The sequence below is a fragment of the Cyanobium sp. NIVA-CYA 375 genome (assembly GCF_056108345.1).
In genome coordinates this window covers 1-43492 of record NZ_JBSYHW010000017.1, presented here as the reverse complement: position 1 = coordinate 43492, position 43492 = coordinate 1, and the positions used below count along the sequence as shown (strand labels likewise).

Annotated in this window: 56 protein-coding genes, 2 tRNA genes and 1 pseudogene; 37 read left to right on the top strand and 22 right to left on the bottom strand. The window is 58.2% G+C overall.

Annotation, left to right across the window (positions count from 1 at the left end; translation table 11 throughout):
* Nucleotides 1–377: 377 nt before the first annotated feature.
* Together petD and petB are read right to left on the bottom strand one after the other, a co-directional pair.
* On the bottom strand, nucleotides 378–860 hold the full coding sequence (gene petD, locus AC01FP_RS06615; protein ID WP_474479041.1) for a cytochrome b6-f complex subunit IV: 483 nt from the start codon (nucleotides 858–860) through the stop codon (nucleotides 378–380).
* A 90-nt stretch (nucleotides 861–950) separates the two neighbouring features.
* The gene (gene petB / locus AC01FP_RS06610; RefSeq protein ID WP_474479040.1) at nucleotides 951–1634 is read right to left on the bottom strand and encodes a cytochrome b6; all 684 of its coding nucleotides are present in this window, start codon (nucleotides 1632–1634) and stop codon (nucleotides 951–953) included.
* A gap of 122 nt (nucleotides 1635–1756) precedes the next feature.
* Here petB and ctpZ point away from each other — a divergent pair, with 122 nt between their 5' ends.
* From ctpZ to AC01FP_RS06595, 3 genes are read left to right on the top strand one after another with little or no spacing between them, the layout of a single operon-like run.
* Nucleotides 1757–2962, top strand: coding sequence for a carboxyl-terminal processing protease CtpZ (gene ctpZ / locus AC01FP_RS06605; protein WP_474479039.1), 1206 nt, complete (start codon nucleotides 1757–1759; stop codon nucleotides 2960–2962).
* A gap of 2 nt (nucleotides 2963–2964) precedes the next feature.
* Nucleotides 2965–4206 (top strand): HD domain-containing protein, encoded by a 1242-nt coding sequence (locus AC01FP_RS06600; RefSeq protein WP_474479038.1) that lies wholly within the window; start codon nucleotides 2965–2967, stop codon nucleotides 4204–4206.
* 6 nt (nucleotides 4207–4212) lie between these two features.
* The gene (locus tag AC01FP_RS06595) at nucleotides 4213–4935 is read left to right on the top strand and encodes a septum site-determining protein MinC (protein WP_474479037.1); all 723 of its coding nucleotides are present in this window, start codon (nucleotides 4213–4215) and stop codon (nucleotides 4933–4935) included.
* Here the strand turns inward: AC01FP_RS06595 and AC01FP_RS06590 are convergent.
* From AC01FP_RS06590 to AC01FP_RS06580, 3 genes are read right to left on the bottom strand one after another with little or no spacing between them, the layout of a single operon-like run.
* Complete coding sequence (locus AC01FP_RS06590; RefSeq protein WP_474479036.1) at nucleotides 4925–5527, bottom strand: chromate transporter; 603 nt, start codon at nucleotides 5525–5527, stop codon at nucleotides 4925–4927. The two genes, AC01FP_RS06595 and AC01FP_RS06590, sit on opposite strands and share 11 nt — an antisense overlap.
* Nucleotides 5524–6075 (bottom strand): chromate transporter, encoded by a 552-nt coding sequence (locus AC01FP_RS06585; protein WP_474479034.1) that lies wholly within the window; start codon nucleotides 6073–6075, stop codon nucleotides 5524–5526. Before AC01FP_RS06585 ends, AC01FP_RS06590 begins: the two co-directional genes overlap by 4 nt.
* On the bottom strand, nucleotides 6068–7084 hold the full coding sequence (locus AC01FP_RS06580) for a phospholipase D-like domain-containing protein (protein WP_474479033.1): 1017 nt from the start codon (nucleotides 7082–7084) through the stop codon (nucleotides 6068–6070). Before AC01FP_RS06580 ends, AC01FP_RS06585 begins: the two co-directional genes overlap by 8 nt.
* Before the next feature lie 115 nt (nucleotides 7085–7199).
* On the opposite strand from AC01FP_RS06580, the gene minD reads away from it, so the two are divergent.
* The 4 genes from minD to AC01FP_RS06560 all read left to right on the top strand — a co-directional run bounded on the left by minD (nucleotide 7200) and on the right by AC01FP_RS06560 (nucleotide 8699).
* On the top strand, nucleotides 7200–8018 hold the full coding sequence (minD, locus tag AC01FP_RS06575) for a septum site-determining protein MinD (protein ID WP_474479031.1): 819 nt from the start codon (nucleotides 7200–7202) through the stop codon (nucleotides 8016–8018).
* A gap of 5 nt (nucleotides 8019–8023) precedes the next feature.
* The gene (minE, locus tag AC01FP_RS06570; protein WP_474479030.1) at nucleotides 8024–8338 is read left to right on the top strand and encodes a cell division topological specificity factor MinE; all 315 of its coding nucleotides are present in this window, start codon (nucleotides 8024–8026) and stop codon (nucleotides 8336–8338) included.
* Nucleotides 8339–8379: 41 nt separating this feature from the next.
* Nucleotides 8380–8592 carry a response regulator transcription factor gene (locus tag AC01FP_RS06565; RefSeq protein WP_474479028.1) on the top strand — a complete coding sequence of 71 codons (213 nt, stop codon included), beginning with the start codon at nucleotides 8380–8382 and terminating at the stop codon, nucleotides 8590–8592.
* Between the two features lie 35 nt (nucleotides 8593–8627).
* Nucleotides 8628–8699: transfer RNA gene (locus tag AC01FP_RS06560), tRNA-Thr, on the top strand.
* Nucleotides 8700–8709: 10 nt separating this feature from the next.
* On the opposite strand, the gene AC01FP_RS06555 is transcribed toward AC01FP_RS06560, so the two are convergent.
* From AC01FP_RS06555 to AC01FP_RS06535, 5 genes are read right to left on the bottom strand one after another with little or no spacing between them, the layout of a single operon-like run.
* A complete protein-coding gene (locus AC01FP_RS06555) occupies nucleotides 8710–8874 on the bottom strand; it encodes a hypothetical protein (RefSeq protein WP_474479027.1) in 165 nt (54 codons plus the stop codon).
* 12 nt (nucleotides 8875–8886) lie between these two features.
* Nucleotides 8887–9498, bottom strand: a complete 612-nt coding sequence (locus AC01FP_RS06550) for an L-threonylcarbamoyladenylate synthase (RefSeq protein ID WP_474479026.1) — start codon at nucleotides 9496–9498, stop codon at nucleotides 8887–8889.
* Nucleotides 9488–10384, bottom strand: a complete 897-nt coding sequence (gene prmC / locus AC01FP_RS06545) for a peptide chain release factor N(5)-glutamine methyltransferase (RefSeq protein ID WP_474479024.1) — start codon at nucleotides 10382–10384, stop codon at nucleotides 9488–9490. The genes AC01FP_RS06550 and prmC overlap by 11 nt, the downstream gene beginning before the upstream one ends.
* A gap of 9 nt (nucleotides 10385–10393) precedes the next feature.
* Nucleotides 10394–11548 (bottom strand): DNA-processing protein DprA, encoded by a 1155-nt coding sequence (locus tag AC01FP_RS06540; protein WP_474479023.1) that lies wholly within the window; start codon nucleotides 11546–11548, stop codon nucleotides 10394–10396.
* A 27-nt stretch (nucleotides 11549–11575) separates the two neighbouring features.
* Nucleotides 11576–12019: an acyl-CoA thioesterase gene (locus AC01FP_RS06535; protein ID WP_474479022.1), complete on the bottom strand. Its 444-nt coding sequence runs from the start codon at nucleotides 12017–12019 to the stop codon at nucleotides 11576–11578.
* A 113-nt stretch (nucleotides 12020–12132) separates the two neighbouring features.
* Here AC01FP_RS06535 and AC01FP_RS06530 point away from each other — a divergent pair, with 113 nt between their 5' ends.
* Nucleotides 12133–12981, top strand: a complete 849-nt coding sequence (locus AC01FP_RS06530; protein ID WP_322766108.1) for a universal stress protein — start codon at nucleotides 12133–12135, stop codon at nucleotides 12979–12981.
* On the opposite strand, the gene psbM is transcribed toward AC01FP_RS06530, so the two are convergent.
* Both psbM and AC01FP_RS06520 read right to left on the bottom strand, forming a co-directional pair.
* Complete coding sequence (psbM, locus tag AC01FP_RS06525; protein WP_015109223.1) at nucleotides 12978–13085, bottom strand: photosystem II reaction center protein PsbM; 108 nt, start codon at nucleotides 13083–13085, stop codon at nucleotides 12978–12980. The two genes, AC01FP_RS06530 and psbM, sit on opposite strands and share 4 nt — an antisense overlap.
* A 48-nt stretch (nucleotides 13086–13133) precedes the next feature.
* Nucleotides 13134–13619: a 2Fe-2S iron-sulfur cluster-binding protein gene (locus AC01FP_RS06520; RefSeq protein ID WP_474479021.1), complete on the bottom strand. Its 486-nt coding sequence runs from the start codon at nucleotides 13617–13619 to the stop codon at nucleotides 13134–13136.
* 114 nt (nucleotides 13620–13733) lie between these two features.
* On the opposite strand from AC01FP_RS06520, the gene psbB reads away from it, so the two are divergent.
* The 12 genes from psbB to AC01FP_RS06460 all read left to right on the top strand — a co-directional run bounded on the left by psbB (nucleotide 13734) and on the right by AC01FP_RS06460 (nucleotide 22862).
* Nucleotides 13734–15293 carry a photosystem II chlorophyll-binding protein CP47 gene (gene psbB, locus AC01FP_RS06515; protein WP_474479020.1) on the top strand — a complete coding sequence of 520 codons (1560 nt, stop codon included), beginning with the start codon at nucleotides 13734–13736 and terminating at the stop codon, nucleotides 15291–15293.
* A gap of 24 nt (nucleotides 15294–15317) precedes the next feature.
* Entirely contained in the window at nucleotides 15318–15413 is a 96-nt protein-coding gene (locus AC01FP_RS06510; protein ID WP_010314684.1) for a photosystem II reaction center protein T, read from the top strand.
* 124 nt (nucleotides 15414–15537) lie between these two features.
* Nucleotides 15538–16032: a transcriptional regulator NrdR gene (gene nrdR, locus AC01FP_RS06505; RefSeq protein ID WP_474479018.1), complete on the top strand. Its 495-nt coding sequence runs from the start codon at nucleotides 15538–15540 to the stop codon at nucleotides 16030–16032.
* A 137-nt stretch (nucleotides 16033–16169) separates the two neighbouring features.
* Nucleotides 16170–17255: a 30S ribosomal protein S1 gene (locus tag AC01FP_RS06500; RefSeq protein WP_474479016.1), complete on the top strand. Its 1086-nt coding sequence runs from the start codon at nucleotides 16170–16172 to the stop codon at nucleotides 17253–17255.
* Nucleotides 17256–17279: 24 nt separating this feature from the next.
* On the top strand, nucleotides 17280–18095 hold the full coding sequence (locus AC01FP_RS06495) for an HAD family hydrolase (RefSeq protein WP_474479014.1): 816 nt from the start codon (nucleotides 17280–17282) through the stop codon (nucleotides 18093–18095).
* 21 nt (nucleotides 18096–18116) lie between these two features.
* Nucleotides 18117–19379 carry a methionine adenosyltransferase gene (gene metK / locus AC01FP_RS06490; RefSeq protein ID WP_474479013.1) on the top strand — a complete coding sequence of 421 codons (1263 nt, stop codon included), beginning with the start codon at nucleotides 18117–18119 and terminating at the stop codon, nucleotides 19377–19379.
* A gap of 16 nt (nucleotides 19380–19395) precedes the next feature.
* Entirely contained in the window at nucleotides 19396–20661 is a 1266-nt protein-coding gene (locus tag AC01FP_RS06485; RefSeq protein ID WP_474479011.1) for an FGGY-family carbohydrate kinase, read from the top strand.
* A gap of 174 nt (nucleotides 20662–20835) precedes the next feature.
* Nucleotides 20836–21102, top strand: a complete 267-nt coding sequence (locus AC01FP_RS06480; RefSeq protein ID WP_474479010.1) for a DUF2470 domain-containing protein — start codon at nucleotides 20836–20838, stop codon at nucleotides 21100–21102.
* 44 nt (nucleotides 21103–21146) lie between these two features.
* Nucleotides 21147–21815 carry a ComF family protein gene (locus AC01FP_RS06475; protein WP_474479008.1) on the top strand — a complete coding sequence of 223 codons (669 nt, stop codon included), beginning with the start codon at nucleotides 21147–21149 and terminating at the stop codon, nucleotides 21813–21815.
* Nucleotides 21816–21823: 8 nt separating this feature from the next.
* Nucleotides 21824–21896: transfer RNA gene (locus tag AC01FP_RS06470), tRNA-Phe, on the top strand.
* Nucleotides 21897–21945: 49 nt separating this feature from the next.
* Nucleotides 21946–22230: a hypothetical protein gene (locus tag AC01FP_RS06465; RefSeq protein WP_474479007.1), complete on the top strand. Its 285-nt coding sequence runs from the start codon at nucleotides 21946–21948 to the stop codon at nucleotides 22228–22230.
* Nucleotides 22231–22259: 29 nt separating this feature from the next.
* Nucleotides 22260–22862, top strand: coding sequence for a chromophore lyase CpcT/CpeT (locus AC01FP_RS06460; RefSeq protein WP_474479004.1), 603 nt, complete (start codon nucleotides 22260–22262; stop codon nucleotides 22860–22862).
* 16 nt (nucleotides 22863–22878) lie between these two features.
* Here AC01FP_RS06460 and AC01FP_RS06455 read toward each other — a convergent pair whose 3' ends face one another.
* Together AC01FP_RS06455 and AC01FP_RS06450 are read right to left on the bottom strand one after the other, a co-directional pair.
* On the bottom strand, nucleotides 22879–23292 hold the full coding sequence (locus tag AC01FP_RS06455; RefSeq protein WP_474479002.1) for a hypothetical protein: 414 nt from the start codon (nucleotides 23290–23292) through the stop codon (nucleotides 22879–22881).
* The gene (locus AC01FP_RS06450; RefSeq protein ID WP_474479001.1) at nucleotides 23277–23525 is read right to left on the bottom strand and encodes a hypothetical protein; all 249 of its coding nucleotides are present in this window, start codon (nucleotides 23523–23525) and stop codon (nucleotides 23277–23279) included. The genes AC01FP_RS06455 and AC01FP_RS06450 overlap by 16 nt, the downstream gene beginning before the upstream one ends.
* Before the next feature lie 195 nt (nucleotides 23526–23720).
* Between AC01FP_RS06450 and AC01FP_RS06445 the strand changes: the two genes are divergently transcribed.
* From AC01FP_RS06445 to AC01FP_RS06400, 10 genes are all read left to right on the top strand, one after another.
* Nucleotides 23721–24239 (top strand): phycocyanin subunit beta, encoded by a 519-nt coding sequence (locus AC01FP_RS06445; protein WP_094559988.1) that lies wholly within the window; start codon nucleotides 23721–23723, stop codon nucleotides 24237–24239.
* A 42-nt stretch (nucleotides 24240–24281) separates the two neighbouring features.
* Nucleotides 24282–24770, top strand: a complete 489-nt coding sequence (gene cpcA / locus AC01FP_RS06440; RefSeq protein WP_254937566.1) for a phycocyanin subunit alpha — start codon at nucleotides 24282–24284, stop codon at nucleotides 24768–24770.
* Nucleotides 24771–24847: 77 nt separating this feature from the next.
* Nucleotides 24848–25375 (top strand): hypothetical protein, encoded by a 528-nt coding sequence (locus AC01FP_RS06435; protein WP_474478999.1) that lies wholly within the window; start codon nucleotides 24848–24850, stop codon nucleotides 25373–25375.
* 26 nt (nucleotides 25376–25401) lie between these two features.
* Complete coding sequence (locus AC01FP_RS06430) at nucleotides 25402–25983, top strand: globin family protein (RefSeq protein ID WP_474478998.1); 582 nt, start codon at nucleotides 25402–25404, stop codon at nucleotides 25981–25983.
* An 82-nt stretch (nucleotides 25984–26065) separates the two neighbouring features.
* Nucleotides 26066–26797 (top strand): pentapeptide repeat-containing protein, encoded by a 732-nt coding sequence (locus tag AC01FP_RS06425; protein ID WP_474478997.1) that lies wholly within the window; start codon nucleotides 26066–26068, stop codon nucleotides 26795–26797.
* Between the two features lie 116 nt (nucleotides 26798–26913).
* Entirely contained in the window at nucleotides 26914–27798 is an 885-nt protein-coding gene (locus tag AC01FP_RS06420; RefSeq protein WP_254937669.1) for a phycobilisome linker polypeptide, read from the top strand.
* Nucleotides 27799–27931: 133 nt separating this feature from the next.
* Nucleotides 27932–29548 carry a phycobilisome rod-core linker polypeptide gene (locus AC01FP_RS06415; protein ID WP_474478996.1) on the top strand — a complete coding sequence of 539 codons (1617 nt, stop codon included), beginning with the start codon at nucleotides 27932–27934 and terminating at the stop codon, nucleotides 29546–29548.
* Nucleotides 29549–29619: 71 nt separating this feature from the next.
* On the top strand, nucleotides 29620–30360 hold the full coding sequence (locus AC01FP_RS06410) for a phycobilisome rod-core linker polypeptide (protein WP_474478995.1): 741 nt from the start codon (nucleotides 29620–29622) through the stop codon (nucleotides 30358–30360).
* A 275-nt stretch (nucleotides 30361–30635) separates the two neighbouring features.
* Nucleotides 30636–31178 (top strand): phycobiliprotein lyase, encoded by a 543-nt coding sequence (locus AC01FP_RS06405; protein ID WP_255019477.1) that lies wholly within the window; start codon nucleotides 30636–30638, stop codon nucleotides 31176–31178.
* A gap of 8 nt (nucleotides 31179–31186) precedes the next feature.
* Entirely contained in the window at nucleotides 31187–31825 is a 639-nt protein-coding gene (locus AC01FP_RS06400) for a CpcT/CpeT family chromophore lyase (RefSeq protein ID WP_474478994.1), read from the top strand.
* Between the two features lie 294 nt (nucleotides 31826–32119).
* Here the strand turns inward: AC01FP_RS06400 and AC01FP_RS06395 are convergent, their stop codons facing one another.
* On the bottom strand, nucleotides 32120–33505 hold the full coding sequence (locus AC01FP_RS06395; protein ID WP_474478993.1) for a HEAT repeat domain-containing protein: 1386 nt from the start codon (nucleotides 33503–33505) through the stop codon (nucleotides 32120–32122).
* Between the two features lie 392 nt (nucleotides 33506–33897).
* A complete protein-coding gene (locus AC01FP_RS06390) occupies nucleotides 33898–34326 on the bottom strand; it encodes a DUF2656 family protein (protein ID WP_474478992.1) in 429 nt (142 codons plus the stop codon).
* Nucleotides 34327–34398: 72 nt separating this feature from the next.
* Between AC01FP_RS06390 and AC01FP_RS06385 the strand changes: the two genes are divergently transcribed.
* Entirely contained in the window at nucleotides 34399–35289 is an 891-nt protein-coding gene (locus AC01FP_RS06385; protein WP_474478990.1) for a HEAT repeat domain-containing protein, read from the top strand.
* A gap of 19 nt (nucleotides 35290–35308) precedes the next feature.
* Here the strand turns inward: AC01FP_RS06385 and AC01FP_RS06380 are convergent, their stop codons facing one another.
* The 3 genes from AC01FP_RS06380 to cpeB all read right to left on the bottom strand — a co-directional run bounded on the left by AC01FP_RS06380 (nucleotide 35309) and on the right by cpeB (nucleotide 37139).
* On the bottom strand, nucleotides 35309–35929 hold the full coding sequence (locus AC01FP_RS06380; protein ID WP_474478988.1) for a HEAT repeat domain-containing protein: 621 nt from the start codon (nucleotides 35927–35929) through the stop codon (nucleotides 35309–35311).
* A 93-nt stretch (nucleotides 35930–36022) separates the two neighbouring features.
* Nucleotides 36023–36517 (bottom strand): class 1 C-phycoerythrin subunit alpha, encoded by a 495-nt coding sequence (cpeA, locus tag AC01FP_RS06375; protein WP_106632843.1) that lies wholly within the window; start codon nucleotides 36515–36517, stop codon nucleotides 36023–36025.
* Nucleotides 36518–36578: 61 nt separating this feature from the next.
* Nucleotides 36579–37139, bottom strand: coding sequence for a globin family protein (gene cpeB, locus AC01FP_RS06370; protein ID WP_197148055.1), 561 nt, complete (start codon nucleotides 37137–37139; stop codon nucleotides 36579–36581).
* Between the two features lie 370 nt (nucleotides 37140–37509).
* Here cpeB and AC01FP_RS06365 point away from each other — a divergent pair, with 370 nt between their 5' ends.
* The 4 genes from AC01FP_RS06365 to AC01FP_RS06350 are packed head-to-tail and all read left to right on the top strand — an operon-like array spanning nucleotide 37510 to nucleotide 39905.
* Nucleotides 37510–37764, top strand: a complete 255-nt coding sequence (locus AC01FP_RS06365; protein ID WP_254937579.1) for a hypothetical protein — start codon at nucleotides 37510–37512, stop codon at nucleotides 37762–37764.
* A gap of 49 nt (nucleotides 37765–37813) precedes the next feature.
* Nucleotides 37814–38383, top strand: a complete 570-nt coding sequence (locus tag AC01FP_RS06360) for a phycobiliprotein lyase (protein WP_255024194.1) — start codon at nucleotides 37814–37816, stop codon at nucleotides 38381–38383.
* Between the two features lie 26 nt (nucleotides 38384–38409).
* Nucleotides 38410–39117: a 15,16-dihydrobiliverdin:ferredoxin oxidoreductase gene (locus AC01FP_RS06355; protein WP_254937581.1), complete on the top strand. Its 708-nt coding sequence runs from the start codon at nucleotides 38410–38412 to the stop codon at nucleotides 39115–39117.
* Nucleotides 39114–39905, top strand: coding sequence for a phycoerythrobilin:ferredoxin oxidoreductase (locus AC01FP_RS06350; RefSeq protein ID WP_474478986.1), 792 nt, complete (start codon nucleotides 39114–39116; stop codon nucleotides 39903–39905). The genes AC01FP_RS06355 and AC01FP_RS06350 overlap by 4 nt, the downstream gene beginning before the upstream one ends.
* Before the next feature lie 7 nt (nucleotides 39906–39912).
* Here the strand turns inward: AC01FP_RS06350 and hemH are convergent, their stop codons facing one another.
* Entirely contained in the window at nucleotides 39913–41088 is a 1176-nt protein-coding gene (gene hemH / locus AC01FP_RS06345; protein ID WP_474478985.1) for a ferrochelatase, read from the bottom strand.
* Between the two features lie 167 nt (nucleotides 41089–41255).
* Between hemH and AC01FP_RS06340 the strand changes: the two genes are divergently transcribed.
* Nucleotides 41256–42086 carry a hypothetical protein gene (locus AC01FP_RS06340; RefSeq protein WP_474478984.1) on the top strand — a complete coding sequence of 277 codons (831 nt, stop codon included), beginning with the start codon at nucleotides 41256–41258 and terminating at the stop codon, nucleotides 42084–42086.
* On the opposite strand, the gene AC01FP_RS06335 is transcribed toward AC01FP_RS06340, so the two are convergent.
* Nucleotides 42065–42982, bottom strand: a complete 918-nt coding sequence (locus tag AC01FP_RS06335) for an NAD-dependent epimerase/dehydratase family protein (protein WP_474478983.1) — start codon at nucleotides 42980–42982, stop codon at nucleotides 42065–42067. The genes AC01FP_RS06340 and AC01FP_RS06335 overlap by 22 nt on opposite strands.
* Nucleotides 42983–43114: 132 nt before the next feature.
* On the opposite strand from AC01FP_RS06335, the gene AC01FP_RS06330 reads away from it, so the two are divergent.
* The gene (locus AC01FP_RS06330; protein WP_474478982.1) at nucleotides 43115–43357 is read left to right on the top strand and encodes a hypothetical protein; all 243 of its coding nucleotides are present in this window, start codon (nucleotides 43115–43117) and stop codon (nucleotides 43355–43357) included.
* A 27-nt stretch (nucleotides 43358–43384) separates the two neighbouring features.
* Here the strand turns inward: AC01FP_RS06330 and AC01FP_RS06325 are convergent.
* A pseudogene (locus AC01FP_RS06325) lies at nucleotides 43385–43492 on the bottom strand (biliverdin-producing heme oxygenase); the annotation flags it as partial.

Below are 43492 nucleotides of genomic sequence, written 5' to 3'. Positions count from 1 at the left end.
CCGTCGTAAGCCTGCTCGCTTTCGGGGCTTCCCCCTTGCGCGCAGTCCAAAAACATATCACCCCAGTTGCCCTTATGTCAAGGACCCGTATCGAGCGCGACAGCGCACCAGGCCAAAACCATTGCGGCCAGGCGTTTAGGTGCATTCCATTTGCCACCTTCCCCCTAGGGGCGCTGCAGGCCCTTCAGCGCCATATGGGCCACAAGCGTGGCTAACCGGGAGCGCTACTGGGGCAGGGAAGCTCACAGAGCTCAGCAGGGGACGGGCCAAAGCAGCTGAAAGAGCCTCTCTTTCATGCCATAAAAAAAGCCGCGACAGAAGTCTCGGCTTAATGAGGGGGGCCAAGAATGGTGCCCAGGATGATTTGCTCCTAAATCTCAGAACAGACCAAGAGTGAGTGACTTATCGATCGGCATGGCGGCTCCAATACCAAGATAAATCGCAAACACGGTGCCGAACAAGAAGGCGGCCATAGCCACTGGACGACGGAAAGGATTCTGAAACTTATTGAAACTTTCGATGAAGGGGACCAACATCAGGCCGAGTGGGATCATGGTCTGCAAGGCAATCCCCAACAGTTTATTGGGGACGACCCTGAGGATCTGAAACACGGGATAGAGATACCATTCAGGCAAAATCTCTAAAGGTGTAGCAAAAGGATCAGCCTTATCTCCCAGCATGGCCGGATCCATGACGGCTAGACCAACCATGCAGCCAATGGTCCCGAGGATTACCACCGGAAACATGTAGAGCAAGTCGTTTGGCCAGGCGGGTTCACCGTAGTAGTTGTGGCCCATACCCTTCGCCAATTTGGCGCGGAGCTTTGGGTCTGTAAGATCAGGCTTCTTAAGGATGTGCATGGCGTTTGCCGGGAGCAGGGATCTTTGAGATCAGTTAAAGGATTTTAAGGGAGAAGATCCGAGTAGCGAGAGCCACTGAATCAATTGAGGTCACAAGGGGCCTGAAATGCCTTGCTTGCGGATCATCAGAAAGTGGATGAGCATAAATACTGCCAATAGCCAAGGCATCACGAAAGTATGCAGGCTGTAGAAGCGGGTGAGAGTCGACTGACCAACACTCTCACCACCCCGCAGCAGTTCCACCATGAAGTCGCCAATAACTGGAACTGCTGCAGGGACGCCAGAAACGATCTTGACGGCCCAATAACCCAGCTGATCCCAGGGAAGGGAGTAGCCAGTAACTCCGAAGGAAACGGTGATCACCGCCATGGTGACGCCAGTAACCCAGGTGAGCTCCCTTGGGCGCTTGAAACCACCAGTCAGATAGACGCGGAAGACGTGCAGGATCAGCATGAGCACCATCATCGATGCGCTCCAGCGGTGCACCGACCTGATCAACCAGCCAAAGCTGACGTCGGTCATCAGGTACTGGACAGAGGCATAGGCCTCAGCCACCGTTGGCTTGTAATAGAAGGTCATCGCAAACCCAGTGGCGAACTGGATCAGGAAGCAAACCAGGGTGATGCCGCCCAAGCAATAAAAAATGTTGACGTGGGGTGGCACGTATTTGGACGAGATGTCGTCGGCAATCGACTGAATCTCCAGGCGTTCGTCGAACCAGTTGTAAACCGGGTTCGTAGCCTGACCGGAGTTTCCAGCAGGAGTGTTTGCCATGCAGCTGGGTGGTTTGGTTGCGAGAGTCTACCGATGACACCGAGCTGCTCGTGAGTGCCCCGCCCCCTAGGACCGCGCCTTCTCAACCGTTTGCAACAGCCGTAAAAAACCTGTCGGCTACTTTGTCGCAGCACTTGCTGGGTGCGGTTTTGGCCCTGGCCCTGCTAACAGCCCCAGGCGCCCCGGCCTTAGGCCTGAGCGACACCCAGCAGCTGGTGGTGGAGGCATGGCGCTTAGTGAATCAGAGCTACGTGGATCCGCAGCGCTTTGAAGCAGTGCATTGGAAACGACTGCGCCAGAAAGCCCTGGAGCAACCCATCAATAGCTCTGGCGACGCCTACGACGCCATCGAGGCAATGCTCACCCCCTTGGGAGATCCGTACACCCGCCTACTACGCCCCGCCGACTACGCCACCCTGCGCTCCAATACTCAGGGCACCGTGACCGGCGTGGGCCTGCAGCTGGGCCTGCGCAGCAACGATCAAATAATTGTGGTGATCGCTCCGTTGGACGGATCCCCCGCCGCCGAGGCCCTAATCCCAAGTGGCGCCGAGGTGCTGCAGGTGAATGGCCAGCCAACAGAAGCTCTGGGGCTGGAACGCACCGCAGCCGCCCTACGCGGTCCAGCCGGGAGCCGGGTGCTCGTGGAACTAAACGTGCAAGGTCACCCTCGCGAAGTGGAGCTCGAACGGCGAGAGGTGGAGTTGCGCCCGGTGCGTAGCAAGCGGCTGCGGGTGGGAGAGCACACCCTCGGCTACCTGCGTATCACCCAATTTTCTGAACCGGTGCCCCAGGACGTGCAGGAAGCCCTCGCCGATCTCAACAGCAAGGCGATCGAGGGGCTGATTCTTGATCTGCGCAACAACTCCGGCGGGCTGGTGAGCGCCGGCTTAGCCGTGGCCAACGACCTACTCAATGGCGAGCCCATCGTGGAAACCCAGGACCGTGATGGACTGAGTTCGCCCCAACAGGCCAACCCCGGCATGCTCTTCGACGGGCCAATGCTCACCCTGGTGAACGGCGGCACAGCTAGTGCCAGCGAAATCCTTGCGGGGGCCCTTCAAGACACTGGCCGCAGCGAGCTGGTGGGGGCCAGGACCTTCGGCAAAGGGCTGATTCAAACCCTGATTCCCCTAGGCGACACCAGCGGCCTGGCCGTAACCGTGGCCCGCTACCTCACCCCCAGCGGCCGCGACATTCAGAACCAGGGAATCGCCCCTGATCTGGTGCTGCCCGAACCCGAACCCCTCGATCCCGGCGGTGAGGGCGACAGCTGGCTCGATGCCGCGAGCCGCTTGCTGGCCAGCCGGCTTGAAGCGAGCCTCTAAATATGGGAGAGCGCACTTATCACGATCCACTGCACGGGGCGATTCGCCTCGATCGAAGCGATCCAGCCGAAGCCCTGGCCATCGAGCTGATCGATTCCGCCCCCTTCCAGCGCTTGCGTCGAGTGCGTCAATTGGGGCCAGCCTTTCTGACCTTCCATGGGGCCGAGTCCAGCCGCTTCACCCATTCCCTCGGGGTGCTGCACCTAGCCCGCCTGGCTCTGCAACAGCTGGAGCGCCACCACCTTGAACTGGCGGAGCATCGGGCCGTGCTTTACGCCGCGGCCCTGCTACACGACGTGGGCCATGCCCCCCTGAGTCACTCCGGCGAGGAGATGTATGGGCTGCACCACGAAGCCTGGTCGGGGCGTCTAATCCGGGAGCATCCGGCCCTGCGCGACCGCCTCGAAGCCCACGCCCCCGGCACGGCCAACGCCGTGGCCGACCTGCTGGAGCACGGCCGCCACCCCTGCCCAGCGATCAAGGCCCTGGTGAGCAGCCAACTGGACTGCGACCGGCTGGATTATCTGGTCCGCGATAGCTACAGCACGGGCACCACCTACGGCCGGCTGGATCTCGAGCGCATCCTGGCTGCATTCACCCTGGCCCCCGATGGCCAGCTGGCCATCACCCCAAAGGGGCTGATGGCAGTTGAGCACTACCTGGTGGTACGCAACCTGATGTATCGCAGCGTCTATAACCACCGGCTAAACGTGGTGTGTAACTGGCTGCTTAACCAAGCAATCGCCACCGCCCGGCGACTGGGACCAAAACGAATCTGGGCCGACCAAGTAATGAGCCGCTGGCTATGGCACTGCGACGCTCTCGATCTGGAGACATTTCTTGCCAACGACGACATCCGCACTGGTTACCACCTAACGCGCTGGATGGAAGAGGGCCCGGCCGAACTGCAGGATCCCTGTCGAAGGCTGCTGGAGCGGCGCCTGCTCAAGGCCACCGATGTGAGTCACTGCAGCCCCGCCCAGCGACTGGAGCTCCTGGCTGCAGCGCGGCAGCTGAGCGAAGCCGAGGGCCTGGGCGCAGAAATCAGCTGCGGCCTGCACCAGCGTCAGAGCCGCGGTTATCACCCTTATAAGGGTGGTCTGCGCCTCTGGGACGGCGAGCACCTGCAGGCCCTGGAGCAGCGCTCAACCCTGGTGCAAAGCCTCACGGTTCCAGTGGAGCTGGCCTGGCTGATCCATCCCGGTGAAGTGGCACCTAAGTTGCGCCAACTGCTGGGTCGCTGAGCGGAAATGGAGATGGGATTGGGGTTGGAGCTGGAGCCTGCTTGCGGAGCCAGGTTGATTCCGGATGAATCGGGGCGAGGAAGCCACCGGCTGGTCCTGCCAGCTTCTTCCCAAGCCCCTGACCCAACCCTGCTGAAACAGGCAATTGACAGTGGGGCTCTGCTGGGGGATGGGCCGATCGAGGGGCCGGTGCTACTTGAAGCAGGGGCCTGTCGCCTAGGCCTCAGCCAACTCGCTGAGCTGCAACGCACCCTTCACAGCCAGAAGCTGGAGCTGGTGGCGATCTGCAGCAGCCATCCCCACACCCACGTAGCGGCAGCGGGGCTGGGAATAGCTAGCGAGTGGCCCCATTTTTTCGGCCCAGCTAGCCCTGCTCAGAAAGAGCCTGGCCTGCAAGTGCATCAGGGCACCCTGCGCTCCGGAGACCATCTGGTAACAGCGGGCAGCGTGCTGCTGCTTGGGGACGTAAACCCAGGCGCGCGGATTTCAGCCGCAGGCCATGTGCTGGTGTGGGGGCGATTGAGGGGTATGGCCCACGCCGGCTGCCAGGGCGACAACACCGCCCGCATCGTGGCCCTGCAGCTAAGACCGCTGCAGCTGCGGATTGCCGGGGCGGTGGCCCGGGGGCCCGAGGGCGCCCCCCCAGCCGGGTTTGCTGAAGAAGCTCGGATAGTGGCAGGCGCCATCCAAATAGACCCGGCCCAACCGGTTTGGCCCCTTAGCGGTTAATTACACCCAGCCCACCCAGCACACCGGCTACTGCCATAAACCAGAGCGGCGAAATGCGGGTGCGCAACATCAGCACGCAAACCAGCACTGACACCACCACCCCAGCCCAATTGGTGTCAGCCGTGCGCAGAATCTTGAGCCCTACGGCAAACAAAATTCCCAAGGTGATAGGCCCCAGGCCCCGCTCAAAGGCCACCCGCCAGGGGGAGTGTTCAAGGCGCTTCCAACTAAGGCAGGCCATGACCATCAGCAAGGTAGAAGGCAACAGGATCGCTGCTTCGGCGCCGTAGGCGCAGAACAGGGCCCAGAGCGGCCCTTCCCGCCAGCCGGCCCCGAGCCCTAGCAAGCCGACCAACATTGAGCTGGGGCCAGGCGCCGCCTCCGCCAGGGCATAAAGATCGGCAAATTGTGTATTAGTGAGCCAGCAAAACTGGGCCACCGCCAAATGGTGATATTCCGCCAGCAGGGTGTTGCCACCGCCGAGTGAAAACAGCGACAGCGATAAAAACTGCCACAGCACCTGCACCAAGGTGCCCAAATCGGAGAGGCGAGCTGGCTCACAGGCCACCGCCGCGGCCAGCAGCCCACTCATGGGTTGCTCTGCCGGCGGGGCCAATACCAAGCCATGGCGAACGGCCCGGCGATCAACACAACCGGGATCAAGCGCTGGTCAAACAAGCTGAGTGCCAGAAACACCACCGCAGCAAGCAACAAAGCAACCCGATCATTCCAATACTGATCAAGAATCTTGAAGCCCATGGAAAGGGCCATCCCTGCTGCCGCAGCCACCAACCCGGCCAACACCCGATCTACCGAGGGGATGGTGTGGAAATGGAAGTAGGCCAAACCCAGCCCCATCAACAGGCTGAAGGGGAGCAGCAACATGCCGGCCAGGGCTACCAGAGCGCCTGGTAAACCGTGGAACTCGGCGCCGATGTACACGGCCATGTTGATCTGGTTTGGCCCAGGGAAAAGGCGGGCAACCGTTAGTCCGGTGAGGAATTGCTCGTTGGACATCCAACGGCGCTGCTCGACCACAATCCGCTGGCTCCAGGCCGACAGGCCACCACCAAAGGCCGAGAGCGCCACCTGAAGCATTCCCCAGAACAACTCAGAAAGGCTGGGGCGCGGCTCAGTCATGGACGAAATGGGGATCCGGTGGCAATTCACCGTCCTCGTGTTGGCTGGGATCAAGGGGATCTGGAGCGTGATATTTCTTTGCCGCATCCCAATCGGCCTGGAATGTGCTGCGCAGCCTCGCCACCACCTCGGGGGCATCGGATTCGATGCCGAGTTCGCGACGCAGATCAAAAGCGCTGCGATCGATGTTCATCGAACCGGTCTGGGCGTAGGCACCGTCAACCAAAAGCAACTTGGCGTGCAGCTTTAGGTGCTTCTGCCGGCGCACCTTCACGCCAAAGCGCTCCATTACCCGCAGCGACGAGAAAGTGTCATAGATGTCCCAGTCGGAAATGCCATGCTTGCCACCACAGAGGAAGCGCACCTTCACGCCGCGCTCCCGGGCAGAAATTATTCTCTCCAAAATCACCGCATCCACAAATTTTGGGTGCTGAATCCAAAGGCTCTCGAGTGCCATATCGATGATCCTGGCCATTTGGCCGCGGCTGTGAACGCTGCTCCACACCAGGCCCACAGTGAGGTCGGGATGGAAAAAGCTGCGGTTCCAGTCGGCCTCAAAGCCAGCGATCACCTGCTCTACAACAGGCACTGCATAGCTGACGACCCCGTAGTCACGGGTCTCAGTGAAGTATTTGTCGCTGAGGTTGAAGGTGGCAACCAGCACGCAGGTGGAATCCACCACCAGCGACTTCTCGTGGGTGACTGGAAAGGCTTCGCTGGTCCAGGCCACCTCAATGCCGCAGGCACCGAGGCGGGCATGGGCCTCATCATTCCAACGGTCTCCGCCGGAGGTGTGCGGATTGAGCATCACCTGCACCCGCACCCCACGCTGCTGCGCCCGGATCAAAGCCTGCTCGATGGTCTCTGATTGCAACTTGAACTGCTTGAGCCGAAGTGTTGCTTCTGCCGTATCGATCAAGGCCACAACAGCTATCGCACCGTCATCCGGCATCACCAGCAGCTGTTGGTGATGGTGCAAATGCTTCGGCGCACTTGGGGTTTGGGTCATCCCGTCTCTGAGCCGTATCACCCTTTTTAATGCAGTTGCCGCGGCTAGCAATGCCAGCACCAAAACATGCAACTGAAGGTTTTGGCCTTAACCTCCTGAGACTCCAGCCTGTGCCGTGGTCGCCGCGTCTACCCGCTACATCCTGATCTGCTCTGGAAAAGGAGGTGTGGGCAAGACCACCCTCACCGCCAACCTCGGCATTGCCCTTGCCAAGCAAGGGGCTCGCACCGCCGTGCTCGATGCCGACTTCGGCCTACGCAACCTCGACCTGCTGCTCGGTCTGGAAAACCGGATCGTCTTCACAGCCCAAGAGGTGCTGGCAGAAACCTGCCGCCTTGAGCAAGCCCTGGTGAAGCACAAGCAAGAGCCAAACCTGGCCTTGCTACCCGCAGGAAATCCACGCATGCTCGAGTGGCTCCAGCCCGACGACATGCGGAAGATTGCGGCCATGCTCGGCGAACGCTTCGACTATGTATTGATCGATGCGCCGGCAGGCATTGAAGGCGGCTTTAGAAACGCCATGGCCGCCGCCCGCGAAGCAATCGTGGTAACAACCCCAGAGGTTTCTGCCGTGCGAGATGCCGACCGGGTGATAGGTCTTCTCAACAGCGAAGGAGTCCAGCCGATCCAGTTGGTGCTCAATCGAGTGCGGCCAAAAATGATGGCGAATCAGGAGATGCTGGCTGTCAGCGATGTCACTGACATCCTGGCTCTGCCCTTGCTGGGACTGGTACTGGAAGACGAGCAAGTGATCGTGAGCACCAACCGCGGTGAGCCCCTCACCCTTAACGGCAATAGTTCACCTGCTGGCCGCGCCTACACCAATGTGGCCCGCCGCCTTCAGGGTGAAGAAATTCCGGTGATTGATCCCAGCAAGGAGCGCCAAGGCCTCCGCGCCAAGCTTGGCCGCCTGATGCAAACCAAGATTTTCTAAAGCCGATGACACTGCGTGATGTGATCGACAAATTGCTGGGCCGCCAGCCCGCCAGTGCCAATACGGCCAAGCAGCGTCTGCAACTGGTGTTGGCACACGACCGCAGCGACCTCAATCCCGAGCTGCTCCAGCAGATGCGCCGTGAGATTCTCGAGGTTGTAAGTCGTTATGTAGAAATCGACTTTGATGAAGGGGATGTGACCCTGGAAACCGAAGACCGGGTTACGGCATTAGTTGCCAACCTGCCTATTCGTCGCGCCAAGCTGACGGTTCCAACGGCTGCCCCTGAGGCGGCCCTGGGAACTGGGCTCAGCTCCTGAGCCAGACGTGGGAACCCTGGGGAACAGCCGCCCCAGCGCCCATGCATTTACCGAGCGCATTCGACCAGTCCGAAATCACCGCCGCAGAAAGGCGCGTGCTCCAGCAACTGGAACTTGGATACAGCAACAAGGCGATTGCAGCAGCTTTAATTCTCAGCAGGCGCACGGTCGAAAGCCATATGTCGAGCTTGCTAGCCAAAACCGGCTGCCAAAGCCGCACCCAGCTGCTGCTCTGGTCGCTCGGTGAGCGATAAAGTCATTGAGTGGTTGTTGGTAAGCGACATCCATTGCCGGCTTAGCTCAGTGGTAGAGCAGCGCTTTTGTAAAGCGAAGGCCATCGGTTCAAATCCGTTAGCCGGCTTATTCGATCTTCAATTTCGAGCAGCGCGCCCAGCCAGAAGCCAGCTACCAAGGACCAGCAGCAACCAGGGCAAAAAGCTGAGCTGCATCAAGTCGGACAACACCTGCAGCAAGGGCTCCATAGCCCAATAAAACACCGCTACCGAGACCGCCACCACAACAATCAGAGCCCCCATGCCTACGCGCTCCTAAATGCCTGGGGGCAGTAGAGCACCGGCCCGCAATACCCGCCAGCCTCCCTCAGGGCGCCAAGCAACCACCGTGCTGGCCTGACCTGCGGCGATGGGCCAAGGGATCGGTGCCAGAAGCGGCACCCCGGGAAATTGCTGGGCAGCCTCCTGAGCTGTACATGCGGCCGGACAGCCTGAAATGTTGGCGCTGGTTGTAGCCAAGGGGCCACTTAGCTGCAGCAAGGCCTGGGCTTCCGCACTGGCCGGCAGCCGCAGGCCCAAGCTCGACCCACCGGGATTGAGAGCCTCTGCCACCACTCCCACGGCAGGCAGCACCAAAGTGACCGCCCCAGGCCAGGCCCAAGCAGCCATATCCAACCACTCAGAGCGCGGCGCTATGCCGAGGCAAGCAAACAGGGCTTCGGAGCTGGCCGCCATCAAAATCAAAGGCTTGTCTGCCGGGCGTTGTTTCAGGCGCCAAAGCTGGTTGGCCTGGCCCGGTGAAGCCGCCAGGGCTGGCAAGGTATCTGTGGGGAACAGGGCAGCCGAACCCTCCAGGAGCCGTGCCGCCAGAACCGGCGGCTCCAAGGCTGGAGATGGAACCGGCATCAATCCAGGCTTAATGGTCATGGCAATCCACGCCCGATCCTGGCCAGCGAGCTGACGCAAAGCGCTCTACACCCTCGAGATCGCCATGGGACCGCACCTCGGCATATCCGGCAGCATTGAGTAGATCGATCACCGCATGGCTCTGATCGAAGTGATGCTCCATCAGCAGCAGGCCTCCTGGAGCAAGGGCCGCCGCCCCACCCGCCACTATTAGGCGCAGGGCGTCGAGTCCATCGACTCCGCCATCGAGGGCAATTACGGGCTCATGCTCCCTCACCCCGGGCTCCAAATCAGCCCATACCGCAGTCGGTATGTAGGGGGGATTGCTCACCACCAGCTCAAACTGTCCCCACCAGGGGCTCAACGGCTGCCACCAACTGCCCTCCAGCAATTGCACCCGATCGGCAACGCCACCTGCCGCCAGATTGAAGGCCGCCTGGCGAAGAGCCCCTGGACTGCATTCGACGGCCCAGCCGCGACTGGACGGCCAGGCCAAGCCCAAGGCCAGGGCCATACAGCCAGAGCCGGTGCCGAGATCGGCCCAACAGCCCGGGCCGGAAGGGGCCAGCTCCAGGGCCAGCTCCACCAGTAATTCCGTTTCCTGTCTAGGGATCAGCACTCCTGGGGCCACGCTGATTTCCAGGTCACGCCAGGGGCAGCGCCCCACAAGGTATTGAAGCGGCTCGGAGGTATCGAGATGGCAGCGCCACATCGCCTCCAATTGGTTGAGATCACAGGCCAGTTGAACCGGCAGCTGGGCATGAAGCCGCAGCTGCTGTTGCGCCCGCCAGGGCAGGCCTCCCGCCAGATCCAGCAGCCAGTCAAAGTCTCCAGGGCTCCCGCCCAGGGCTAGTTGCTGTCGGCGCCAGGCCAACAACTGCTCCCCATCGAGCTGCCCATTCACCATGGATTCAGGCTAGGCCGGACGCCAGCAAAGCCCAGGCTCAGCCCGCACCAGCCCCTGAAGCTCTAAGGCCAGCAGACGGGAGGAAAGGGAGGCCGCAGGCTCCTCCAGCATCAAGCAGAGCTGCTCAAGCGAAGCTCCGTGCCCCAAGGCATTTAGTAGCGCGGGATCGGCTGATCGCAGTAGCCCGTGGGCGGCCGCAGGAACAGCGGGGTCTGGCGAGGCCAGGGGGCCAGGCCCTAGCTGGCGAATTAGATCTGCGGGCTCAAGCAGGACTGTGGCGTCTTGGGCGAGCAGACGATTGCTACCGGCAGCCGATGCCTTGCCCGCATCAGCCGGCACGGCCCAGACCGGCAACTCCTGCTGCATGGCGAGGGTGGCCGACTGGAGCGCCCCACTGCGCATAGGGCACTCGACCACCACCACCGCCCGAGCCAGGCCGACCTGCAGCCGGTTGCGAGCCGCAAAATGGCCTGCCTGCACCGCAGTGCCCGCCGGCAACTCGCTCACCAGCAGCCCCCCGGCACCCACCTCAGCCTGCAAATGCTGATGGTGCCTGGGATAAACCCGCTCAAGGGGAGTGCCCAACACCCCCACAGGCCGGCCGCCCTTGGACAAGCAGCCCCGGTGGGCGGCTCCGTCGATCCCTTCTGCCAGGCCACTCACCACCGGCCAACCCGCCTGGGCAAGGGCCGCACCGATCGCCTCAGCCATGGCCAGCCCATGCAGGGAGGGACGGCGCGTGCCCACGACCGCAATGGCCTGGCGGCGCCGAAGCAGGGGCCACAACCCGCCAATACCCCGCCAATACAGGCGCAGAGGCGGCCGCGCCAAGGCGAGCAACTCGGGCGGAAAGGCCGGATCAGCCGGCACCAACACCCCCTTGCCGCCACGCAGCTCTTGGCAGAGACGGGGCAAGGGATCGGGACCCCAGCGATCGCGATAACGCTGCAGCTGGCGGCAGCCCACCGCACCAAAACCGGCAAGGGCAGCAAAGGCCTCGAGTGGAGCGCCCCAGGCTGCCGCCCAGCCACAAAAGTTGTCCCTAATGGCAACCAGCCGCTGGGCGCCAATTCCTGGACAACCCGACCACAGCAGCCACCAAAGCCGCTGCTCCTGATTCCAACCGGCGCCATCGGCGCTCCGCAGCAGCCCCTGAATCGCCATGACGCTTTCAGTACAGATGTACTGATCCTAATGCGGTCCCCGCGCCTGGGTCGCAACCGCGGCCTCCAGATCCGCGGGCAAGCGGCGCACCAGCCGGCGCTGATCCAGCCCAGGGGCGCTCTCCACCAGCACAAGCTCAACCCTTGCCTCAGCCGCCAGCTTTCCGCTTGCAGCAAGAAAACGGCTTCGCCAGGGCAATTTCAGACCACAGCGCGGCAGCACCTCGCTCCACAGCTGCACAGCATCGCCGTGAAACAGGGGCTGCTTGTAGTCAATGGTCAAACTCACCACCGGCAGCTCCAAGCCCCGAGCGGAAAGATCGCTGTAGGCGATACCAGCTGCAGCCAGGGCCTCTACCCGCGCCTCCTCAAGCCAAGCCAAGTAAGCGCCATGCCACATCACGCCGGCGTGATCCGTGTGTTGGGGCAGCACACGGCGCTCCAGCAACCAGCCCTCAGCCACTCTTTTCACCAAAGCTGGGCCTGCTTGGCCGAAGGGGGATGGTTGCGGTGTGGCGGGCAGATGGTTTGCGCTTGCAGATCGGACATAGGGTGACAGGCAGCCTGCTACTTCGAGTCGTCTCAGTGTTTCGCAACGTTCTAATCGCCGATTCCGGCAAAGGCCACGTGGAAGAGATGGTGCGCATGCTGCGCGACATCCCGGCGGTGCGTGCGGCCCGCATCAACCTGCTGCACGTGGTGCCTGAGCAGGCTGGTGAGAGCTTCGCGGACCAATCCCAAAAAGCGGCGACTATCGCCGCCGAAGCCGTGCAGCGGCTCGGGCTCAACCCCAGCGAGGTGAACACAATCATTCGCCAGGGAGACACCAAGCAAACGGTGCTGAAGGTGGCCGACGAACTCAACAGCGACCTGATCGTGATGGGCTCCAGAGGCATGGGTCGCCTTCAGTCAATCCTCAGCAATAGCGCCAGCCAATACGTATTCCAGCTGTCGACCAGGCCGATGCTGCTGGTGCGCGACGACCTTTACATCCGCCACATCAACCGGGTGATGGTTGCCATCGATGGCACCGGGGTCGGAGACGACGCCCTGAAACTGGCCTGCGAGCTTGTGCGGGAGATTCCTGGCGGCAGCCTCACCGGCGTGCACGTAACCCGCCAAGACATCACCCCTTCTCGGGGCGGCAAATCCCCAGCCGATGAAGTACTCGAGAAAGCAAGCCAGCGAGCCCGTAGCTACGGAGTGGAGCTCAAGGCAGTGCATCTCAGCGGCGATGTCGGCCGCAGAGTATGCGCCGCCGCTGAGGATCTCAAAGCCGACCTGCTGGTGATCGCTTCCCAGGATCGGCGCCCGGTGGTTGCTCGCGGCCTCGTCGACATCGACCGGCTACTGGGCAGCTCGGTGAGCGACTACATCCGCGTTCACGCCCCAGCCCCTGTGTTGCTGGTGCGGGAGCCTGAAGGGAGGCGCTAGCCCCCCTGGCGGCTGTTGGTTTGGATGTAAAGAATGATCAAAAAGACCGCGGGAACCAACACGAACAAAAGGCTGGCAACAAAGCCGAGATCGTTGGTTTCCATGGCTGAAGGGGAAGTGAGGGGAGGGTATCACCGCCAAATGGGCGCTTCTCAGGAGGCTTCACCGCTCGTTGCGGTTGGCGCCTGTTCTCCGCCCTCGCTGAGGCCTTCAGCCCCATCCTCTAAATCCTCGTCGCCTTCCTGCACCGGAGGGGCAGGCCAGGCTGTGGGGCCGCTGGGCAGGGGCTGGGCCTGGGCCTCCGCCACCAAATTTTCCTGGTCGGCCATGCCCACCTGGGGCCGAGTCAAAACCAAAACAGACTCCTGAACCATGGTTTGACAGGCAAGCCTCCAGGTTTGGGGGCGCCGGCGCAGTTTTTGGTCTTCCACGGCGGTGCGGGCGCTCAGCACCTGGGCAGCGGTGCCCTCCGGAATCGCCACAAAGCAGGTAATGCACTGACCGCAGCCGCCGCAATTGCCTAGGGCACCCTTGAGGCCGTAGAGCTGAATGCCCTCTCGCAAAGCCACTTCTCGCAGGTTTTCGCCGGGGTAGCACTCAATGTCGCGGCCCTCGCGAACAAATCGGATCACGGGCATGAAACCTTTTTGCAGAGGTATTCATTCTGGGCCAGGCCGTTGCGGTCCGTTACCTGGAGCGCACGGCGGCCGGAGAGCCCCTTACGATCACGCCACCCACCCAGAATTACCCCCATGGGATTGCCCTGGTATCGGGTGCACACGGTCGTCATTAACGACCCGGGCCGATTGCTCGCAGTGCACCTCATGCACACCGCCCTAGTTGCCGGCTGGGCCGGCTCCATGGCGCTTTATGAGCTCGCAATTTTCGATCCCTCAGACGCGGTACTCAACCCGATGTGGCGCCAGGGCATGTTTGTCATGCCCTTCATGGCCCGACTCGGTGTAACCGGCAGCTGGGGCGGCTGGAGCATCACCGGCGAGACCGGTGTTGATCCGGGATTCTGGAGCTTTGAAGGCGTGGCAGCAGCCCACATCGTCTTCAGTGGCCTGCTTTTCCTAGCTGCCATCTGGCACTGGACCTACTGGGATCTAGAGATCTGGCAGGACCCTCGCACAGGCGAACCAGCCCTTGACCTGCCCAAAATTTTTGGCATCCATCTGCTACTTGCCGGCCTTGGCTGCTTCGGATTCGGGGCCTTCCACCTCACCGGGGTATTCGGGCCTGGCATGTGGGTCAGCGATCCATACGGCATTACGGGTCACTTAGAGCCAGTCCAACCATCGTGGGGGCCGGAAGGATTTAATCCCTTCAACCCCGGCGGCATCGTGGCCCACCACATTGCAGCTGGTATCGTTGGAATCATTGCTGGTATCTTCCACATCACCACTCGCCCGCCGGAGCGCCTTTACAAGGCCCTTCGTATGGGCAACATAGAAACAGTGCTGGCCTCGGCCATTGCGGCCGTATTTTTTGCAGCCTTTATTGTTGCGGGCACGATGTGGTATGGCGCAGCAGCAACCCCTGTAGAGCTGTTTGGGCCCACCCGCTATCAATGGGACCAGAGCTACTTCAAGACCGAAATCAATCGTCGAGTCCAAACCGCTCTCGACAACGGAGCTACTAAGGAACAGGCCTTCGCCTCGATTCCTGAGAAACTGGCCTTCTATGACTACGTAGGCAATAGTCCTGCGAAGGGCGGCCTATTCCGGGTTGGCCCGATGGTGAACGGCGACGGTCTCCCCACCGGTTGGATAGGCCACATCTCCTTTACTGACAAAGATGGCCGGGATCTGGAGGTTCGGCGCCTGCCCAACTTCTTCGAGAACTTCCCAGTTATTCTCCTGGATCAAGATGGCATCGTCCGCGCCGACATTCCCTTCCGTCGGGCTGAGGCCAAGTACTCCTTTGAGCAGACTGGTGTGACGGCGACCGTCTACGGCGGCGCCCTCAACGGCCAGGTCTTCACTGATCCTGCAGATGTGAAGCGCCTAGCCCGCAAGGCCCAGCTAGGTGAAGCCTTCGAGTTTGACCGCGAGACCTATCACTCCGACGGCACCTTCCGCAGCTCACCGCGCGGCTGGTTCACCTTCGGCCACGCCACCTTCGCCCTTCTCTTCTTCTTCGGCCACATCTGGCACGGGGCCCGCACCCTGTACCGCGATGTGTTTGCCGGTATTGATCCGGATCTGGGCGAGCAAGTGGAATTCGGTCTGTTCCAGAAATTGGGAGACCGCTCTACCCGTCGTCTGCCTGAGGGCTATGTCCCCCCGGTAGGCAGTCCCCTCAGCTGACCGCCAGCACCCTCGAGGATATCCATGGAAAGCTTCGCTTACATCCTGATCCTGGCTCTGGCCATTTCCACGCTCTTCTTTGCGATCGCTTTTCGCGATCCCCCCAAGATCGGCAAATAATCAGCCAGATTCCTTTAAAGCTCCTGCTTCGGCAGGGGCTTTTTTGTTGTGCAATGAGCGAATGCAGCCCTTTCCAAATGAAAAAGTGCTGCTTACACTTGAAAAACACGCCCGGATGCCAGGGATGCAATGTCCCTCATGCCAACACACCGACAGTCGGGTGCTCGAATCGCGGGCAGCCGACAGTGGGCGCAGCGTGCGGCGGCGGCGTGAATGTCTCAACTGTGAATTCCGTTTCACCACCTACGAGCGGGTAGAAACCGTGCCTATCACCGTGGTGAAGCGCAACTCCTCGAGGGAAACCTTCAACCGCGTCAAGTTGCTGCACGGACTTCTGCGCGCCTGCGAAAAAACAGGCTTAGAGCCGGCCAGGCTCGAAGGGGTAGTGGATGAAATCGAACTCCAGCTGCAGCAGCGCAGTGGACGGGAGGTGACCAGTGCCGAAATCGGTGAACTGGTGCTGCAGCAACTCAGCGAAATGAGCGAGGTTGCTTATGTGCGCTTTGCCTCTGTCTACCGCCAGTTCCAGGGCGTAAGCGATTTTGTTGCCACCTTGGAAGGACTGCACAAGCGCAGTGGTGGCCGCCTACGCAAATCCAGCCTGGCCACGGTTGGCTGAGTCGAATCAGCTGAACCAGATCAAAGGAACGGAAACACCCTGCTGCCACGTTGGTACAGTTACGAATCGGGTTTGCTCTGCTGGCGGGCAGATCACCCTTCCCATTCCCACTGCTTCAGGCAGTCCGCCACCTCTCCATGACCGTGACCCCTTCCGATACCAGCACTGAAACGCTCAACCAAGAAGCCATCAGTGCCGAGGCCGAGCTCGATTTTGCCGCCGCCATGGGCGATGAGCTCGATCTGGCCATTCCGGAAGAGGTCCCCACCGCCGATGACCCCAGCAGTCGCGCTGCATCCCGCAACGACGCTGATGGCGTGGGTTTCACTCTGGATGAGTTTGCATCGCTGCTGAGCAAGTACGACTACAACTTCAAGCCGGGTGACGTTGTCAACGGCACCGTGTTTGCCCTGGAATCGAAGGGCGCCATGATCGACATCGGCGCCAAAACAGCGGCGTTTATGCCCGTTCAGGAGGTGTCAATCAACCGGGTTGAAGGCCTCAGCGACGTTCTCGTGCCAGGCGAGATCCGCGAGTTCTTCATCATGAGTGAGGAGAACGAAGACGGCCAGCTCTCGCTTTCCATACGCCGCATCGAGTACCAGCGTGCCTGGGAGCGGGTGCGCCAGCTGCAGAAAGAAGACGCCACCATCTACAGCGAGGTGTTCGCCACCAACCGCGGCGGCGCCCTGGTGCGGGTTGAAGGCCTGCGCGGCTTCATTCCCGGCAGCCACATCAGCACCCGCAAGGCCAAAGAAGAGCTGGTGGCCGACTTCCTGCCCCTCAAGTTCCTTGAGGTGGACGAGGAGCGCAACCGCCTGGTGCTCAGCCATCGCCGCGCCCTGGTGGAACGCAAGATGAACCGCCTCGAAGTGGGCGAAGTGGTGCTCGGCACCGTGCGCGGCATCAAGCCCTACGGCGCCTTTATTGATATTGGTGGAGTCAGCGGCCTGCTGCACATCTCCGAAATCAGCCACGAGCACATCGAGACACCGCACACGGTGCTCAATGTCAACGACCAGATGAAGGTGATGATCATCGACCTGGATGCCGAGCGGGGCCGGATCTCTCTCTCGACCAAGGCCCTCGAACCCGAGCCCGGCGACATGCTCACCGATCCCCAGAAAGTGTTCGATAAAGCCGAAGAAATGGCCGCCCGCTACAAGCAGATGCTGCTTGAGCAGGCCGAAGACAACGAACCAATGGGCGTCACCCTCGACTGAGCCAGACCCAACTACGAGCCCTCCATGGCTGAGCTGTTTCTGCGGGGACAACCCCTGGCCGATGCCACGGGGACACCATTCCCAATCGAAGCGGTGTTGTTCGACAAGGACGGCACCCTTTGTATCAGCGAACCAATGCTCCAAACCCTGGCCTCGGCCAGGGTTTTTCATGCCTGCGAGCTGTTGGTGCAACGACACCCTGAGCTACCTGTCAGCCAAGGCGACGAGCTGGCTCAGCTACTGCAGCGGGCCTACGGGCTCAGCAATAGCGCCATTCATCCGGCCGGCGCCACGGCCGTCGGCTCCCGCAGCCACAACCTGATCTCCACCGCCACAGCTCTTGCCCAGGTGGGCCTCGGCTGGCCAGAAGCCCTAGAACTCAGCGAAAGGGTGTTTACGGCCACCGATGGCCTACATGGCCAGGGGAGTGTGCACCGGCCCATCGCCACTGCCGGACTACACGATCTGATGCAAACACTGCAGGACGCAGGCGTGGTGTGCGCCGTGATCAGCAACGACAACGAGGCTGGCATCGAAGCTTTTCTGGCCAGCCAAAACCTCAGGTCCAGCTTTCAAGCCCTGTGGAGTGCCGACCACAACCCGCGCAAGCCAAACCCAGCGGCGGTGCACGCACTCTGCGCCCAACTCGGAATACAGGCCAGCCACTGCGCCCTGATCGGAGATGCCAATAGCGACCTGCGCATGGCCCAGCAGGCGGGGGTGCCCGTGGTGCTCGGCTATGGGGCGGGCTGGAGCATCGCCCCGCCGCTAGATCCCCGCTTCCCCTGCCTGCAACATTGGCGCGAGCTCCAAGTAAGCGCAGGCCAGCACATAGGCTGAGTTCAGTTGAATTAAGGCTGCATGAGCCGTTACGTCTTCACCTCCGAGTCGGTAACTGAAGGGCACCCCGACAAGATCTGTGACCAAGTGAGCGATGCGGTGCTCGATGCCCTGCTAGCCCAGGACCCGGCTTCTCGAGTTGCCTGCGAGACCGTGGTCAACACCGGCCTTTGCCTTATCACAGGTGAAGTAACAACCACCGCCCGGGTTGACTTCAACACCCTGGTGCGGGGCGTGATCAACCAGATCGGTTACGCCGGTGCCCGGGCCGGCGGTTTCGATGCTCACAGCTGTGCCGTGCTGGTGGCCTTAGACCAGCAGTCCCCCGATATTGCCCAGGGGGTAAACGAGGCCGACGACCACGACGGCGACCCCCTCGATCTGGTGGGAGCAGGCGACCAGGGGATCATGTTTGGCTACGCCTGCAACGAGACGCCCGAGCTAATGCCTCTGCCGATCAGCCTGGCTCACCGCCTGGCGCGGCGGCTGGCGGAAGTGCGTCACAACGGCAGCCTCACCTATCTGCTTCCCGACGGCAAAACCCAGGTGAGCGTCGTCTACGAAAACGAAGTGCCCGTGTCAATCGACACGATCTTGATTTCCACCCAGCACACAGCTGAGATCGATGGCATCTCGGACGAAAAAGCGATTCGAGAGCGCATTGCCGCCGACCTCTGGATCCACGTGGTGGAGCCCGCCACCGCCGATCTGGCCCTCAAGCCCTCCCAGGCAGACACTCGCTTCCTGGTGAACCCCACCGGCAAATTTGTGGTGGGCGGCCCCCAGGGTGACGCCGGTCTGACGGGCCGCAAAATCATCGTCGATACCTACGGCGGCTATGCCCGCCATGGCGGTGGCGCCTTCTCGGGCAAGGACCCCACCAAGGTGGATCGCTCCGCCGCCTACGCCGCCCGCTACGTGGCTAAAGCCCTGGTGGCCGCAGGCCTGGCTCGCAAGTGCGAAGTGCAGCTCAGCTACGCCATCGGCGTGGCTAAACCGGTGAGCATCCTGGTGGAAAGCTTCGGCACGGGCGCCATCAGCAATGCCGACCTCACGACCCTGGTGCAGGAGCAGTTCGACTTGCGCCCCGGGGCCATCATCGCCACCTTCGGTTTACGGGAGCTGCCCCAGCAACGCGGCGGCCGCTTCTATCAAGACATAGCCGCCTATGGCCACTTCGGCCGCACCGACCTGGATCTTCCCTGGGAAAACGTGGATGCCATCGCTGCCACGCTCAAGCAGGTCACCGCGGCCAAGGTCAACGCGGCCCAGGTCAACGCCTGAACTGCCTGCCCGGCGGGTGAGCACGGCACTGGCCCTTGGGATCGATCTTGGCAGTAGTGGCCTGCGGATTGCCCTGATAGGGCCAGATGGCGAGCAGCTGCTCGCAGAGTCCAGCCCCTATCCATCCAGCCTCGAGGAGCCTTTGGGCTGGGTGGAGGGCCTAAAAAGCCTCTGCGAGCAGCTGCCTGCAGCTGCCCGTGAGCGGGTTGGGGCACTGGCGGTGGATGGCACCTCAGGCACCCTGCTGCTGTGCCGTGCCGATGGCCAGCCCGGCCCTGGCTGCCTAGGGCAAGCCTTGCCTTATCACTTCGCCTGCCGCGAGCAAGCAACTGCAGCTGCAGCCATGGCCGGCTCAGGCCCAGCCGCTAGTGCCAACGGCAGCCTGGCCCGGGCTCTGCACCTGCTGGCTCAGGCCCAAGCAATCGGAGCGAGCGGCCCCTGGCTGCTGCGTCACCAGGCCGACTGGCTAACCGGCTGGTTGCTTGGTGACTGGAGCTGGGGAGAAGAGGGCAACAACCTGCGCCTCGGCTGGGACCTACAACGGCAGGACTGGAGTGGCTCGATCGCCCGCCAGCCGTGGGCCACAGCCTTACCCGCGATTCGCCCCAGCGGCGCGGTGCTGGGGCGAATCGCGGGTAAGGCCGCCCAAAAGCTGGGACTGGCGCCTGGCTGCCAGGTAGTTGCAGGCAGCACCGACGCCAACGCCGGGGTGCTAGCCGCCCAGCCAGGCAAAGGCGATGGCGTCACCGTACTGGGCACCACCCTGGTACTCAAACAGTTCAGCCCCAGGCCGATCGAAGGGCCAGGCATCAGCTGTCACCGAGTAGCAGGCAGCTGGCTGGTGGGTGGCGCCTCCAATGCCGGAGCCGGCATCCTGAGGCGCTTCTTCAGTGACGGCCAGATCGAAGAGTTGAGCCGCCAGATCGATCCTCGCCAGCCCACGGGCCTGCAGCTGCGGCCGCTGCCAGCCCGTGGGGAGCGCTTTCCCGTGGACGATCCTGAGCTAGAGCCCCTGCTAGGCCCGCGCCCGATCAGCGACGCCTGCTACCTCCAGGCCCTGCTGGAGGGCCTCACAGCCATCGAGAAACAGGGCTGGCAGCGGTTGCAAGCGGCCGGCGCTCCCGCCCTGGAGCGGGTGATCACCCTGGGGGGCGGGGCCCGCAACCCCCAATGGCGGCGGCTGCGCCAGCAGAGCCTCGGCATACCGGTGCTGAATCGACCGGGGTGCACAGCTGCCCTTGGCATGGCCAGACTGGCCGCAACAGCCCTGCAAAAACCATGAACGACCGCCTGCGCTCTGTGATCTCCATGGCGGTGTTTGTGGTGCTGGCTGGCTATGTGGGCTTCAGTGCCCTGCGTCTTGGCCTGTTGTTATGGCAGCGCTTCGGCGCCGCCTAACCACTTAGCAGCTTCGTCCGAGCCAGAATCACTCCCACCCCCACCGCCTCGCATCACCATGGCCGCCGACCCCCTCACCCCCGCCGTGAGCGATCGGATTTGCCGACACATGAATGACGACCATGCCGAGGCGGTGCTGGCCTATGCCCGTCACTACGGCGGCCTAGGCGCAGTCGAAAAGGCAAGCCTGTTAGCAGTCCGAGCCGAAGCCATGGAGCTTGAGGTGGATGGCGCCAAGGTCACAGTGCCCTTCGACCACTGCCTTAGTGACAGTGAGGATGCCCATCGCACCCTGGTGGCGATGTTGCGGGCCCTGCCCCGCTGAAGCCGGCGGCGTGGGAACCCTGCGGTAAACCTGCAGACCCTTCCATGGCCGCCTGGCCCCCTGGCCCAACTCCTTTAACGGCAGGGCTGTTAAAGCTGCTGCCCCTGGACTGGATCGCCAAACCACCAAGCCTGCACGCCGATCTGGCGGCGGAATTACCCGAGGGCGGACGCCAGGGCAGTGATCCCATCCATTGGTGGGCCGCTGGCATGTATTCGGGGCGGCTACGCCGGCAGCTTCTTTATCTGCGCACCCATCCGAATCCGGCAATAGTGGCAGTTCTGGTACAGCAACTAGCCGCAGGACTGGGCGCCGAACCTTGGGCCAGACCACCCCTGCTGGTTGCGATCCCCAGCTGGAAGCGGCGAGCCAACCCTCTGCCCGGCCTGCTGGGCAGGGCCCTTAGCTGGCAACTGGGCTGGCGCCAAGTACCCCTCCTGCAACGCAGTCGGGCAGTGCTGGGCCAGCACCATCTAGGCCGCGAGCTGCGCTGGGCTAACCAGGCAGGAGCCTTTCGCTGCTCCGCCTCTGGGCAGCAACAGCACCCCCGGGATAAGCCTGCGGTGGTGCTGTTGGACGACATCCTCACGACGGGTGCTACGGCCTGCGCCGCTGCAGATACCCTGCGCGACCAGGGCTGGCAGGTGGCTGGCATGGCCTGCCTGGCCCGAACCCCGTGGCAGGGCCGTGATCTAAGATCACTTCGTCGCTAAGGCGACGGGCCGGGATAGCTCAGTTGGTAGAGCAGGCGATTGAAAATCGCCGTGTCCCCAGTTCAAATCTGGGTCCTGGCATTCTCCGTCCCACTACTTTCCTGCCGCGAAAAGCCTGCCAGGGTTTGGAATGGCTCAACTAGAAACGGCTGAATATTGCGGCACCATGCGTGAGCATCCACTGAACTCCAACCGGATGTTCAATAACGCCGACAGCTTTGCTCAGGCTTTCGATGAAGCCTGGCAAAAACATGAGCAGCGCGACCCCCACCACGGCCTCGATCCAGCAGCCAAGGTCGATCTGATGCTCGAGGGGCTTGGCGACCATCCCTTTCTGCAAAACCAACCAGAGCTGGCTCAGCAGGTAGCCGCTTTTCGCCTCCGCCTCTTGGGGTTGGCCGGGCCCAGCCAGTAGCGTCATCCTCACAGCCGTGAACTGGCGTGATGGCGAGCTCCTTGGAGCGATTGGTGCGGATGTTGAGCGGTGGCTTCAGCAACCAGGAGCAGGCTTTTGAGAATCCGCCCCTCTACGCCCACATCCTGGTCAAATTCCGCCCCCTCCCCCAGCTGGCACCGGGCTCTCTGCTGCTGGAGCAGAGCTATGCGATTAACCCAGCAGCTCCTTACCGCATTCGGGTATTGAGGGCGCAAGCACTGAACGGCCAGCTGACGATCGTCAACCAGGCGCTGGCAGAAGATCAACGCTTCTGGGGAGCGGTAGAGGACAGCGAACTCCGTGGCCGCATTCAAACCAGTGACCTAATGCCCCTCGATGGCTGTGCCTACGTGGTGCGCGAAGAGAGCGAAGGATTCGTGGGGGAAGTGGAGCCTGGATGTCGCTGTCTGGTGGAGCGCAAGGGAAGCACCTCCTACCTAGTGAGCCGGCTGGAACTAAACCCAGCTGGCATGCGCACGATCGATAGGGGCCACGATCCGATCACCCACGAACATCTTTGGGGATCACTGGCGGGTCCCTTTGAATTTGCCCGCACCGACGACTACAGCGACGAAATACCAGCCCATTGGTTTGAGCAGTGGCGTAATTGAGTGGCGGGATTGAGTGTCAGGCGCTGAGCTCATCGAGGAAGGGTTGCTCCTCCTCATCAAGGAAGGGCTGCTCGACCAGGCTGTCATCCAGAAAGCTTTCCTGTTGCGCCCCCTGGGCATGGGCCAGCTGGGAGGCAACAACTGGACGCAGGTGACGGCCTAGCCCTTGATTCTCGATGCCCTGAAGCAGGCCCTCAAGGCGAGCCAGCCGGTCTTCTGTGTCATCGAGTCGTAGCTCCGTCTCGTCAGCGAGCACGCCCTGGCTATCGGCCTGGCCCTCAAGCAGGGGCTCGAGCCTCAACTCCTGGGCGGCAAGCCGCTCCTCCAGTTCAAGCAGCCGGAAGGTGATCGCTTCTGCCACTTCCGAGAGGGTCTGCAGCTGATCAGCCAGCCGCTGGGTGCAGTCTGCAACCTTTAGCTCAACAGCCATAACCATTGCCGATGGAATGGGCGGATGGTATCGGCGCAGCCCATAAGCGCCAGGGGTTGGCGCCCCAGTGCCTGCAGCGCAGCGTTTGTAACGATTCCGAAAGCCTTGTAATCCGATCGAAACAGGCCAATGTGGATGCCGCGGCCAAGTTTTTTTGAAAACCACCACACCCAACGCTTTGTTGAGCTAAAAATCAGGTATCTGCTGTGGTGACCTGCACCGAGCAAGCCCACCAGTCCCTAGGGCAGTGACCGTTTGTTAAGGGAGCAGTAGGCAAGCAGGCATCTTGAAGAGAATGGGCAAACCAAGTTGACAACAGCCAGGTTGCTGCACCCTGCCCACAAGGGGCACTGCGCAGCCCTGGGCCCTGACCAGCCTGGAACCCCTATCCACCCTTCCGACTCTTCGTCGCGACTAGGAGCCTCCCAATGTTCGACGCCTTCACCAAGGTTGTAGCCCAGGCTGATGCCCGTGGCGAATTCATCAACGCCGGTCAAATCGACGCGCTGGCGGCGATGGTTTCCGAGAGCAACAAGCGTATGGATGCTGTGAACCGCATCACCTCCAACGCATCCAAGATCGTCACCAATGCGGCCCGCGATCTTTTTGAAGCTCAGCCGGCGCTGACAGCTCCTGGTGGTAACGCCTACACCAGCCGCCGCATGGCTGCGTGCCTACGCGACATGGACATCATCCTCCGTTACATCACCTACGCGATTTTCAACGGCGATGCATCCGTGCTGGAAGACCGCTGCCTCAACGGCCTACGGGAGACCTACCTAGCGCTCGGCGTTCCTGGGGCTTCAGTTGCTGAAGGCGTTCGCAAGATGAAGGACGCAGCCATTGCAATTGCCAACGACCGCAACGGCATCACCCAGGGAGACTGCTCAGCTTTGATCAGCGAAATCGGCACCTACTTCGACCGCGCTGCAGCAGCCGTCGGCTGATCAGCTCACTAAAAATTCAAATCAACTTATTCCCCCCTTCCCATGAAAACTCCCCTTACCGAAGCCGTCGCAGCAGCTGATTCCCAGGGACGGTTCCTCTCAAATACTGAGCTCAACTCCGCTTTTGGTCGCTTTGACCGCGCCAAAAATGCTCTTGCAGCTGCTAAGGGCCTAACAGCCAATGCAGACAACTTGGTGAACGGCGCTGCCCAGGCCGTTTACAACAAGTTCCCCTACACCACTCAGATGCAGGGTGCGAACTATGCCGCTGATGCCCGTGGCAAGGCAAAGTGCTCCCGTGACATCGGCTACTACCTCCGCATGGTCACCTACTGCCTCGTGGCTGGTGGCACCGGCCCCATGGATGAGTACCTGATTGCCGGGATTGATGAAATCAATCGCGCTTTTGAGCTCTCACCGTCTTGGTATGTTGAAGCTCTTAACTACATCAAAGCCAACCATGGCCTTGCCGGCGAAGCAGCTACAGAGGCAAACAATTACCTCGATTACGCAATCAACGCACTTGTTTGATCAAGCTGCTTTTTAGAACGTAATCAATAGCCTCCCCGTCGAAGGGAGGCTATTTTTATTGAACAAAAAATAAAGGTATGGGCGAAGGTAAGCATGAAGACAGCAGTCGTGAAGAATTGTTCGCCCACAGCGATTCGGCAATAATCATACAGCCGGGGAAACCGTCCTCTTGCCAAAACAAAACACTCATGCCGCCCAAAGACATTTTAAGCATAAAAGACTTAATAAAACAAGCCGAAGAGGAACAGGAGATACAGTACGGAACAAGCGAGGCACGCTTGCGCATAGACCTCAGAATTGAAGACATTGGGCTTTGGAAATCCCATCACAACAAAAATCCTGCCAACAACAATATTATGCTTGCCTGCGAGAGCAATAGCGGCGAACTATCAGAAACAACTCTGACCTGGGTAGTCGGAGCAGCAATACGTTCTACATTGGTAGAAGGAACAGCCCAAGCAAAAGATCTGCTCAAAAAGCTCGGAGTATCAGAAGAACTGGTGGATCTGGCATCTGAACACTGTCCAGATCTAGGCGGGAAAGCAATATGGGCTTTCCATTTGGAGCGACATGGCTGGCTTACCGCAACTCCTGTGGAATCGTGAACCTAACTAGAGAAGGAGATCGAAAGATGGAGATCAGCCAACTGGCCAAGGCTGCAAAAGTATGCGGCATAAGCAATCGAGACAGCCTCCCCGAAGCAGTGAGAGCGGTGGTAGCTAAAGCCGATACTTCAAAACGGCTCCTAAACGCAGAAGAATTAGAAGAGATATGCAAATGTTGCAAAACCTCAGAACATGCCGTTGAGCTACTGATAGCTGAGTCAAACCAGGTGGTTGATAAAGCAAGACAACAATTACTATCCCAACAACCACAACTCATCCTGCCTGGCGGAGAATTACACCCAGAACCAAGGGCAGAAGCCTGCTGGCGAGACTGCCAACAGTTTCTACGGGTGATCATTTACGGGGTAGCATGCGATTGCACAGAAGTAACAGATGCGGCAGGGATGACGACATTGCGTCAGTTATACAAGGAGATGGAAGTACCTATCCCTGCGATGATGTATGTCCTAGCCCAGATGCGGACACTAACCACACAAGTACTAAAAGCTTCTGGCCATTTTCGCGAGGCAACCTGCCTTGACAAGGCTTTTGATAATCTGATCAAGGCCTTGCAACCAACCTCGCCCGGAAAACAAGAAGCCAAATAAATCCGGCAACCAATTACCATTGCAAGCGAAACCACAGAACACTAACCCATCAGATTACTAGCGAAGTGAATCCCGTCTAAACATGAATCAAAAGCATCGAGCATCTTTGTTGCCGGAAGATCCAAGCCAATGGAGTGCTCCTGAAAAGTGCGAACCTACTGCGGCGCAGCATCAACCCGTAGACGCGCGCGGTGCAAGCTGGAACAACCGTGTTCTACAACCACTTGACCTGCGCCAGGCAAACCTTTGTCGCATGGATATAAGGGGAACAGACCTAAGCGCCTGCCTACTAGAAGGATGCAACCTAACACTTGCTCGTTATGACAAAAAGACTCGTGTACCCGCTGGTTTTGATCTTGAAAAGTCAGGAGCGGTAGGCCCTGGTGCAGCTCTTAATGGGGCTTTTCTAAATGGTGCAGATCTCAGGGGTATGGATCTTCGGAACACCAACTTCATGGGTGCCTACCTAAGCGGATGTGACTTAAGTGGTTCAGTATTAGACGGAACACGCTTTGTTGGAGCAGACCTAAGGTTTGCGAAATTGCGAGGTTGTCGCTGCATCGCAACACGCTTTACCGGCAGTCAGTTGCAGCAGGCAGACTTTAGGGCTGCTGATTTAACAGAGGCAATCCTAGATGGGGCTGAAAATATTCAAGGCGCTGACTTCAGTCAGGTAACAGGCATGGACAAGAAACAGCTCACAAACCTCCTAACTCGCTCTCACATCGAACTGGATTGCTGGAACCCTCTCACCCGGCAAGCCACCAGGGCGACCCTTGAATCTTTGCTTGAATCGGCAACGAGAACGGCATAGCGCGCTGGCACGGCCAGACAAAGCGAAGCGATTGAAACAAAAGATTGAGGTTTATAAAGCTAAGGTCGAGGGTTATGGGATGCCAGGGATAATTGCAAGGTATCGCCAAGAAAGTCATGCCGTTTGGTCCAGCATCCATCCTGGGTGTGGAGAGCTTCTCCCAAGAGTGCGAAGCACCACGTGAGCTAGTACCAGGAGACGACGACCAAGCGAAGGAGTCAGTAATCCGGGCTGTCTACAGACAGGTGCTTGGGAATGCCTACGTCATGGAGAGCGAACGACAAGTTGTTGCAGAATCGCAGTTCAAGCTAGGCGAGATCAGCGTTAGAGAACTGGTACGACGTATCGCCAAAAGCGATTTGTATAGCACCCGCTTCTTTGACTCATGCGCGCGCTACCGCTATATCGAACTAGCATTTCGCCACCTACTCGGACGTGCTCCAGCAGATTTTGAGGAAATGCGCGGTCATGCCGAAAGACTAGATACAAGTGGGTATGAAGCAGACATCGACAGCTTCTTAGATTCTGACGAGTATCAGAACACCTTTGGTGAGTGGACAGTCCCATATCAACGTGGTTGGAAAACAGAATCCTGTGCAACGCTTCAAGAATTCACCTGGTCATTCCAGTTGCTGCGTGGAAACAGCAGCAGCAGCCTTAAAGGCAACTTGGCTGGAATCAGGAGCCGCCTTGGCGGTGCTGCTTATCAGAACCGACCCCTCCCTGTGGTAGCTCCCTCATCACAAGATACCCAAGGCTGGAGCTTCCGCCCAGCTGCCAACCTGACAGATCCTGTTACACGGATAGGTGTACTTGCAGGTGAAGCAGGCAAAGTCTATCGAGTTGAAGTAACAGCCTATAGGGCCAATAATGTGCGGCCCACATCACGCTACAGGAAGGCAAACAGAGTATTATTCGTCCCTTTCAACAAGCTATCTGAGCAGTATCAACTTATTCACCGCGAAGGAGGCAAGATCGCAAGCATCACACCACTGAGTTAACCCATTACTGCAACCAGCTCTACTTAACCAGTAAGCTGCCAAGCCTGCGAGGATAAGACAAATTAGATGCCTCTAAAACGTCTAGCACCGTATAACCCCCACAACAAAGCAAGTCCATCAACTCCATCTTCCCATGACAGCAAATCAAAGCAATTCACTTGACTTCGGAGCCACTCAGCTTCTTGAAGCCCCAGCGAGTTTTTCACGCAAAAGAACTGATGACGTAGAAACTGCAACAAGCGAAGAACAATTTCGCAACCAGCAGCTACTGAATACACCTTCGGCATTCACCGCAAACGACAATGCTGCTTTTCACATCGCAGTAAGAGCTGCATACCGGCAGGTATTCGGAAATGTTCAGCCGATGGAAAGCGAGCGCCTGCTGAGTGCCGAATCAAGACTACGCAATGGGGACATAAACGTACGAGAATTCGTACGGAGATTGGCCCAATCCAGTTTTTATCGCTCACGCTTCTTTGATGCCGTATCTCCGCATCGAGCAGTTGAGCTTAACTTCAAGCATTTGCTGGGCCGCCCCCCCCAGAATCAAGCAGAGGTTGCTAGCCATGTGGCATTAATCGCCACAAGTGGCTTCACAGGCGAGATCAATAGCTATCTTGATTCCGATGAGTATCTAAAGTCCTTCGGCGAGGAAACAGTTCCATACCCAACAAGCTGGAACTCTCCAGTGGGCCAGCCTCAAGCAGCATTCAACAGGATCGCAGCACTTGAGCAGAATTTTGCTGGCAGCGACACAGCAGTAGGGACCAAAAGTCAGCTGTTAGGAAATCTGGTTAGCGGCTACAGGCTCTCGATAAAGGTGCCTGCACAGGTTTACCGATCCAGTTCCCTTGGACAGATGGGTAGAACAGCGGCTGGTTCGACCGGAATGTTAGTGCCTGTCAAGCGGAACAGTGCCGATGGAGGCGACTCGACACCGATGCGTGGTGATCTATACGTTGGCTTTGGGCTTGGCCAGCGCCAGCAGGAAGTATTCGAGCGCTGCAACGGTGATTCAGCAGATCAGATTACTGCGCTGATCCGCTCGGTATACCGCCAAGTGCTGGGCAATCCCCATGTAATGGACAGCGAGCGCAACTTAACAGCAGAAAGCCAGTTTGCTGAGGGAAAGCTCAGCACCCGTGAATTTATAAGAGCTATTGGACTCTCTGCAGACTATCGCCGTCGCTTCTTCGAAACAAATGCTCCCTACCGTTTTGTTGAGCTGAATTTCAAACATATTTTGGGGCGTGCACCCGCATCTCAGGCCGAGATGAGTGAGCATCTACAAAGGCTAGCCATTCACGGCTATGACGCAGAAATCAACAGCTACGTTGATAGCGAAGAGTATCAGAACACCTTCGGCGAGAATACTGTTCCCTATCTACGTGTGACGACGGAAAATGGTCGCGAACAGGTTTCCTTTAATCGCCACATAGCGCTAGTTCAAGGCTATGCAGCCAGTGACACCATTCAATGCGCTTCAAGCCTGCTGAATTCAGTGGCTACAAGATCTGCACCTGCAAACTGGACAAATACAACGGTAAGGATTAACAGGCTTGGTGCATCCTCTGGATCAGCTGATCCCACATCCAAGCGGTTCCGTATTGTCGTCAATGCCCAGCCTGCAGGCGGCCGCCAACGCAACCCGAACGCCAGCTACGTAGTAAGTGGCAATGACATTACCAGCCAACTGGCATACATCCATAGACGCGGTGGTCGGATCATTTCTGTGACCGAAATCACCTAGAAGACTCTGGCTCGTTTTTCGGAACAATAGCTTACTTCTTCGCTCCCTCTCCCCTGCCAACCTAATAAACCATGGACATCAAAACTCTTGCCCGGCCCGATTCGGATTTACGCCAATCAGAGGCCAAAGCCCAGCTGAAAGCCGCCTACCGCCAGGTATTTGGCAATGCACACCTCTTTGACGAAGAGCTCTCAGTCTCTGCAGAGAGTCTATTCATCAACGGCGACCTCACTGTGCAGGGGCTGGTCAATGCTCTAGCTCTGTCCGACAGCTATCGGCGTCTCTTTTTTGATGCAAATGGTCCCTATCGATTTGTTGAACTCAACTTCAAGCATCTCTTAGGCCGCGCCCCACGAAATCAGGCTGAACTGAGCAAGCATGTTCAGCTCCTAGCCACAGAAGGATACGAAGCAGAAATCAACAGCTATATATACGGCGCCGAGTATCTAGAGGTCTTTGGCTTTGATACAGTACCTTATGACAGGGGAGTGGCAAGCCAGAAAGGTGAATCCAACCTTACATATAACAGAACACGTGCCTTGACTTCAGGCTTTGCAAGTTTTGATGGTGACGGGCAATCACAATTATTAGTCAGCCTGGCGACCAGATCAGCCCCCGGAGGCAGTCAAAAAACTCCCGGCCCAGGAGGTCGCAACAACCAGCGCTACGCTATTCGCTGGACAAGCGTTAATCCAGTCGGCCTAAATCGACGGGTAACGCAAACGACAACCGTTCCCTTCAGCTCGCTATCATCAGCCATCCAATCAATTCATCGACGCGGAGGTCGCATCGCCTCAGTAAAGGAATCCTAAATCAAACTAAACCGGAGGCGGTTCAAAGCCTTAATATATATTAAGGCAACACTTCCGCCGCCTCCTAAAAGCATCAACAGCAAGCACCCTGGCTGCAATCCATGAATTTAAAGGACAAAGACTATCGCAAAGCAGAGTGCACTCAGATTAATCAGAGCACTGAAGAAACGCAGCCTGCGATCAACATGATGATCGATACATGGGTACACATGGTTCAGGCAGGTCGTCTGCCAGTTGCAAGGACCACTCACAGAAACAAGGCCTGAGCAGCGTTGATGCAGCTGGAATCTTTTGTAGCTCGTAGCCTAGGCCGCTGGCGATCCATGAGAAGTGGTCATTCTCTTGCTTTTCAGCAATTTGAGGATGTTCGCAGTTCAGTATTGATTGAACCAATTGGACTCCAAGATCCGTTGGTGCTTGAGTTAATTAGAGACTGCAAGATACACGACGCCAAACCCCTTCTGCCATTCCGAATGGAATGGAATGCAGAAAGTGACTGGGAGCCAGATGGCCCCAGTGAAGTATCAGCAGGATCATGCGTACTCGTTCCAATCCCAACTGATAATCAAAAAGGAATCTTACTGCGAAGCACTGGATACGCAGAGGCCGAGCAAGCAGTATCAAACTACGCTTTTTTAGAAGACGATACTTTTATACTCACTACCCAATATGGTCAATCGATTGCAGAGGAAAGGATCTGGTTCGTATCTGAGAATGTTCGCTGCCGCTCATCAGTGCTGCGAACTTCAGCCGGCTCAGGAATACTGCAAACCTCCTTCGCATCTGAAATCAGACGGTTAGATTCCTTCAGCCAGTAGAGTTCGCCATGTTAGGTATTGCCCTAAAATTTGCCAAAATTCTTGCTGGACACTACAGTAATTTCTCTCAGTCACAGCGCGATCCCATAAATTTTGCCCATATTAACATCTATTTTCGGCCTCTGCCTTGGGAAGTATTTCAGGGCCCTGGTTTTTACTCCGAGCAAAGCTATGGGCACGATCCTTGGCGACCTTATAGGCAAGGCGTACATCGACTGATTTCGACCGAGAAGGTGCAGATTGTTGAGAATTTTGGATTCGACCAACCAATTCGCTTAGCTGGAGCAGGCTTCACGCCTAAACTGCTCAAGCTTATTCATATTGATCGCCTCAAACAACGCTGCGGTTGTGCGATGCATTTCCAAGAGACGACACCGGGTTGCTTCAGCGGGAAGGTAGAGCCTGGTAATAAATGCCTAGTGCCACGTGATGGGCGGCCTACTTATCTAGTGAGCGAGGTGTTAGTTGATCATGAAAACTGGATTAGTAGAGATCAGGGTTTTGATCCAGCTACCAATACCTTACAATGGGGCTCCGAACATGGGCCATTACGTTTTGAACGCGTGGCTAGCTTTGAGAATGAAGTCACAGCTGAGTGGGCACATCTAAGTAATCATAAGGGAGAAGAACCTGAACAAATTGGATAAAAAAGAAACCATGCAAGCTGACGGAGCAGCTATCCAGCAATTCCGTAGCTGGATTCGCTCGCAGCACCTAATTTGCCAAGGCCAAGACTTTATTTTTGAAACAATTGATCATAGTCAGCTTGAGCGTTTTGAAGCCTGTCTAAATATGCTTGATGGGCAAGTGCGATCTGTAAGAGCAATTGGAAACTGGCCAATGGGGCCCCGTCGAACATTCAAGATACTGAGAGCTGAAGCAGCTGTGCCAAGACCAAAAGGCCTGGAAATTCAGCGCTACTGGGCTGAGCGTGGGTCCTTTCAGACCCGGTTTTCGGAAATAAGCAGTTGACGCCTACGATCTACAAAAACATCAGGATCCTGCACAGCAAAAGCATCCTGCAATAGCTGAAATATTTCATGGTTATGCCCAACATCAATTGAATCAAGACCTATCAATGCAGCATAACGTAGCTCCCAGCTCGGCGTAAAATCGGAGGACAAAAGCTGCCGCACACTTTTGCACCATATATCAGGGAAGTGTTTATTCAAAGCCAAGCAAGCAGCCACTCTTGATTTACCGAATTGTGGGCGCTTGCTGTTCATGGCTTCCAGCAGCAATGCTTCAATGACAGGAGTAGCAGCGAAAGGCCAGATATCCACACTGCCAAGAAGCTGAATGAAGAAATAATGAGCACCATAATCATTATAAGCATCCTCCTGCCATCGCTTCCAGAAAACAGGCCAGAGCTCTTCTGCTGGCCTATGCTTCAATGTGGACAATGCTAGGTAGCAACGGCTAAAGTCAGTACCAAAAAACTCATCAAATAAAAACAATATGGTGGGTTCAGTGTCGTAGCAGTGCGCCAAGACCAAATCTTCTGGCTGATCCCACATCAGCGAATCTAAACATGTAAGCAGGTCAAGTCCTGCATGTGCTTTGTCTTGGCCAGGCCAGAGTGTCCGCAGAGCGCGCAACCTGAACACAGGGGACACGGGCGCCTTGAGGATCGAAGGCAATAGATATGTAGCCCGACAGTCAATTAAATCCTGAATCGCCGACTGCCTGTCCATTTGGTTAGGCAGGGTCAGGTGGTCTTCCAATTCTTGAAGACGACTGCTATCGCCACTGAGCTGTGCAACCCCGGCCAAAGCAGCGCCGCGAACCCCTGGATTCGCTTCATCTTGCAGCGATTGAAGTACGGGCAAGGCCGCATGCACTTCTAACCCCACAAGAGCCTGGATAAGGACCCTGCGGCTCTGGCTTGGATCATTGAGTAGCAGGAGCATCGCATGATGGAGTTCACCATCCTGGCAATTGAGCTGAAGAAGGGCCCAGGCGGCATTTTCAACGAGATAGTTATCATTGCTCCTTAGGCAACGCCCGATGCTAGGAATGGCCCGTTGAACCCCAAGCCGACCCAGAACTTCGACCGCTTTGCGGCGCGCAAGGTTAACCGCCTGTTCGCCCGAAGAATTATCAATGAGATGCAATAATGCCTCCTCCGTTTTATCGCCGGGGAAGTTCACGAGATGGGCGGCCGCCATGTAGTAGTCGCTGGCAGAATCAAGCGAGTCAAGAGATTGTTCAAGAATCGCTAGCGCATCATGGTGGCTGAGCCCGGGATGGATATTGTCGTAACTGTTGCTGGGGCTTGCCAAAATACTGTCCTCAGAAGTCGAAGTGGACGCGGCTGTGGAGCTCAAAGGAGAGCTGCTCCAACTCTGATAGCCGGCAGGGCAAGAGCGCTGAAAGTTTAAGAGTTATGTGTCTTGATGCAACCCAGCCAGGAAGCGTTCAATATGGATCCATCTAAATAAGAAGCACAATGGGACCCCATCAATGTGGTGCACTTCTTCTTGTTACAAGCATCAATTCTGAGACTCCCCAGAGGGTTGCTCAGAAGCTGCGAGTTCCGCTCCATATGCTGAGCCAGACTATGCAGCAACTACACCAGAACGGAATCCCAGTTTCGTCGGTGGGTCTGATGGAGGCGGCCAGCTCAGTTTCCGCAGTGGCCGCCAAAGCGGAAATAGAGCCAGGCGAATCACCCAAGCCTGGACAGCAATCACCTCGCCGCCGCCGCAAATAGCCCAGCTCAGCCTTGAAGCTCGAACACACCATCAGGAGCACGCCCCTGTTTAAGCAGTTCCCAGTTGATCGACTGAAGGAAAGCGGCGGTGTTCAGAGTCTCCACCACATCGACCCCCCAGTCACTCTGCTGCAGCAACGCTCCAGAAGCGCCTTGATCGTCCTTGCGTCCACCTAGGGCCAACAGCTGGCAATCATGCTCAGTAGCACCTGCAGAGGAGCGAAGCTGTCGCCAGGCCAGGAGTACGGCATTGGCCAAATCGACGGGCAGCAGATCGGCTTCCACCTGCACCAACCAGTGAGGGTGGCTGACTGCCTGAACCTGGACATCGGTAGACAGGTGTGCAACGAGACCAGCCGCCAGTTCCGCGGAATTCAAGCCCTTCAGGTTGTCGGAAACCACCTGAAGGTTGTGGGAGAGCAAAAAGCGTGTCATGTCCTGATCTTGTTAAGCCCACCATAGGATCGCCGCGGCTATCCCTGATAATTAGTTCAATAGGAGGGACCCTTGTCTGCCGAGCTGTCCGCTACCCCCGCATCTGGAATCCAGCAACTGAGCGTTGAGGAAGCCAACATTCTGGCTGCAGAGCTTCGTTCCCAACTTCGTCAGGGGTTAGTTCCTTCATCCGACACCCCAGCAATTGAGCGCATGGTGGCTGGTCTCGGCGATACCAGGGGCTTGATGCGGCTTACCTTTGCCGAAAGCCTTGGAGCAGTGGGTGCTGCAGCGGTGCCAACTCTCTGCCGTGCATTGCAGTCTCACGACAACGTCACCGTTCGACGCGCTGCAGCTAAGACTCTGACCCTGATTGCAGATCCAGCTGCCTTACCCATTTTACTCGAAACCCTGCTCTCAGATTCGGATCCCGTTGTGCAGGGATCAGCGGTCGGAGCGATGGCTGCAGTCGGCGAGCAGGCTCTCGATCCACTCCTCTCAGTGCTGGTTCATCCAAAAGCTTCGGCCATGCAGCAGGGGCTGGCCAGCTGGGGAATCGCTTTTATAGGCGCCAAGGCGCCAGAAGCGCTTCGCCAAGCAGCCAGCTCGCCGGATGCCAGGATAAGAACGGCAGCAATAGCAGCTCTCGGCGAACAGATCCAGGCTTTGGGGGATGACCAGGCGAGACAGCTGCTCCTAACCGCGCTGGATGACCTGGACTCCGAAGTGCGGGCAGAAGCTGCAACGCTGATGGGGAAGTTGCAGGAGCCAGAATGGGCCTGCCCGAGTCTGCTCCCGCTACTCACCGACTCGGAAGAACAGGTCCGCAAAAACGCTGCTTTATCGCTGATGAAGCTAGGGGCCAAGGATGCATTGCCTGCCTTAAAAGCAAGTGTGGAGCAGGAAGAACAACCTAGTGTCAGATTAGTGCTGGAACTAGCAATCAGTCAGCTAAGCAAGTGAGGTTGACAATCGTCTCGCGTCAGCCCGGCTGAGGTTGACGCGCTTGCAGGTCCCTTATTCGAGCCAAGGCTGATTCAAGCGTCTCTCGCACATAACTATCTAACTTTGGTTGGTGCTGCAGATCCTTAAGAGTTGGTTCAATTGCAGGATCATCGATCTGGGCGAGTGCATTGACAGCGGCTACCGCCTGGGCTGGATTATCACCGCCCACCACTGTTAGCAACAGAGGCACCGCCTGCCCACCAACCTGCCCAAGGGCCATCACCGAAGCAACAGCCACAACCGGTGAGTCATCGCTAAGTGCCTCCTCGAGAGCCTGCATCGCAGTCTCGGGGAAATGGATGCCAGGCTGGTTTGAAGCCACCTGGGCATAGGCCTTCACGCAGCTGGCGCGGATAGTACTGTCCGTGCTAGCCATAAAAAGATCCGCTAAGGGCAGCAAGGCTGCCGCGCCAAAGGCGCCAATACCACGAACAGAAGCCCTGCGTAAAGCTATATCCGGTTGGGCCAATAAACCAAGCAGTCGAGGCAGAGCTTGCTGAGGCCAATCCCTGACCATAGCTATAAAAGCCTGGCTTTGAATATAAGGATTGGGGTGAGCAAGGTCATCAAACAAGATATCTAATGCTTCCATTTCCATCGAAGAGAGGGGGTGGGAGAGGGCTCATTTTCTCACAAAAAAGGAGGCCCGAAGGCCTCCGTGGTTTGTCCTCAACAATTAATCAGAAACTGATCAGGAGAGGGCGTTGATTGCGTAATCAAGGTACGACTTCAACTCATTGAGAGCCTGGGGGCTCATGTCACGAGGGGAGCAAGCCCGATCGCGGGTGAAGGTGAGAGCTTCCACGTAAGCAGCGGTAGGCAGACGCAGGGTGCGGTACACCTCACGGGCTCCGGCAATGCCCCACTCATCGAGAGGGCCGGTGCCGCCCACAACCAGGCAGTAGTTGATCAGACGCAGATAGTGAGCGATGTCGCGGTAGCACTTGTCCACCTTGACCTGATTCTCACCAGCTTCGCCGGCTTGCTTGAGGTAGGGATACTTGCTGAAGCAGGCGTCACCAGCTTCCTTCGTCACTTTGTCCAGGCCGGCAGCCAGCTTCTCAGCAGCTTCAAGACGAGCAGTAGCTCGCTGAATGTTACCCTGAACAGCTTCTAGGTCGTTCTGGGAGGGGAAGCGACCAGCGGCATCAGCGGCGGTCACAACAGTGGTCACAACAGACTTCATCGTGAAGATCCTCGTTTAATTGAGTTGTAGTGGTTTAAAAAAAGCAATCTCTTCGGATGAATCAGCTGAGGCCGCTAATCACACGGTCAAAGTAGGTAGCAGCTTCAGCCACTAGAGCGGAGCAGTCGCCCTGAACGGTTTCCATCTTGCGGAAACGGGTTTCCACAGGGTTGGTACCGCTGGTGTTTGTCTCGTTAATGTGAGCCGTGGAAGAAGCCTTCATGATGGCCACAGCGCGGGCGGCAGACTGAAGGGGAACGCCCAGAGCGATGTAGGTCTCCTTGAGGCCGTTCAGGCAGCGGTCGTCCAAAACCGAGGCATCGCCAGCCAGCAGCGCGTAGCTGATGTAGCGAAGCACAATTTCGCCGTCGCGCAGGCAGGCGGCCATGCGGCGGTTGGGGTAGCAGTTGCCACCAGCCTGGATCAGGCCAGTGTTTTCGCAGATCATGCCGGTGACTGCATCTGAAACGATGCAGGAGGCATTGCTGGTGATGGCGTTAACAGCGTCTAGACGCTTATTTCCCTCAGCAACATAGTTACGGAGAGCAGCGAGCTCACCGCCTCCAATTGGGGCAGTCTTCGAATCTGCGCTGACGACAGCGCGTGAAAAGGCGTCGAGCATGGGAAAGGGACCAGGGGTGCTTGCGCTCAGCCAGTTGACAGCCAGTGAAGATCGTTAGATCTGTTTAGGTCTGCATGGCTTAGCTGCCTCTCGGGGAAGGCGTAAGAGGAAACTACGGTCATCTCCCGCCTCAGGACCCCGATCAAAGCAATCATGCAAACTTTCGTCACCCATCGCGGTCGGACTTAAAAAGGCAGCGCTGGCAAAGGGTTTTGGCAAGGGGAGGGCACGCACTCCCGCCCAATCGCGGAACAAAGCACCAGGAGATTTATCTTTTCTTCCATATTCACCATGGATGCGGCCCATTTGAAGCTGCTCTAGTGGATCGCAGCGGCCGACTCCGTATGCTGACATTCGCCCAATTCAACCCATGACCGACGGCACCACCGCTCGCGCCGACACGTCTGCAATCAACGCATCCGATCCAAGCCGGCAGGAGTTGGAGGAGTCGATTGATCAGCTAGCGGCCTACCGCGATCGACTCATCAAAGATGTGATCGGAATGGGTCAGAGACTGAAGCTTCCTCAGAAGCAAGTGGAATTCACCCTGGCTCAGCATCCCGAGCTGCAGAAGCTAGAAGCAATTCTGGCTCAGCTTGAAGCCCAGAAGTCCGAACAGGACTAACTCCCATCCCCCTCACCCGCCCGTGGCACCCGTGGACCCAGCCCGAACGATGGATCAGTTCTTGGCGGCCAGTCGAGGGGCCTGGCTGACGCGACGGGCTGTGCACCACCTCGACCACCAAGATGATGAATTCGGCGATTCCAATCTTGTGATCGAGCCCTTCTCCGCTCAGGATCCAGCCGTCGAACAGATATGCCTAGCTCTCAATATCAACCCTCATCTAGCAGCAGGAGGGGCCCGTTTCTGGTGGGAGAGCAATCTAAAACCCCTAGCCAGAACAGAAGATCAAGCGGCTGTATTAATAGATATCCCTCTGGCAGGAGATCCCTCTCAGGGTTTCCTGGTCCGTGACAAGGGCTACGTGGAGAAGCAACCCGTCCTCAGTCAATACAACTTTTCCAGCGATGGCGTCATGACCGTTACCACGCGCTACGACAGCAATGTCGGCACGGAACGCTGCTGGTTCGTCACGGATCAGGTGCGAATGCGGGTGAGCTCGGTGCAGTGCCTCGACGGTGTGTCGATGACCACCTACTGCACGGAGCTTCGCTGCCCCTCCGACGCAACTCTGCAGTCGCTTCGGGAAAGCGCCGATTCCCTGGCCGCCGGTTTCAGCTAACCCACCCTGCTCCTGAGCCCTCCGAGATGTTCGACCCTTTTTTGCAAGAGCTCAATAGCAGGCTGGAACGGTCTGGGGCGCAGCCCATTGCCCCACCCGATGGGCTCGCTGAATGTCGCTCGCTGAAGAGGCAGAGCGTGATCCAAAGCTGGCTCTGGCAGGTTCCGGGTTTCCGACGCTGGCGGGTGACCAGGATGGACGCGGGGGACAGCCTGCAAGTGCTGAATTCGGTGGCCTATCCCGAATACAACAACGATCAGCCCCTGATGGGAATCGATCTTCTTTGGTTCGGCACCCGCGGCAAGCTGGTCGCAGTGCTTGATTTTCAGCCCCTACTGCAAGATCAGAATTATCTTGATACCTATTATCAAGGCCTAAAAGAACTTATTTCTCGCCACCCGGATCTTCACGGTGCTGAGGCCATGCGCTCATTTGATCCAAACCAATATTTTTCGCCCTGGCTGCTGTTCTGCCGTGGAGGTGCTGAGGAGGCGCAGGAATCGTTGCCCAGAGCTTTCACCGCCTTTCTCGACTGCTACTGGCAGCTCAGCGCCGAAGCCAGCCAACGCACTTCCATAGTTACAGCAGAAAGGGTTAAAACCCTGCAGGAGGCATACGATGTCTACAGCGCCGAAAGAGATCCGGCTCATGGCCTGTTTAGCAGCCACTTCGGCAAGGCATGGTCGGATCGTTTTCTGCACGAGTTCCTCTTCCCATCTAGCCCGCAGCAATGACAGCACCGCAAAGCTGCAGCCTTGATCAGGTCAGAATCGCCGGTTGGCGTTGGCAGCCCTTTCTTGATCATGCGGTCGACATGCTTCAGGCGTTGCAGCCAGCCGCCTACCCCGTGCCGGAGCAGTTTCTGCAAAAAACCGGATCCACCGGTTCGAAGGCACAGCCGGTAGTTGTGCAAACTGCAACCTGGGCCTGTCGAACCAGCAAGCTTCGCCAGGTGAGGGCCGCCTGTGTGGAAGCGGGACCAGCAGCGTCCGTGCTGAACCTAGTTATCAATCCCGACTGCCGTTTTGATCTACCTTTCTTCGGAGCCGATTTGGTCACGCTGCCCTCAGGCCATCTGCTAGCCCTTGACCTGCAGCCAGTTGACCGCAGCGATTCCCTCCATACCCAACCTGTCTGGGATCGATTACTCCCAATTTTTAACAGCTGGAAGCCTCACTTGCCCGATGGCGGGCCCATTCCTGCCGAGGCGGAACCTTACTTTTCGCCTGCATTTCTCTGGACCCGTCTACCTCTGGGTGCAGCCTCCGATGAGCTGATCGCCACCGTTATATTTCAAGCCTTTGCTGAGTATTTAAAGCTTTATTTACAGCTCGTAGATGAAGCACCCCCCGTAGCAGACAATCGCTCAGCAATATTGCTCGAGGGCCAACGCCGCTACACCAGCTATCGGGCAGAGAAAGATCCGGCAAGAGGGATGCTCAGCCGCTTTCACGGCGCGGAATGGACCGAGACATATATCCATGAGGTGTTGTTCGATCTAGACAGACACTATCCCGAGTAAAAGAAGATCAAAGCAAGCCTATGGCGTGAAGAGGCCCACTTCCACTGATCAGCTCCACTAGAAAAGCGGAGAATCCGACCATAGCTAAGCGGCCATTCCACACTTCTGAGCTGTTGTTCCAGCCCCAAGCCCACTTGTCTTGGGGGTAGAGCTTCACAGTGCTAGGCAAAGCCGCCGCCTGGTCAAGATTCACTTCGGGCCCATCCAGGGCCTGCTGGACAAGTCGCGCAAGCCCCTGGATGAACGCAGGGTTGGTGTCAAGCGCCGGCACACGCCGAAAATTTGTGATGCCCGACTCGAAAGCCAGCTTGCGGTACTCGATGTCGATCTCTTCAAGGGTCTCGATGTGCTCGCTCACAAAACTGATCGGCACAACCACCAGATCCTTCACACCCTGCCGCCCTAGCTCCGCCAATGCCTCGTCGGTGTAGGGCTTGAGCCACTCCACAGGACCCACCCGGCTCTGATAAGCAAGGGTGAAAGAGTTGCTGTGGCCCAATGTGGCCTCCAACTTCTCGATGATCAGCCGGGCGCAGGTTTCGATCTCCCCTTGGTAGGGATCGCCCGCTTCTTCCACGTAGCTCTTAGGAACACCGTGGGCGCTGAAGAACACGTGGGCGCTGTCAGGGTCCGGGCAGGCCTGGATCTCACGGGCGATCAGCCCGGCCATGGCGTCGATATAGCCCTGGTCATCGTGGTAGCTGCGGATGCATCGAATCGGCAAAGCTGCAAAGACAGGATCAGCCTGACGAAGACGCTGAAGCTCCCTAAAGCTGGAACCGCTGGTGCTAATCGAGAAGTGAGGGTAAAGAGGCAGCACCACCACCTCGTCCACATCGTCGGCTTTGATGTCTGCCACCGCCGATTCGGTAAAGGGGTGCCAGTAGCGCATCGCCACGTAGCTGGTGGCCTCGATCCCAAGCAGGCGCAGGGCACTCTGTAGCTCCCGAGCCTGCTGCTCGGTGATTCGCCGCAGTGGTGAGCCCCCGCCGATTGAACGATAAGCCTCCTGCGACTTGCTCGCCCGCAGGCTGCTGATAAGCCAAGCCAGTGGTTTCTGCAGGGCCGAGCTGGGTAGCCGGATGATCTCCGGATCCGAGAACAGGTTGTAGAGGAAAGGGCCGACGTCCTGGATGCGCTCCGGACCCCCGAGGTTCAGCAGGAGCACTCCTACCTTGGCCATGGCTTGGCGATCATGAGGCCAAACATCACCTTACGTCTACAACTGCTGGCAACTGCACTCGCTCGGTTGATTACGAAACGTTTAGGGTCAGCCCTGACAACCAAGCCGTTCGACCGTCGCACATCAGCTAGCCGATTCTGGAAGACCCGACTACCGAACTGAAGACGATGGAAGGTTCAGACAATCACGCCAAAGCAGCAGCTGATCGGCAATGGAACCTCATGCGCGCCAGCTTTCATGGCGACTGGAAGGGAATAACCACCTGGTATGGCCGCAACGGCCATGGCATGAACCTGAAGCAGGGCAGCGCCAACCCGGAGGCCTCGCTTTACTCCATCCGCTTCTCGGATGCGCACACGGGTGAATGGCATGGAACCGGCCTGCGATTCGCGCCCGGTGGAGAACGCCGCTTCCCCCTATATCGGCACAATTACAACCTCGGCCATAACTGCTGGCATTTTTCGCAGACGGCGGGCCAGTCGAGCCTGGAAATGGCCGGCAGCAGCGCCCGTGCTGGGCATGAAGTGAACTTCTTCAGCGGTCGCAGTCGTTCGATGCTGGTGGCGCTTTACCAGCAACAACCTGATGGTCAGATGCTGCTGGACTCAATCGCCGCCACACCCTTCCGTTGCCAACGCACCAGTCCTGACCCCGAACGCGTTCAGTTCCAATCGCTGGAGGCGGTATTCGAGACCGTCTTTGGCTGGCAAGGAGTGGAGTCAGTGATCAGACCAGGATTCAATTCTGTAAATGAAACGTCAGATCAGCGGTTGGCACCATTCTGTAGCGAATTATTTATCAAGAATGAAGTGAATGGGCTGTTTACGGATAATTTAATCTGCAGCCTGCCTGAGAGCTTGCCAAAGCATTCATTTGACATCCACTTTGGCTGCATACTGGATCGTCAAAGCTTTGTGCATTTGACAATGGAGTTTGATGCCAATCACAATCTCTTGGCCTGGATAGAGCGCCGATATCAGCCCAACATGCATGGATGAGAGAGGCTGAAGCCAAGCTGCTTTAGCTTCTCATTACTCACCCGCGCATTAAGGATTCGATCGCTGGTGTCTCTGGTCAACCACTTAGCTAGTGGCAGGCCAGCGCGCTCACACAGCCTATCTGTGAGCTCCTGGCCGTTGTACTGGGTGTCATTGACCAGGTTGTACGTGTCATTCAGGCCTTGGTCAAAGGCAAAGTTGATACCGCGAACGATGTCGTCGCGGTGAATCCAGCACGGCACATTCAGGCCATTACGCTGCACTAAGCCGCCAGCTGCACTCAGCAACATGGCCGGAATATCGCGTCCAGGCCCGTATATGCCACCGAGGCGCAACACGCAGACCTTGATCGAGTCGGAGCGGACCGACGCGATCATCTGCTCTGCTCTCACGAGCACGGAATTCACTGGATGATTTGAATCGGTTGGATCGCTCTCACTTGTGAGCGCTCCCTGCCGGTTGCCATACACGCCACAGCTGCTGAGGTGAACAAGCTGCAGTGGCGAGCTGACAGGCCGACGGCTAAGCGTTTCGATCAGCCGCTGCAGGCCGCCAAGAAAGGTCTGCTCGTATTGGCTCAGCTCAACACTGGAACTCTTCGACGGAGCGAAGGACACCAAGATGCCGTCGACATCTGTTGCGAAGTCCAAGCTGCTGGAGGGATCCGTCGAATCAAAAACCAATGGATTGTCGACTAGATCGGCCAGCTCTGGCAAGCGTTCACGCCGGGTTGTGGTGCCCCAAAGTGCGTGCCCCTCCTGCTTCCAGGATTTGGCAACCGCTTCGCCCACGTAGCCACAACCCAGGATTGCGCGACGCTCACCCGAGGGCAGGATCGGGCGCTCTTGGAGAGACAGCAACTGATAGAGGGAGGCCAGATCTGGGGTAGAAGTCATCCCGCAAAGCCCAATCATGAAGTTTTGCAACCCTAGGCCTGCCGGGCGTGGGGTTGCGTTGCCACCGCTACGGATGACGCAGCCTGAGCCCTAATCCGTTCTTGTGGCAGCCTGAGCTATCGCCTCAAGCCCATGCCCGTCTATTGCGTCGAAGTGCCTGGGCTACCGCCACTTTCCGTCACTTGCGCCGGCTGCAGCGGAGATGCTTTGCAACTGGCACTGCGGGAGCAGGGACTGGATAACTTCCGTGTGGAGCGGCGCAGCAAGGATGGCCGCCAGTGGTGGTTTCAGGCCAACTTCAAGCCAGGCACCTTCTACTCAGACACCGCTGGAGGTCTCACCCGGCTGGTGAGCGTTGATTTAATCGAGGACTGATGGGTCCGATCCAAGCGCCGCTAAGCCTCAGGCCGCCGCCACTTCCGTGCTGCCCGAGCGCTGACGGCGGGTAAGGAAGCCAAACAGCACCTTGCCAATGGCGGCGATCAGATTGCCTTCCAGTTCCTGGAACAT

What these genes read in the sequence shown, in the direction of transcription:
- petD (WP_474479041.1), bottom strand. Translation starts at nt 860, where the DNA reads ATGCACATCCTTAAGAAGCCTGATCTTACAGACCCAAAGCTCCGCGCC.
- petB (WP_474479040.1), bottom strand. Translation starts at nt 1,634, where the DNA reads ATGGCAAACACTCCTGCTGGAAACTCCGGTCAGGCTACGAACCCGGTT.
- AC01FP_RS06600 (WP_474479038.1), top strand. Translation starts at nt 2,965, where the DNA reads ATGGGAGAGCGCACTTATCACGATCCACTGCACGGGGCGATTCGCCTC.
- AC01FP_RS06595 (WP_474479037.1), top strand. Translation starts at nt 4,213, where the DNA reads ATGGAGATGGGATTGGGGTTGGAGCTGGAGCCTGCTTGCGGAGCCAGG.
- AC01FP_RS06590 (WP_474479036.1), bottom strand. Translation starts at nt 5,527, where the DNA reads ATGAGTGGGCTGCTGGCCGCGGCGGTGGCCTGTGAGCCAGCTCGCCTC.
- AC01FP_RS06585 (WP_474479034.1), bottom strand. Translation starts at nt 6,075, where the DNA reads ATGACTGAGCCGCGCCCCAGCCTTTCTGAGTTGTTCTGGGGAATGCTT.
- AC01FP_RS06580 (WP_474479033.1), bottom strand. Translation starts at nt 7,084, where the DNA reads ATGACCCAAACCCCAAGTGCGCCGAAGCATTTGCACCATCACCAACAG.
- minE (WP_474479030.1), top strand. Translation starts at nt 8,024, where the DNA reads ATGACACTGCGTGATGTGATCGACAAATTGCTGGGCCGCCAGCCCGCC.
- AC01FP_RS06565 (WP_474479028.1), top strand. Translation starts at nt 8,380, where the DNA reads ATGCATTTACCGAGCGCATTCGACCAGTCCGAAATCACCGCCGCAGAA.
- AC01FP_RS06555 (WP_474479027.1), bottom strand. Translation starts at nt 8,874, where the DNA reads ATGGGGGCTCTGATTGTTGTGGTGGCGGTCTCGGTAGCGGTGTTTTAT.
- AC01FP_RS06550 (WP_474479026.1), bottom strand. Translation starts at nt 9,498, where the DNA reads ATGACCATTAAGCCTGGATTGATGCCGGTTCCATCTCCAGCCTTGGAG.
- prmC (WP_474479024.1), bottom strand. Translation starts at nt 10,384, where the DNA reads ATGGTGAATGGGCAGCTCGATGGGGAGCAGTTGTTGGCCTGGCGCCGA.
- AC01FP_RS06540 (WP_474479023.1), bottom strand. Translation starts at nt 11,548, where the DNA reads ATGGCGATTCAGGGGCTGCTGCGGAGCGCCGATGGCGCCGGTTGGAAT.
- psbM (WP_015109223.1), bottom strand. Translation starts at nt 13,085, where the DNA reads ATGGAAACCAACGATCTCGGCTTTGTTGCCAGCCTTTTGTTCGTGTTG.
- AC01FP_RS06520 (WP_474479021.1), bottom strand. Translation starts at nt 13,619, where the DNA reads ATGCCCGTGATCCGATTTGTTCGCGAGGGCCGCGACATTGAGTGCTAC.
- psbB (WP_474479020.1), top strand. Translation starts at nt 13,734, where the DNA reads ATGGGATTGCCCTGGTATCGGGTGCACACGGTCGTCATTAACGACCCG.
- AC01FP_RS06510 (WP_010314684.1), top strand. Translation starts at nt 15,318, where the DNA reads ATGGAAAGCTTCGCTTACATCCTGATCCTGGCTCTGGCCATTTCCACG.
- nrdR (WP_474479018.1), top strand. Translation starts at nt 15,538, where the DNA reads ATGCAATGTCCCTCATGCCAACACACCGACAGTCGGGTGCTCGAATCG.
- AC01FP_RS06500 (WP_474479016.1), top strand. Translation starts at nt 16,170, where the DNA reads ATGACCGTGACCCCTTCCGATACCAGCACTGAAACGCTCAACCAAGAA.
- AC01FP_RS06495 (WP_474479014.1), top strand. Translation starts at nt 17,280, where the DNA reads ATGGCTGAGCTGTTTCTGCGGGGACAACCCCTGGCCGATGCCACGGGG.
- metK (WP_474479013.1), top strand. Translation starts at nt 18,117, where the DNA reads ATGAGCCGTTACGTCTTCACCTCCGAGTCGGTAACTGAAGGGCACCCC.
- AC01FP_RS06480 (WP_474479010.1), top strand. Translation starts at nt 20,836, where the DNA reads ATGGCCGCCGACCCCCTCACCCCCGCCGTGAGCGATCGGATTTGCCGA.
- AC01FP_RS06475 (WP_474479008.1), top strand. Translation starts at nt 21,147, where the DNA reads ATGGCCGCCTGGCCCCCTGGCCCAACTCCTTTAACGGCAGGGCTGTTA.
- AC01FP_RS06465 (WP_474479007.1), top strand. Translation starts at nt 21,946, where the DNA reads ATGGCTCAACTAGAAACGGCTGAATATTGCGGCACCATGCGTGAGCAT.
- AC01FP_RS06460 (WP_474479004.1), top strand. Translation starts at nt 22,260, where the DNA reads ATGGCGAGCTCCTTGGAGCGATTGGTGCGGATGTTGAGCGGTGGCTTC.
- AC01FP_RS06455 (WP_474479002.1), bottom strand. Translation starts at nt 23,292, where the DNA reads ATGGCTGTTGAGCTAAAGGTTGCAGACTGCACCCAGCGGCTGGCTGAT.
- AC01FP_RS06445 (WP_094559988.1), top strand. Translation starts at nt 23,721, where the DNA reads ATGTTCGACGCCTTCACCAAGGTTGTAGCCCAGGCTGATGCCCGTGGC.
- cpcA (WP_254937566.1), top strand. Translation starts at nt 24,282, where the DNA reads ATGAAAACTCCCCTTACCGAAGCCGTCGCAGCAGCTGATTCCCAGGGA.
- AC01FP_RS06435 (WP_474478999.1), top strand. Translation starts at nt 24,848, where the DNA reads ATGGGCGAAGGTAAGCATGAAGACAGCAGTCGTGAAGAATTGTTCGCC.
- AC01FP_RS06430 (WP_474478998.1), top strand. Translation starts at nt 25,402, where the DNA reads ATGGAGATCAGCCAACTGGCCAAGGCTGCAAAAGTATGCGGCATAAGC.
- AC01FP_RS06425 (WP_474478997.1), top strand. Translation starts at nt 26,066, where the DNA reads ATGAATCAAAAGCATCGAGCATCTTTGTTGCCGGAAGATCCAAGCCAA.
- AC01FP_RS06420 (WP_254937669.1), top strand. Translation starts at nt 26,914, where the DNA reads ATGCCGTTTGGTCCAGCATCCATCCTGGGTGTGGAGAGCTTCTCCCAA.
- AC01FP_RS06415 (WP_474478996.1), top strand. Translation starts at nt 27,932, where the DNA reads ATGACAGCAAATCAAAGCAATTCACTTGACTTCGGAGCCACTCAGCTT.
- AC01FP_RS06410 (WP_474478995.1), top strand. Translation starts at nt 29,620, where the DNA reads ATGGACATCAAAACTCTTGCCCGGCCCGATTCGGATTTACGCCAATCA.
- AC01FP_RS06405 (WP_255019477.1), top strand. Translation starts at nt 30,636, where the DNA reads ATGCAGCTGGAATCTTTTGTAGCTCGTAGCCTAGGCCGCTGGCGATCC.
- AC01FP_RS06400 (WP_474478994.1), top strand. Translation starts at nt 31,187, where the DNA reads ATGTTAGGTATTGCCCTAAAATTTGCCAAAATTCTTGCTGGACACTAC.
- AC01FP_RS06390 (WP_474478992.1), bottom strand. Translation starts at nt 34,326, where the DNA reads ATGACACGCTTTTTGCTCTCCCACAACCTTCAGGTGGTTTCCGACAAC.
- AC01FP_RS06380 (WP_474478988.1), bottom strand. Translation starts at nt 35,929, where the DNA reads ATGGAAATGGAAGCATTAGATATCTTGTTTGATGACCTTGCTCACCCC.
- cpeA (WP_106632843.1), bottom strand. Translation starts at nt 36,517, where the DNA reads ATGAAGTCTGTTGTGACCACTGTTGTGACCGCCGCTGATGCCGCTGGT.
- cpeB (WP_197148055.1), bottom strand. Translation starts at nt 37,139, where the DNA reads ATGCTCGACGCCTTTTCACGCGCTGTCGTCAGCGCAGATTCGAAGACT.
- AC01FP_RS06365 (WP_254937579.1), top strand. Translation starts at nt 37,510, where the DNA reads ATGACCGACGGCACCACCGCTCGCGCCGACACGTCTGCAATCAACGCA.
- AC01FP_RS06360 (WP_255024194.1), top strand. Translation starts at nt 37,814, where the DNA reads ATGGATCAGTTCTTGGCGGCCAGTCGAGGGGCCTGGCTGACGCGACGG.
- AC01FP_RS06355 (WP_254937581.1), top strand. Translation starts at nt 38,410, where the DNA reads ATGTTCGACCCTTTTTTGCAAGAGCTCAATAGCAGGCTGGAACGGTCT.
- AC01FP_RS06350 (WP_474478986.1), top strand. Translation starts at nt 39,114, where the DNA reads ATGACAGCACCGCAAAGCTGCAGCCTTGATCAGGTCAGAATCGCCGGT.
- hemH (WP_474478985.1), bottom strand. Translation starts at nt 41,088, where the DNA reads ATGGCCAAGGTAGGAGTGCTCCTGCTGAACCTCGGGGGTCCGGAGCGC.
- AC01FP_RS06340 (WP_474478984.1), top strand. Translation starts at nt 41,256, where the DNA reads ATGGAAGGTTCAGACAATCACGCCAAAGCAGCAGCTGATCGGCAATGG.
- AC01FP_RS06335 (WP_474478983.1), bottom strand. Translation starts at nt 42,982, where the DNA reads ATGACTTCTACCCCAGATCTGGCCTCCCTCTATCAGTTGCTGTCTCTC.
- AC01FP_RS06330 (WP_474478982.1), top strand. Translation starts at nt 43,115, where the DNA reads ATGCCCGTCTATTGCGTCGAAGTGCCTGGGCTACCGCCACTTTCCGTC.